The organism is Cryobacterium sp. TMT2-17-1 (assembly GCF_004402765.1).
GTDB lineage: Bacteria > Actinomycetota > Actinomycetes > Actinomycetales > Microbacteriaceae > Cryobacterium > Cryobacterium sandaracinum.
This window is the reverse complement of sequence record NZ_SOGC01000027.1, coordinates 1-57,671: the sequence shown is the minus strand read 5'-3', so window position 1 is coordinate 57,671 and position 57,671 is coordinate 1. Positions and strand designations below refer to the sequence as shown.

General features: G+C 67.7%; 49 protein-coding genes and 2 tRNA genes (1 of these 51 running past the window's edge). 17 read left to right on the top strand and 34 right to left on the bottom strand.

Annotated features, from left to right (window positions below):
- A protein-coding gene (gene adhE / locus E3O47_RS06410; protein WP_104100240.1) for a bifunctional acetaldehyde-CoA/alcohol dehydrogenase crosses the window boundary here: on the top strand, nt 1-1,623 show its 3' portion. Its footprint begins 1,101 nt before the window's first position; the window shows 1,623 of its 2,724 coding nt (coding positions 1,102-2,724); its start codon lies off the left edge, out of view; it ends in the stop codon at nt 1,621-1,623.
- 105 nt (nt 1,624-1,728) lie between these two features.
- On the opposite strand, the gene E3O47_RS06405 is transcribed toward adhE, so the two are convergent.
- From E3O47_RS06405 to E3O47_RS06380, 6 genes are all read right to left on the bottom strand, one after another.
- Nucleotides 1,729-2,460, bottom strand: a complete 732-nt coding sequence (locus tag E3O47_RS06405) for a maleylpyruvate isomerase family mycothiol-dependent enzyme (RefSeq protein WP_104100241.1) — start codon at nt 2,458-2,460, stop codon at nt 1,729-1,731.
- Between the two features lie 118 nt (nt 2,461-2,578).
- Complete coding sequence (locus tag E3O47_RS06400; RefSeq protein WP_134400676.1) at nt 2,579-3,238, bottom strand: HNH endonuclease signature motif containing protein; 660 nt, start codon at nt 3,236-3,238, stop codon at nt 2,579-2,581.
- 536 nt (nt 3,239-3,774) lie between these two features.
- Nucleotides 3,775-4,569 (bottom strand): ATP-binding cassette domain-containing protein, encoded by a 795-nt coding sequence (locus tag E3O47_RS06395; protein ID WP_104100244.1) that lies wholly within the window; start codon nt 4,567-4,569, stop codon nt 3,775-3,777.
- Nucleotides 4,566-5,606, bottom strand: a complete 1,041-nt coding sequence (locus E3O47_RS16205) for an ABC transporter permease (protein ID WP_134419880.1) — start codon at nt 5,604-5,606, stop codon at nt 4,566-4,568. The genes E3O47_RS06395 and E3O47_RS16205 overlap by 4 nt, the downstream gene beginning before the upstream one ends.
- A complete protein-coding gene (locus tag E3O47_RS06385) occupies nt 5,603-6,565 on the bottom strand; it encodes a sugar ABC transporter substrate-binding protein (RefSeq protein ID WP_104100246.1) in 963 nt (320 codons plus the stop codon). Before E3O47_RS06385 ends, E3O47_RS16205 begins: the two co-directional genes overlap by 4 nt.
- A gap of 215 nt (nt 6,566-6,780) precedes the next feature.
- A tRNA-Met gene (locus E3O47_RS06380) sits at nt 6,781-6,857 on the bottom strand.
- A gap of 404 nt (nt 6,858-7,261) precedes the next feature.
- Here E3O47_RS06380 and E3O47_RS15935 point away from each other — a divergent pair.
- A complete protein-coding gene (locus tag E3O47_RS15935) occupies nt 7,262-7,657 on the top strand; it encodes a discoidin domain-containing protein (RefSeq protein WP_166785340.1) in 396 nt (131 codons plus the stop codon).
- Nucleotides 7,658-7,731: 74 nt separating this feature from the next.
- Complete coding sequence (locus E3O47_RS06370; RefSeq protein WP_134400673.1) at nt 7,732-9,201, top strand: galactose oxidase-like domain-containing protein; 1,470 nt, start codon at nt 7,732-7,734, stop codon at nt 9,199-9,201.
- A 181-nt stretch (nt 9,202-9,382) separates the two neighbouring features.
- Here the strand turns inward: E3O47_RS06370 and E3O47_RS06365 are convergent.
- From E3O47_RS06365 to E3O47_RS06355, 3 genes are all read right to left on the bottom strand, one after another.
- Nucleotides 9,383-9,459 (bottom strand) — tRNA-Met (locus tag E3O47_RS06365).
- 165 nt (nt 9,460-9,624) lie between these two features.
- The gene (locus E3O47_RS06360) at nt 9,625-12,540 is read right to left on the bottom strand and encodes a UPF0182 family protein (protein ID WP_174720162.1); all 2,916 of its coding nucleotides are present in this window, start codon (nt 12,538-12,540) and stop codon (nt 9,625-9,627) included.
- A 95-nt stretch (nt 12,541-12,635) separates the two neighbouring features.
- Entirely contained in the window at nt 12,636-13,739 is a 1,104-nt protein-coding gene (locus tag E3O47_RS06355; protein WP_134419878.1) for a S16 family serine protease, read from the bottom strand.
- Between the two features lie 190 nt (nt 13,740-13,929).
- Here E3O47_RS06355 and E3O47_RS06350 point away from each other — a divergent pair, with 190 nt between their 5' ends.
- Complete coding sequence (locus E3O47_RS06350; protein WP_134400766.1) at nt 13,930-15,234, top strand: zinc-dependent metalloprotease; 1,305 nt, start codon at nt 13,930-13,932, stop codon at nt 15,232-15,234.
- 110 nt (nt 15,235-15,344) lie between these two features.
- On the opposite strand, the gene E3O47_RS06345 is transcribed toward E3O47_RS06350, so the two are convergent.
- The 4 genes from E3O47_RS06345 to E3O47_RS06330 are packed head-to-tail and all read right to left on the bottom strand — an operon-like array spanning nt 15,345 to nt 19,804.
- On the bottom strand, nt 15,345-16,208 hold the full coding sequence (locus tag E3O47_RS06345) for an aldehyde dehydrogenase family protein (RefSeq protein ID WP_134343297.1): 864 nt from the start codon (nt 16,206-16,208) through the stop codon (nt 15,345-15,347).
- Nucleotides 16,205-17,755 carry an aldehyde dehydrogenase family protein gene (locus tag E3O47_RS06340; protein WP_104100252.1) on the bottom strand — a complete coding sequence of 517 codons (1,551 nt, stop codon included), beginning with the start codon at nt 17,753-17,755 and terminating at the stop codon, nt 16,205-16,207. Before E3O47_RS06340 ends, E3O47_RS06345 begins: the two co-directional genes overlap by 4 nt.
- Before the next feature lie 52 nt (nt 17,756-17,807).
- On the bottom strand, nt 17,808-18,827 hold the full coding sequence (deoC, locus tag E3O47_RS06335; protein ID WP_134343298.1) for a deoxyribose-phosphate aldolase: 1,020 nt from the start codon (nt 18,825-18,827) through the stop codon (nt 17,808-17,810).
- Nucleotides 18,828-18,853: 26 nt separating this feature from the next.
- A complete protein-coding gene (locus E3O47_RS06330; RefSeq protein WP_104100254.1) occupies nt 18,854-19,804 on the bottom strand; it encodes a sugar-binding domain-containing protein in 951 nt (316 codons plus the stop codon).
- 126 nt (nt 19,805-19,930) lie between these two features.
- Here E3O47_RS06330 and E3O47_RS06325 point away from each other — a divergent pair, with 126 nt between their 5' ends.
- The gene (locus E3O47_RS06325; RefSeq protein WP_134401056.1) at nt 19,931-20,863 is read left to right on the top strand and encodes an ROK family protein; all 933 of its coding nucleotides are present in this window, start codon (nt 19,931-19,933) and stop codon (nt 20,861-20,863) included.
- Nucleotides 20,864-21,092: 229 nt separating this feature from the next.
- Here the strand turns inward: E3O47_RS06325 and E3O47_RS06320 are convergent, their stop codons facing one another.
- From E3O47_RS06320 to truB, 5 genes are all read right to left on the bottom strand, one after another.
- Nucleotides 21,093-21,338: a hypothetical protein gene (locus E3O47_RS06320; protein ID WP_134343299.1), complete on the bottom strand. Its 246-nt coding sequence runs from the start codon at nt 21,336-21,338 to the stop codon at nt 21,093-21,095.
- Nucleotides 21,304-22,233: a bifunctional riboflavin kinase/FAD synthetase gene (locus E3O47_RS06315; RefSeq protein WP_104100257.1), complete on the bottom strand. Its 930-nt coding sequence runs from the start codon at nt 22,231-22,233 to the stop codon at nt 21,304-21,306. The genes E3O47_RS06320 and E3O47_RS06315 overlap by 35 nt, the downstream gene beginning before the upstream one ends.
- On the bottom strand, nt 22,230-22,673 hold the full coding sequence (locus E3O47_RS06310; RefSeq protein ID WP_104100258.1) for a hypothetical protein: 444 nt from the start codon (nt 22,671-22,673) through the stop codon (nt 22,230-22,232). The genes E3O47_RS06315 and E3O47_RS06310 overlap by 4 nt, the downstream gene beginning before the upstream one ends.
- 67 nt (nt 22,674-22,740) lie before the next feature.
- Nucleotides 22,741-23,109, bottom strand: a complete 369-nt coding sequence (locus E3O47_RS06305; protein ID WP_134401055.1) for a hypothetical protein — start codon at nt 23,107-23,109, stop codon at nt 22,741-22,743.
- Nucleotides 23,106-24,083, bottom strand: coding sequence for a tRNA pseudouridine(55) synthase TruB (truB, locus tag E3O47_RS06300; protein WP_134420001.1), 978 nt, complete (start codon nt 24,081-24,083; stop codon nt 23,106-23,108). The genes E3O47_RS06305 and truB overlap by 4 nt, the downstream gene beginning before the upstream one ends.
- 129 nt (nt 24,084-24,212) lie before the next feature.
- On the opposite strand from truB, the gene E3O47_RS06295 reads away from it, so the two are divergent.
- Nucleotides 24,213-25,217 carry a ketopantoate reductase family protein gene (locus E3O47_RS06295; protein WP_104100261.1) on the top strand — a complete coding sequence of 335 codons (1,005 nt, stop codon included), beginning with the start codon at nt 24,213-24,215 and terminating at the stop codon, nt 25,215-25,217.
- Nucleotides 25,218-25,246: 29 nt separating this feature from the next.
- Here E3O47_RS06295 and E3O47_RS06290 read toward each other — a convergent pair whose 3' ends face one another.
- Nucleotides 25,247-25,903, bottom strand: a complete 657-nt coding sequence (locus E3O47_RS06290) for a hypothetical protein (protein WP_104100262.1) — start codon at nt 25,901-25,903, stop codon at nt 25,247-25,249.
- A gap of 79 nt (nt 25,904-25,982) precedes the next feature.
- Here E3O47_RS06290 and E3O47_RS06285 point away from each other — a divergent pair, with 79 nt between their 5' ends.
- Nucleotides 25,983-26,837 (top strand): A/G-specific adenine glycosylase, encoded by an 855-nt coding sequence (locus E3O47_RS06285; RefSeq protein WP_166784823.1) that lies wholly within the window; start codon nt 25,983-25,985, stop codon nt 26,835-26,837.
- A gap of 101 nt (nt 26,838-26,938) precedes the next feature.
- Here E3O47_RS06285 and rbfA read toward each other — a convergent pair whose 3' ends face one another.
- From rbfA to nusA, 4 genes are all read right to left on the bottom strand, one after another.
- A complete protein-coding gene (rbfA, locus tag E3O47_RS06280) occupies nt 26,939-27,490 on the bottom strand; it encodes a 30S ribosome-binding factor RbfA (protein WP_134419876.1) in 552 nt (183 codons plus the stop codon).
- Between the two features lie 98 nt (nt 27,491-27,588).
- Entirely contained in the window at nt 27,589-30,447 is a 2,859-nt protein-coding gene (gene infB / locus E3O47_RS06275) for a translation initiation factor IF-2 (RefSeq protein ID WP_134419874.1), read from the bottom strand.
- A 76-nt stretch (nt 30,448-30,523) separates the two neighbouring features.
- Nucleotides 30,524-30,781: a YlxR family protein gene (locus E3O47_RS06270; protein ID WP_134401051.1), complete on the bottom strand. Its 258-nt coding sequence runs from the start codon at nt 30,779-30,781 to the stop codon at nt 30,524-30,526.
- 8 nt (nt 30,782-30,789) lie between these two features.
- Nucleotides 30,790-31,803, bottom strand: a complete 1,014-nt coding sequence (gene nusA, locus E3O47_RS06265) for a transcription termination factor NusA (protein WP_134401050.1) — start codon at nt 31,801-31,803, stop codon at nt 30,790-30,792.
- 155 nt (nt 31,804-31,958) lie between these two features.
- Here nusA and E3O47_RS06260 point away from each other — a divergent pair, with 155 nt between their 5' ends.
- The gene (locus tag E3O47_RS06260) at nt 31,959-32,780 is read left to right on the top strand and encodes a DUF1206 domain-containing protein (protein ID WP_134343307.1); all 822 of its coding nucleotides are present in this window, start codon (nt 31,959-31,961) and stop codon (nt 32,778-32,780) included.
- A gap of 21 nt (nt 32,781-32,801) precedes the next feature.
- Here E3O47_RS06260 and E3O47_RS06255 read toward each other — a convergent pair whose 3' ends face one another.
- Nucleotides 32,802-34,565: a proline--tRNA ligase gene (locus E3O47_RS06255; protein WP_174722136.1), complete on the bottom strand. Its 1,764-nt coding sequence runs from the start codon at nt 34,563-34,565 to the stop codon at nt 32,802-32,804.
- A 616-nt stretch (nt 34,566-35,181) separates the two neighbouring features.
- Nucleotides 35,182-36,342: a flavodoxin-dependent (E)-4-hydroxy-3-methylbut-2-enyl-diphosphate synthase gene (gene ispG, locus E3O47_RS06250; protein WP_174720143.1), complete on the bottom strand. Its 1,161-nt coding sequence runs from the start codon at nt 36,340-36,342 to the stop codon at nt 35,182-35,184.
- 141 nt (nt 36,343-36,483) lie between these two features.
- Here ispG and E3O47_RS06245 point away from each other — a divergent pair, with 141 nt between their 5' ends.
- Nucleotides 36,484-37,683: an acetyl-CoA C-acetyltransferase gene (locus tag E3O47_RS06245; protein ID WP_104100269.1), complete on the top strand. Its 1,200-nt coding sequence runs from the start codon at nt 36,484-36,486 to the stop codon at nt 37,681-37,683.
- Nucleotides 37,684-37,832: 149 nt separating this feature from the next.
- Here the strand turns inward: E3O47_RS06245 and E3O47_RS06240 are convergent, their stop codons facing one another.
- Complete coding sequence (locus tag E3O47_RS06240) at nt 37,833-39,212, bottom strand: site-2 protease family protein (protein WP_166784821.1); 1,380 nt, start codon at nt 39,210-39,212, stop codon at nt 37,833-37,835.
- 96 nt (nt 39,213-39,308) lie between these two features.
- Between E3O47_RS06240 and E3O47_RS06235 the strand changes: the two genes are divergently transcribed.
- From E3O47_RS06235 to E3O47_RS06225, 3 genes are read left to right on the top strand one after another with little or no spacing between them, the layout of a single operon-like run.
- Nucleotides 39,309-40,667, top strand: coding sequence for a serine/threonine-protein kinase (locus E3O47_RS06235; protein ID WP_347232583.1), 1,359 nt, complete (start codon nt 39,309-39,311; stop codon nt 40,665-40,667).
- Nucleotides 40,664-41,095, top strand: a complete 432-nt coding sequence (locus E3O47_RS06230) for a hypothetical protein (protein ID WP_104100271.1) — start codon at nt 40,664-40,666, stop codon at nt 41,093-41,095. The genes E3O47_RS06235 and E3O47_RS06230 overlap by 4 nt, the downstream gene beginning before the upstream one ends.
- Nucleotides 41,096-41,120: 25 nt before the next feature.
- On the top strand, nt 41,121-42,050 hold the full coding sequence (locus E3O47_RS06225) for a hypothetical protein (RefSeq protein WP_104100272.1): 930 nt from the start codon (nt 41,121-41,123) through the stop codon (nt 42,048-42,050).
- Nucleotides 42,051-42,068: 18 nt separating this feature from the next.
- Here the strand turns inward: E3O47_RS06225 and dxr are convergent, their stop codons facing one another.
- Nucleotides 42,069-43,151, bottom strand: a complete 1,083-nt coding sequence (gene dxr, locus E3O47_RS06220) for a 1-deoxy-D-xylulose-5-phosphate reductoisomerase (protein WP_104100273.1) — start codon at nt 43,149-43,151, stop codon at nt 42,069-42,071.
- Between the two features lie 65 nt (nt 43,152-43,216).
- Between dxr and E3O47_RS06215 the strand changes: the two genes are divergently transcribed.
- Both E3O47_RS06215 and E3O47_RS06210 read left to right on the top strand, forming a co-directional pair.
- Entirely contained in the window at nt 43,217-44,011 is a 795-nt protein-coding gene (locus tag E3O47_RS06215; RefSeq protein ID WP_104100274.1) for a lysophospholipid acyltransferase family protein, read from the top strand.
- Nucleotides 44,012-44,087: 76 nt separating this feature from the next.
- The gene (locus tag E3O47_RS06210) at nt 44,088-45,425 is read left to right on the top strand and encodes an aminotransferase class III-fold pyridoxal phosphate-dependent enzyme (protein ID WP_104100275.1); all 1,338 of its coding nucleotides are present in this window, start codon (nt 44,088-44,090) and stop codon (nt 45,423-45,425) included.
- Nucleotides 45,426-45,533: 108 nt separating this feature from the next.
- Here E3O47_RS06210 and E3O47_RS06205 read toward each other — a convergent pair whose 3' ends face one another.
- Nucleotides 45,534-46,019 carry an OsmC family protein gene (locus tag E3O47_RS06205; RefSeq protein ID WP_104100294.1) on the bottom strand — a complete coding sequence of 162 codons (486 nt, stop codon included), beginning with the start codon at nt 46,017-46,019 and terminating at the stop codon, nt 45,534-45,536.
- Nucleotides 46,020-46,155: 136 nt separating this feature from the next.
- Here E3O47_RS06205 and gabT point away from each other — a divergent pair, with 136 nt between their 5' ends.
- Both gabT and E3O47_RS06195 read left to right on the top strand, forming a co-directional pair.
- Nucleotides 46,156-47,538 (top strand): 4-aminobutyrate--2-oxoglutarate transaminase, encoded by a 1,383-nt coding sequence (gene gabT, locus E3O47_RS06200; protein WP_104100276.1) that lies wholly within the window; start codon nt 46,156-46,158, stop codon nt 47,536-47,538.
- Nucleotides 47,539-47,554: 16 nt separating this feature from the next.
- Nucleotides 47,555-48,577, top strand: a complete 1,023-nt coding sequence (locus tag E3O47_RS06195) for an asparaginase (RefSeq protein ID WP_233191307.1) — start codon at nt 47,555-47,557, stop codon at nt 48,575-48,577.
- 15 nt (nt 48,578-48,592) lie between these two features.
- On the opposite strand, the gene E3O47_RS06190 is transcribed toward E3O47_RS06195, so the two are convergent.
- From E3O47_RS06190 to E3O47_RS06175, 4 genes are read right to left on the bottom strand one after another with little or no spacing between them, the layout of a single operon-like run.
- A complete protein-coding gene (locus E3O47_RS06190; RefSeq protein ID WP_174720187.1) occupies nt 48,593-49,399 on the bottom strand; it encodes an ABC transporter permease in 807 nt (268 codons plus the stop codon).
- Nucleotides 49,396-50,310: an ABC transporter permease gene (locus tag E3O47_RS06185; protein ID WP_134419872.1), complete on the bottom strand. Its 915-nt coding sequence runs from the start codon at nt 50,308-50,310 to the stop codon at nt 49,396-49,398. The genes E3O47_RS06190 and E3O47_RS06185 overlap by 4 nt, the downstream gene beginning before the upstream one ends.
- Before the next feature lies 1 nt (nt 50,311).
- Nucleotides 50,312-51,511, bottom strand: coding sequence for an ABC transporter ATP-binding protein (locus E3O47_RS06180; RefSeq protein WP_134343311.1), 1,200 nt, complete (start codon nt 51,509-51,511; stop codon nt 50,312-50,314).
- Nucleotides 51,512-51,513: 2 nt separating this feature from the next.
- Complete coding sequence (locus E3O47_RS06175) at nt 51,514-52,725, bottom strand: spermidine/putrescine ABC transporter substrate-binding protein (protein WP_134396407.1); 1,212 nt, start codon at nt 52,723-52,725, stop codon at nt 51,514-51,516.
- A gap of 345 nt (nt 52,726-53,070) precedes the next feature.
- Between E3O47_RS06175 and ald the strand changes: the two genes are divergently transcribed.
- Nucleotides 53,071-54,186, top strand: coding sequence for an alanine dehydrogenase (ald, locus tag E3O47_RS06170; protein WP_104100281.1), 1,116 nt, complete (start codon nt 53,071-53,073; stop codon nt 54,184-54,186).
- 91 nt (nt 54,187-54,277) lie between these two features.
- Here ald and E3O47_RS06165 read toward each other — a convergent pair whose 3' ends face one another.
- Together E3O47_RS06165 and E3O47_RS06160 are read right to left on the bottom strand one after the other, a co-directional pair.
- The gene (locus E3O47_RS06165) at nt 54,278-57,283 is read right to left on the bottom strand and encodes an FtsK/SpoIIIE domain-containing protein (RefSeq protein WP_134419870.1); all 3,006 of its coding nucleotides are present in this window, start codon (nt 57,281-57,283) and stop codon (nt 54,278-54,280) included.
- A gap of 227 nt (nt 57,284-57,510) precedes the next feature.
- The coding region (locus E3O47_RS06160) for a transposase (protein WP_166785339.1) at nt 57,511-57,671 on the bottom strand (161 nt) is incomplete at its 5' end.

Here is a 57,671-nt window from a genome sequence, read left to right as displayed (position 1 = left end):
GGCATTTCGCTCTCCGAGCAGATGGTTGAATTCGACGGCCTCGGCCACTCGGGCTCCATCCACAGCGAAAACCCGGCCATCATCGAAGAGTTCGGAACCCGCGTCAAGGCGGTCCGGATCATCACCAACGCTCCCAGCTCGCTCGGTGGTATCGGTGACATCTACAACGCGTTCATCCCGTCATTGACACTCGGCTGTGGCTCGTACGGACACAACTCCGTCTCGAACAACGTCTCCGCGATCAACCTCATCAACGTCAAGCGCATCGGCAGAAGGAACAACAACTTGCAGTGGTTCAAGGTCCCCGCCAAGACGTACTTCGAGCCGAACGCCATCCGTTACCTGGCGGACATGCGCAACGTCGAACGTGTCACGATCGTGACCGACTCGACCATGACCCGCCTCGGTTTCGTCGACAAGATCCTCGACATCCTGAACCGGCGCGAGGGCCGCGTCGCACTGCAGATCATCGACAACGTGCTGCCCGAACCGACCGTCTCAGCGGTCGAAAAGGGTGCCGCCGAAATGCGGGCCTTCAAGCCTGACACCATCATCGCCCTCGGCGGCGGCTCGCCGATGGACGCCGCGAAGGTCATGTGGCTGCTGTACGAACACCCCGAAATCGAATTCTCCGACATGAAGGAAAAGTTCTTCGACGTGCGCAAGCGCGCGTTCAAGTTCCCCGACCTCGGCGAACTGGCCAAGCTCGTCTGCATCCCCACCACTTCGGGCACCGGTTCGGAAATGACCCCGTTCGCCGTGATCACCGACGAAGTCACCGGAGTCAAGTACCCGCTCGCGGACTACGCCCTCCTGCCGACCGTCGCGATCATCGACCCCGTGCTCACGGCCATGATGCCGTCGTTCCTGGTTGCTGACTCGGGTTTCGACGCTCTCACACACGCCACCGAGGCCTACGTGTCCGTCTACGCGAACGACTTCACCGACGGCCTCTGCCTGCACGCGATCAAGCTGATCTTCGAGAACATCGTGACCAGCGTCAACGGCACCACCGCCAGCACCGACGGTGAGGTCATCAAGGCCCGCGAGAAGATGCACAACGCCTCGTCGATCGCCGGGATGGCGTTCGGCAACGCGTTCCTGGGTATTTGTCACGCGATGGCTCACGTCACCGGCGCGCAGCTCCACCTGATCCACGGCCGGGTCAACGCGACCTACCTGCCGCACGTGATCCGTTACAACGGCCTCATCCCCACCAAGCTCACCAGCTGGCCCAAGTACGAGAGCTACATCGCCCCGGAGCGCTTCCAGCAGATCGCGAAGCACCTCGGCCTCCCGGCGTCGACCCCGGCGGAGGGCGTCGAGTCCTACGCCCTGGCCGTGGAGAAGCTGCGCGACCTGGCCGGCATCAAGCCGTCCTTCCAGGCGCAGGGTGTGCCGGAAGAGGACTTCATCAGCCGCCTCGACAGCCTGGCCATGGGTGCTTACGGTGACCAGTGCGCACCGGCCAACCCGCGCATGCCGATGCTCGACGACATGCACACCATCATGGAGGCCGCGTACTACGGCACCTCTTTCAACGAGGTCCGCGCCGCTCGCGCGGCCGTCGAAGCAGTGGCACCGGCCGAAGAAAAGAAGTCGGCCCGCAAGGCAGGCAAGTAGCCGTCACCGCCTGATTGACTGGGGAACGGCCCCGCACCTGTTGGTGCGGGGCCGTTCTCGTGTACGGCCCACCCTGTGGCAGGAGCGAGCCTGGTCACAGTCGGTTCAGAGCCAGCGCGCTGCCACGGGGGTCTCCCCCGCATCGGAAGTAACGCCCGATCGGGCACGGCCGGCGGCCCAGGCGGCCAGGTCGGCGAGCGACCCCGTGACCTGGTCGGCGGCATCCGGATCGCCGTAGCCTGTGTGCGTCGAATCCGTCGCGGTGAGCCGGCGGCCCGCGTCCCCCCGGGAGGCCCAGGCACCGACGATCTCGCCGAGAAGCCGGTCGAATGCCTCCTCCGGCAGGTCCCGGAAGCCGGCACCGTGGTTGAGGTCGACGGCGTGGATCCAGAGTTCGCGGGTGCGCATCCAGATCGTGTCCCGCAGCGGCACCATGGCACCCTGCCCGTTCCTGACCGGAACGACCCAGCGGTCGTCCGCCAGCGCCAGCCAGCGTCGGTCCAGGTCGGCGGCCGAGTCCGCCCAGGATTCACGGACCGCATCGGAACTGAGGATGCTGCCCGCGACGATCTCCGCATTCCGCGCCTCCATCGAGGCAAACATCACCGTCTCGGCTCCGGTGTCGGCCCACTGTGCCAGCCGTCCGATCGCACGGGTGTTGGACGCGACGTGCGCGACGACCTGGCGCCGGGTCCAGCCCGGCAGCAGGGAGTCCCCGTCGAGTTCATCGTCTGTGAGCCCCTGCAGTTCGCGACCGAAGAATTCCGTGCCCCGCCGGGCGAGGTCCAGCGTCAACCGGCGTGCAGAAAGCTCAAACGGATCGTGGGGTGCGCTCATGGGGCCCCTTTCTCGAGTCAACGCGTATGGTCCCCACGCTACCCGGCGACCCACCCTCCCCAACGTTCCCTCGACGATGGTCGAGCCTGTCGAGACCGAGACCGTGACCAGGGACCCCCTATCCGTTTCCCCGTTCGACCGCGTCCGTCATCCGGGGGCGGGACTTGGTCTCATTCCGCCATTTGAGGGCCCCGGTCTCCAGCCAGGGTGGTGCCATGATCTGCACGGCGCCGGGGACCATCCGGATTGCCCAGCCGGAGGCGGCGAGGTAGCGGTGATGCCACCAGCACAAACAGACGCCGTTGTCGGTGTGCGTCGGTCCGCCCTCGGAGTGCGGGATCACGTGGTGGATCTCGGTCATCCCGGCCGGGATTTTGCAGCCCGGGATGACGCAGGTGCCGTCGCGGAGCTGAATCGCCCGGCGTTGCGCGGCGGTGAAGCAGCGTTCGGGTGAGCCGAGGGCGATGATGCGTCCCTCGTCGGTGATGACGACTTTCTGCTGACCGCCGTTGCTGATCAGGTCCGTGACGGCGCTGATCGAGATCGGGGTTTCGACGCCGTCGATCCAGCCGACGCCGCGGCCCTGACCGAAGTCCGCGTTCAGGTCCTGTTCCCGCACACTGACCAGAACCATGGCCGGGGCGCCGCCGATGGTCGGGGCCTCCCCGGCCCGGGAGACGACCTCGAGGATCACGGCGAGCACGTCGTGGCGCCGCTGGTCGGGACCCGTCGGGCGCGAGCACGGCCCTCCAGACCGCACCCTGCAACCGGATCTCATCCGCCGACGCCGGCACCGACGCCGGCACCGGGGTCTCAGAAATGGTGCCGGTGGCCGAGGCGACCAGCTCGCTCTCGGCTGCCTGCACCGAGTCCAGGTCGGTGTACCGCAGCGTCGGCGTCAACGCGGTGAGGATCGCGTCGGCCGTGTCGACGCCGATCGCCCCGGCGGCCAGGCCGATGGCCGTGGCGGGGAAGGTGGGCGGCAGCGGTTCGCCACCCCGGGGAGCGGCCGGTGCGCAGCTGCGTGCCCAACCGCGTCCGTCGCCCCGCGGTCGGCCCGGAGACGAGCGTCAGACGCTCGAGTAGTTCTTCGGCGGTGCGGCAGCCCCGCGACCGCCCGAGCCGCCGCGGACAGGCCGTGCGCGGCATCCGCTTCGGGCTGTTCCAGGAGGTTGGTCACGGGATAATTTTACCCTGACTAGAACCTGAAATTCAGAGTGGCTCACCAATAACGCAAACTAGTTTAGTAGATGTATACGAATGAATCAGCGCCTTTCCACCGCCCGCGCGGCGACGGGGCGGCCATCTCAGGCCCTACGCACGCTCCAGTTCGTGGGCCAGCGCCTCAAGTTCGGCCCCTCCCGCCATCAGCGCGGTCATCTCTTCGATCGTGATCTCACTCTTGGCGAAATCACCCATACTGGTGCCGCGCTGCAGCAGCAGGAAACGGTCGCCGACCGGATAGGCGTGGTGCGGATTGTGCGTGATAAAGACGACGCCGAGCCCGCGGTCCCTGGCCCGGGCGATGTACGAGAGCACCACCCCGGCCTGCTTGACCCCCAGGGCCGACGTGGGTTCGTCGAGAATGACGACCTTCGCCCCGAAATGCACGGCGCGTGCGATGGCGACGGATTGCCGTTCCCCGCCGGAAAGCGTTCCGATCGGCTGGTCCACGTCGCGTAGGTTGATGCCCATCCGGGCGAGCTCGTTTTTGGTCGTGGCCCGCATGCCGGTGACATCGAGGCGCCGCAGCGGGCCTCGGCCTCGGGTGAGCTCGGAACCGAGGAAGAAGTTGCGCCACACCGGCATCAACGGCACCACGGCCAGGTCCTGGTAGGCGGTGGCGATGCCGAGGGAGAGCGCCTCCCGCGGATGCGCGAATCGGCGCTCCACCCCGAAGACGCGCAGGCTGCCCTCCGAGTGCTGGTGGGCACCGGAGAGGATCTTGATGAACGTTGACTTGCCCGCGCCGTTGTCGCCCAGCACGCAGAGCACTTCCCCGGCGCCGACGGATGCCGACACGCCCGCCAACGCCCGCACCGAACCGTAGGACTTCCCGATGTCATGCACCTCGAGAATCGGCTCCGGACGGATCGGGGCCGGCGTCATGCGCGCACCCCGGACTGGCGGCGAACGAGCAGGTTTACCAGCACGGCGAGCAGCAGCATCCCGCCGAGAAATGCCTTGAGCCAATTGTTGTCCCACTGGGCGAACACGATGCCCTGCAGGGTCATCCCGTAGATCAGGGCTCCGAGGGCCGCGCCAATCGCCGATCCGTAACCGCCGGTGAGCAGGCATCCGCCCACGACGGCACAGATGATGTAGATGAATTCCTGACCGACCCCGGTCGTGGCCTGCACGGTCGACACGTCGAAGAGCTGAAGCATGCCGACGAGCCAGCCGGCACTGGCCGTGGTCATGAACAGCCCGAGCTTGACCTTGAACACGGGAACGCCGACCTGCCGGGAGCTCGTGACCTGGCCGCCGACGGCGAAGATCCAGTTGCCGGGCCGGGTGCGCAGCAGCACCCAGGTGGCCAGCGCGGTGAACGCGATCCACCAGACGATCGAGATCTTGACGTCCATGCCCAGGAACGGGAACGAGGAGCCGAAGAAGACCTTGACCTGGTCGAACCCGGGCACCGCCCCCATCCCCTGAATGGCGACGCTGCCCGTGAAGAGTTTCGTCAACGCCAGGTTGCAGCCCTGCAGGATGAAGAAGGCCGCGAGGGTCACGATGAAGCTCGGCAGGCCGGTCTTCATGACGACCCAGGCGTTGCCGACGCCGATCAGGAGGGCCACCGCGAGGGCCAGCACGAGAGCGAACCAGATGTTCAGCTCCCACTGAGTGGTGACCACGCCGACGATGAGCCCCGTGGTGCCCGTCATCGCGCCCGCCGAGAGGTCGAACTCCCCGCCGATCATGAGCAGGGCGACGGCCACGGCCATGATGCCGAACAGGGAGGCCGAGTAGAGCCAGGTGGAGATGCCCGCGGGAGTCAGGAACGCCTGCGTGGAGAGCGAGAAGAAGAGGAAGATCGCCAGGGTCGCCACGAGTGCGCCGACCTCAGGCCTGCGCAGCAGGGTGGGCAGCGGATGCGCCCTCGTCGGCCGTTCATCGATCCCCGCGCCCACAGCGACGGTCATCTCGTGCCGTTCTCCGCGAACTTCGCGACCTGGGCCGCGTTGTCCTTCGTCACGAAGCCCGGGCCTGAATAGACCGGCAGCCCGCCGCCGACGACGTCGCCGTTGCGCTTCTGCAGGGTGAGGAAGGTCACGGGCAAGTAGCCCTGGGAGTACGGCTGCTGGTCGACCGCGAACAGTATCTTGCCGCCCTGGATGAGCCGGGTCACGTCGGCGGACACGTCGAACGTGGCCAGCGTGGCTGGGCTTTTCGCCTCGTCGATGGCCTGGCTCGCGGCCACGGCGACCCCGGTCTGCAGGGTGAGGACGGCGTCGATGGACGGGTCGGCCAGGAGTTTGCTCTTGATGGTGTTCTGGGCATCCGCGAGGTTGGCGACGTCGACCTGCACGTTGCTGACGTCCGCGCCGACCGTGTCGGCGGCACCCGTGCAGCGTTCTTCGAGCCCCGAGTTGCCGGCCTCGTGGATGATGCAGATCACGTTGGTCACGTCGGCGGCGGCCAGCTGTTCGCCGGCTCCCTGGCCCGCGATGAACTCGCTCTGGCCGACGTGGGTCTGGGCGCCGAATTCAACGGATTTCTCCAGGCCCGAGTTGATGGTGATCACTGGGATGCCGGCGGCAACGGCTTTCTCGACGGCGCTCTTCACGCCGTCGGGGTTCGCCATCGAGATGATGAGCCCGTCGGGCTGGGCCGCGATGGCCGCTTCGATCAGCTGGCTCTGCTTGACCGGGTCGCCGTCGCCCTGATACGTGACCGTGGCTCCGAGGTCGGTGCCTGCCTGCTCGGCGCCGCTCTTGACGACGTCCCAGAAGGAATCGCCCGCGGTGCCGTGAGTGACCACGGCGATGGTGACCGGCTCCCCTGCCGCTCCCCCGTCAGCATCCGTTCCCGTGGCGGTGCACCCCGTCAGCGCCAGCGACGCGACACCGAAAACGGCCAGCAGGCTGATCTTGAGCTTCATATCTGAACTGTTCCCGACTGTCGTGCGGCGGCCTGAAACAGCGAGGGTTCGCCGGTGACCTGATGCATATCGAACTTACTGGACTGGGGGCCCGCTCGATTCAGATCGATTCGAACCAGTGGCATGAGTGACTCCTTCGTGACGATTCGTTCGGCGCACAGCCACGTGTGCCTGACACAAAAAAGCCCCCGGAACCGTGTGGTTCCGGGGGCTGATGGTTGCGGGGGCAGGATTTGAACCTACGACCTCTGGGTTATGAGCCCAGCGAGCTACCGAACTGCTCCACCCCGCGTTGCAAATACAAACTTACCACAGCCTCGGGTTGTGAAACGCATGGTCAGACCTCAGAGGTGATGGCCACGCTCCGGGTACTCCTGAAACCGCTTTCGATAGAGAGAGATGCACCCGTGACCGTTCTCACAGAAGTCCTGTCCGACACCGCCGTTTATGCCGACGGCTTCGGCGACAAGTCCGGAAACTGATTCCGGACGTCCTGGGCGGCCGCGCGCGACGCTGTGCCGGGGATGTCGACGTTCGTCGAATTGCTCTCCCCACACCCTTCCATTGACGGTGGATCTGGGGTTCTATCGACAGTGCCTGCACCTTCCCCCAGTACCCAACGAGTATTCCGCATGCGCCGCAACCCGACTGCTGCCCGGCTTCTCGTCCACTCCGCTGCCGCGCACAGGGTGGACCGTGACCGCGAGTGACCAGGAAACCACAGGTGAGAACGGCGCAGCCGCCAACGTGCTCGACGGCAACGCCTCGACCCACTGGCACAGTGAGTGGAGCGGAACCGCGGTGCCGCTGCCCCATTCGATCACCATCGACATGCACAAAACCGACACCGTCGCAGCCCTGAAGTACCTGCCGCGCACAAGCAGTTCGAATGGACGAATCGGCCGTTTCGAGATCCATGCCAGCCCGGATGGCACGAACTGGGGTGCCGCCGTCGCAACAGGAACCTGGGCCGACAACGCGTTGGAGAAGACGACGGGATTCACCCCTGTGGCGACCCGTTTCATCCGGCTGACCGCGATCACGGAGGCAGGTCACGGCGGCCCTGGACCAGCGCCGCCGAACTCCATCTGATCGCAGAAACAGGCACCACCCCGCCGCCCCCACCCGCGCCAGCGCCGACGGCGCTCACCCGGACCGGCTGGATAGTGACGGCGAGCGACCAAGAGACAACCCGCGAAAGCGGCGGCGCCGCGAACATGCTCGACGGCAACCTCACCACGATCTGGCACTCCCAGTACTCCCCCACGTTGATCCCGTTTCCGCACAGCATTGTTCTCGACATGCGGGCGATCAACGAGGTCTCCGGCTTCACCTACACCCCGAGGTCCGGCACGTCCCGGAACGGCGCCATCCTCGCTCTGAACACCGGCATGGTCACCCCGCTTACTGTCGCTAATACGGGGCACGACATGTTCTGCCCCGGAGTGTCGATCCTCCCGGACGGCAGGATCCTGATCAGAGGGGCGAGCAACGCCGCCTCGTCGACGATCTACGACCCGGCGAACAACATGTGGTCAGCCGCCACACCCATGAACATCCCACGCGCCTATCAGTCGAACGTCACGCTCTGCAATGGGCAGGTGTTCCTTCTCGGCGGTTCCTGGGCGGGCGGCCAGGGCGGTAAGAACGGTGAAATCTGGTCGACTTGCGCCGGGTGGCGCGGGCTGGCCAACGTGCCTGTCGCACCGATCCTGACGAACGACCCGCAAGGGGTGTTCCGATCCGACAACCACGCGTGGCTGTTCGCGGTGGCCGACGGGAAGGTGTTCAATGCCGGCCCGAGCCGTCGGATGAACATGTACACGACCAGCAGAGCCAGCGCTGTTCAGGATCTTGGTCTCCGGGCCGACAGTGGCGACGCGATGAACGGCAATGCGGTCATGTACGACGTCGGCAAGATACTCACCCTCGGTGGCTCGCCCGCGTACCAGGACAGTGACGCGACCGCGCGGGCCTATGCAATCGACATCAACAATGGTGTCAAGGTGACGCGAACCGGCGACATGGCGGCGCGACGGGTTTTCTTGAACTCCGTCGTGCTGCCCGACGGACAGGTTCTGGCCTTGGGCGGTCAGGCGTACGCGAAGCCGTTCTCGGACGCAACGGCCGCCATGGAGCCTGAGGTTTGGAACCCGGTGACAGGCAAGTTCACCGCGCTCGCGCCGATGACTGCGCCGCGCACATATCACAGCGTGGGGCTACTGCTGCCTGATGCCCGGGTCTTCGTCGGCGGTGGCGGCCTCTGCGGCACCTGCACGACCAATCACCCGGACGGGCAGATATTCACCCCGCCCTACCTGTTCAACGCCGACGGCACCGCCCGCCCTCGTCCATCGATCACCACGGCGCCTACCGCTGCGGTGCGGGGTTCCACCATCCAGGTAACGACGTCCGGGCCCACACCAGCGTTCCCCCTCATCCGCATGAGCACGGTCACCCACTCGATCAACACTGACCAGCGTCGCATCCCACTCACGCCCACCGGCGTAACCGGTAATACCGCATCCCTGACGATTCCGTCCGATCCGGGAGTCGTGGTCCCCGGGCATTATCTCCTGTTCGCCATGGACGTTAACGGGGTGCCGAGCGTCGCCCAGACGATCCGGATCGGGTAGTCGGACTACGGCCGTGATGAATGTGGAGTCAGGGCGATGGCCTCCCCGACACTTTCTCTGAAAAGTCCGGACATTCACTGGCTCCTGTGAGTTAAAGCAGAAAGACCGGTGCAGCCTTTCTGCTGAACCGGCCCTTCTGTGTATGTGATGAAAATCACCGTGGCATTGCCTGAAACGCCCTTGGTTGCGGGGGCAGGATTTGAACCTACGACCTCTGGGTTATGAGCCCAGCGAGCTACCGAACTGCTCCACCCCGCGCTACAACGATAAATTTACCACAGCCTCCGGCGCGGTCCGACCACACGGGCTGCGGAACCGGCCGTCCCGGCCCGCGGAACGCGGATGCCGCGCCGTTCCGCGGGAGGCGTGCCCCCGGCTAAACGGCGCAGCACCCGCGCAGCGGATGAAGCGGCGAACGACTCGCTACTGGTCGAGCAGCACCAGCATTTCGGCGATCGCATCGCTCAGCTTCTTGTCGGCTACCCCATAGGCGGTGAAGTCACCGGTCGTCAGGGCCGCCTGCTTCTCGGTGACGGCCAGCTTGGCCACGGCGAGGAGCGACTTCAGTTGAGCATCCGTCGCCGGGTCACCGGTCGACGTCGATGGGGTGGTTTCGCCCTCGGCAGGGGCCTCCCCCTCCACGGGCGTCTCGGACGGCGGCACATCGGTGTCTCCGGCGCTGGCGCCGGAGTCGCCTCCGAAGAGCACGTCAAGCGCCTTGTCCAGCGTGTCCTCGAACGCGATCTGATCTCCGAAGGCGACGAGCACCTTCTGCAGCAACGGGTAGCTGGTCTCACCCGTGGACTGCACGTAAACCGGCTGCACGTAGAGCAGGCCGCCACCCACAGGCACGGTGAGCAGGTTTCCGTTGAGCACCTTCGACTGGCCCTGCTTCAGCAGGTTCAACTGTTGTGAGACGGTCGGGTCCGCGTTGAACTTGGCCTGCACCTGGCCGGGGCCAGGCACGGTCACGTCCTCCGGCAGGTTGAGCAGGCGGAGCTTCCCGTAGCCTTCCGCCCGCACCCCGTCGGTCGAACCGGCATCCGCGTCGACCGCGAGGTAGCCGGTCAGAACGTTCCGGCTCGTCGCGCCGCTCGCGTCCGGGATGAACGTGGTGTACAGCGAGAAGGATGGCTTCTCCTGGCCTGGAACCTGCATGGTCAGGTAGTAGGGCGGCTGTAGGGTCGTGTTCGTCGACGGCGACACCGGGTCGTTCGGCGTCGTCCAGGCGTCGTCAACCGAGTAAAAGGAACCCGGGTCGGTGACGTGGTACTTACCCAGAACCCGGCGCTGCACCTTGAACATGTCCGCCGGGTAGCGAACGTGGCTCATCAGATCGCCGCTCATCTCGGACATCGGCTTGATCGTCGACGGGAAGATCTTCTGCCAGGTCTTGAGCAGCGGATCCTCGTCGTCCCAGGCGTAGAGGGTGACCTCGCCGTCGTAGGCGTCGACCGTGGCCTTGACCGAGTTGCGCATGTAGTTGATGTTGTCGAGCGCGAATGGCTGCGGGGGCGTTTCCGTGTCGGCGATCGCGTCGCTCAGGCCCACGGAAGTGGAGTACGGGTAGTCGGCCGAGGTGGTGTAGCCATCGACGATCCACTTGAGCTTACCGTCGACGATCGACGGGTAAGCGTCGGAGTCGAGGGTCAGGTACGGAGCCACCTTCTGCACCCGGGTGACCGGGTCACGGTCGTAAAGGATCTGCGATTTCTCGTTCACGGCGTTGGCCAGGAAGATCTGCTCCGACTGGAACTTGAGCGCGTAGATCAGCTTGTTGAACGCGTTGTCGAGCTTCGGCCCACCGTCGCCCGTGAATGTCGTGTAGGTCTGCTGCGCCCCATCCGTGCCCGACGGGTAGTCGAGTTCGACCGGCTTGCTGTCCTTGGGCGCACCCACGATGGAGTACGGCGGCGACGTCTCGCCGAAGTAAATCCGCGGTTCGTATTCGGGCAGCGACCCGGTGGTCGGGATGCCGGACTCGAGGAACACGGGCTGGCCGGCGGCCGAGCGCTGGTTGCCGTAGGCCGCCACGACGCCGTAGCCGTGCGTGTAGACCACGGTCGAGTTGACCCAGGTGTTGCCGGCGTTCAAACCGGCCAGGTTGAGGTCGCGCACGGTGACCACTGTGTCCTGGGACTTGCCGTCAATCGGGTACCGGTCGACGTCGAGGTTTTGCGGAAATTGGTAATACTGCTTGAACTGCTCGAGCTGGGAGAACGCGTCGCTGACCAGAGCAGGGTCGAGAATACGAATGTTGGCGGTCGTCTCAGCGTCGGCGCGCAAGGCGCCGGGCGCGGCCGTCGTGATCGCGTTGTACGGAATCTCTTCCACATCCGCCAGGTCGTAGGCGTCGCGGGTGAGGTCGATGTTGCGTTGAATATAGGGTTCTTCGAGCGTTTTGGCGCTCGGCACCACCTGGAAGCGCTGCACGACCCACGGGTACAGCGAGCCGAGCAGGAGACTGCTCACGATCAACAGCGCGGTGCCGACAATGGGCAGGCGCCAGCGGCCGATGAAGGCGGTGAGGAGGAACAGGATAGCGACGACGGCGGCGATTCCGGCCAGGATGGCGCGGCCCGGAATCGTGGCGTTCACGTCGGTGTAGCCGGCGCCGGTGATGATGTCGTTGGTGTTGGTCAGCGTGGAGTACTGGTCGAGCCAGATACTCACGGCCTGCAGCATCAGGTAGAGGGCTGCCGTGCTGGCAATCTGGATGCGGGCGGCCTTGGAAACCATGACCTCGCGCCCGCTCACCCTGATCGAGCCATACAGGTAGCTCGTAGCCGCGGCGACGAGGGCCGAGATGAGCACCACGGCCGACGCGAAGCCGAGCACGGAGTGCAGGAAGGGGAGATCGAACAGATAGAACGAGATGTCCAGTTTGAACTGGGGATCAACTCGGCCGGTGTCCGTGCGGTTCAGCCACATCAGAACGACCTGCCAGCGGGTAGCCGCGGCGACGCCGGCGAACAGACCTAGCAGAGCCGGGATGCCGTACATGGCGAGGCGGCGCAGCGGCTCGATGACCTGCTGGTAGCGGTCGAGCTGCGAGTTGAGCTTCGCATATACCGGCCGCAAGCGGTAAGCGATCTGGATGCTCGCCCAGACGGGGACCGCCATCGCTACGAACCCGATCAGAAACAGCACGGCACCGGCGAACCACTGCGTGGTCAGCACGGCTAGGAAGCCCAACTGGTCGAACCAGAGAACGTCGGCATATAGCCCGGCGAAAACGAAGAAGATGATCACCAGCCCCGCGATAATCGCTGCCGTAATGGCAAGGGGAGCACGGCTGCGCTGTGGCGCGGGAGCGCTTCGGGCTTGTTGTGACGTCACGAATTGGCCTCTTGATCTCGAAATCGGCGGTCATCGCCCATTCTAGACAGCCGCCGCGAACGAAAGCCGCACATTCGCTGGGCAGCGGCCCGGGGTTAGCCGAGTGCGCACTGCTCCAGTGCGTCGGTGTCCGAACCGGTGCGGATGGCGTCCAGCGCGGCCAGCGCGTCGTCGAGGGTGTCCACGGAAAAGACCGTCATCCCGTCGGGCACGTGACCGGTGACCTCGTCGCAGTTGTCGGCGGGCGCGAGGAACCAATCGGCGCCGCTTCGGTCGGCACCGATCAGCTTCTGTCGGATACCGCCGATCTGACCCACCTCGCCGGCCTGGTTTACCGTGCCGGTGCCCGCGACATCCTCACCGCCCTGAATAAAGCCGGAGGTGAGCGTGTCGATGATGCCGAGGGCGAACATCATGCCCGCGCTGGGCCCGCCGACCGAGTCGAGTTCGATCGTGACGTCGAAGGGGAAGTCATAGTCGCTCGTCACATTGATGCCCACCACGACGGCGTCGCCCGATTCAACCGGGGTGACCTGCACCGTCTCGCTGGCGCCGTCCCGGATGATTCCAATGGAGGCGGCGTCGTCGACACCGTTTCGCGTCAGCGCGTCCCGCAGGGCCGTGATGTCGGCGACGTCTTCACCGTTCACCGAGACCACCTCGTCGCCGGCTTCGATGGCTCCCTCGGCGGGCGAGTCGCCCGGCAGGGAGAGGACCGAGAGGATCGTCGGGTAGTCATAGTCGAGGCTGGTCAGAGCGGCGGCGATCGCATCCTGCTGCGAATTCACCATCTGCGCCTGGCTCTGCTCCTCGCGCTGCTTCGTGCTCACGTCGGGCGGGAACGCCGACTCGATCGGGATCACGGCCTGGTTCGGGTCGAGCCAGGCGGCGGCGACCGTCAGCCAGCTCGGCCGGTTGTCGGGGTTGCCCAGCAGCGACACGGTCAGCAGGTCGAGGCTGCCCTCGGTCGGGTAAACGGGTTCGCCGGAGATGGAGATGAGCGGCACCTGCTTGCCGTCCTGTTCGGCCGTGCCGATGGTGTTGTAGACCGGTCCTGGCTTCTCGATCACATACGGTGACGGCGTCACGGCGAGGATGAGGCCGATGACCATCGCGATCCCGAGCACCACCCAGCCTGTCCCGACGGCGCGCGCGGATCGGTCGGGCGGCTGTACTGGGTGATCGGTGAAGAGGGCCACCGGTCTCCTTCCAGGGATTGTGCTGGCTGTTCGCGGCAGGCGGACACCGGTTTACCAGCGTAGGTCATTTCCCAGTCCGCGCCGGGGATCTCCGGCTAGCGTAGAAGGACGCGACTGAGAGGTGCCTGAAGTGGCCGACGACGACTCCCGACCCGACGAGGGTCACAATCCCGAAGATGAGTTTCGGGACATGCTGCGCGACATCCTGAGTGGGAAGTCGTCCATCGACCCGAGCCAGCTGGCCGGCGCGGCGGGGCTTCCCAGCGACCCGGCGAGCATTTCCGCGCTGATGAATCAGTTGCAGGGTGCTTTGCGCGGCGGCGGCGACGGATCCATCAATTGGGATGCCGCCCTCAACCAGGGCCAGGAGCGCGCGGCCCAGAGTCAGCTCGACGTGACCTCGGCCGAACGCGCCGCCCTCGACCAGGCATTCCACATCGCCTCCCTCTGGCTGGACGAGGTGATCTCGGTCGCCGAGCTCACCACCCCTCCGCGCCTGATGACCCGTAAGGAATGGGTCTCCGCGACCATGCCGCTCTGGACCCAGCTCGCCGAGCCCGTCGCGACCAGCATCTCCGACTCCCTGACCCGGGTGCTCACCGATCAGGCCCCGGAAGAGCTCAAGGGCATGATGGCCGGTGCCGGCCAGGTGATGCGCAGCATCGGCGGCACCCTGTTCGCCATGCAGCTCGGCCAGGTCGTGGGTCAGCTGTCCAGCGAAGTCGTCTCCGGTGGAGACGTCGGAATCCCTTTGCTCAGCGACCAGCAGGCCGCTTTGCTCCCCCAGAACGTGGCCGCGTTCGGGGAAGGCCTCGACGTTCCCGCCGACCAGGTGCAGATCTACCTCGCGGTGCGCGAAATCGCCCACGCGCGCCTCTTCCGCCACTCCCGCTGGCTGCGCCTGCACCTGATCAGCTCGATCACCGACTTCGCCCGCGGCATCCACATCGACTCAAGCCGCCTCGAGCAGCTGGCCGACGGCTTCGACCCGGCCAACCCGGAAGAACTGCGCGCCGCCATGGTCGACGGCTCGCTGATCCCGCCGAAGAGCGAGGCCCAGCTGGCCGCGCTCTCCCGGCTCGAAACGATGCTCGCCCTGATCGAGGGCTGGGTCGATGTCGTCACCCTCGAGGCCACGAGCCGGCTGCCCCGCGCGGACGCGATCGCCGAGACGGTGAAGCGGCGCCGGGCATCCGGTGGGCCCGCCGAGTCGGCGTTCGCCACCCTGGTCGGGCTCGAGCTGCGCCCCCGGCGCCTGCGCGAGGCCGCCGCCCTGTGGCAGGCCGTGACGGATGCCGTGGGCAACGAGAAGCGCGACGAGCTGTGGGCCCACCCGGACCTTCTGCCCTCGTCAGCGGACCTCGACGACCCACAGGCCCTCGTGGCCCGCCTGACCAGCTCGGCAGCCGGGGTTGAGCCGGTCCTCGACAAGGTGGACCAGGCCCTGGAAGACTTGTTGCGCGACGACGACACCGAGCGGCCGCACGAGGCGTAGCCCGGCTGGCCCTGACGAATTCGACGGAGATTTTGGGGTTTTGAGGCCCGGAAGGCGGTTTTGCGCCGTTTTGGGCAAAATCTCCGTCGAATTCGTCAGGCGGGCGCGGGCTAGATCAGGCCCTTCGTGTGCCAGATCGTCTTCGTTTCGGTAAACGCCAGGACGCGCGCCAGGGAGGGACTCGCGGCATCCGGACCGTTCTCGGGCTGCAGCACCCGGGTGAGGGTCTCGGCCGCGTCGATCTCGAGGTGGATCCAGTCGAGATCGCCGGCGCCAACCAGGTCGAGGGCGTTGACGTCGGCGTGGCTGGCCAGCCACGGCGCCATCTCGGCGGGAGACCCGGTGAGGATGTTGACTACGCCGCCGGGCACGTCACTAGTGGCGAGCACCTCGCCCAGGCTGATCGCCGAGAGCGGCATGACCTCGTTCGCGACGACGACCACGGTGTTGCCTGAGACCAGCGCCGGGGCGACCGCGCTGACGAGACCGAGGAGGGAACCCCCGGTCTGCGGCGCGATGATGGCGACGACGCCCGTGGGCTCCGGCACCGAGAGGTTGAAGTAGGGACCCGAAACCGGGTTGGCGTTGCCGGCCACCTGCAGGTACTTGTCGGCCCAGCCGGCGTACCAGACCCAGCGGTCGATGGCCTCGTCGACCTGGGCGAATGCTGCCGCGGTGCTCACGCCTTCCGACTGCACGATTTCGGTGACGAACTGGGCCCGGCGCCCCTCGAGCAACTCCGCGATGCGGTAAAGCACCTGGCCGCGGTTGTAGGCCGTGGCGCCGGCCCAGCCGCCGAGGGCCGAGCGGGCGGCGACGACGGCGTCCCGGGCATCCTTGCGGCTGGCCTTCGCGGCGTTGGCGAGGAATTCCCCGTCGTGGGAACGGATCTCGTAGACCCGGCCCGACTCACTGCGCGGGAACTTGCCGCCGAGGTAGAGCTTGTAGGTCTTGGGAACGGCGAGGCGGGTCACTTGGCTGCCTTCTTTCGGGAAACGGGAGTCTTCTCCGCGGCCGGCGAAGCAACGGCCGGTGCGATGGATGCCGCGGGCGCGGCCGTCACGGTGCGCGCGGCCGCGCGACCGGCGGCGGGCTTGAGGTATGCCGCGAGCCCGTGGCGGCCGCCCTCGCGCCCGTAGCCGGACTCTTTGTAGCCGCCGAATGGACTGGCCGGGTCGAAGCGGTTGAACGTGTTCGCCCAGATCACGCCGGCACGCAACTTGTCGGCGACGGCCAGCATCCGGCTGCCCTTCTCGGTCCAGATTCCGGCGGACAGTCCGTACGGCGTGTTGTTCGCCTTGGCGATGGCCTCGGCCGGGGTGCGGAAGGTCAGCACGGAGAGCACCGGGCCGAATACCTCGTCACGGGCGATGCGGTGGCTGGTGGAGACGTTGGTGAAGATGGTCGGCCTGAACCAGAAGCCGGCCTCGGGCAGCACGCAGTCCGGACTCCAGCGCTCGGCGCCTTCCTGCTCGCCGATGTCGGTGAGTTCCCGGATGCGCGCCAGCTGCTCGGCGCTGTTGATGGCGCCGATGTCGGTGTTCTTGTCCATCGGGTCGCCGAGGCGCAGCGTGGACAGGCGCGCCTTGAGGCGGTCGATGACATCGTCGTGGATCGACTCCTGCACGAGCAGGCGGCTACCCGCGCAGCAGACGTGGCCTTGGTTGAAGAAGATGCCGTTGACGATGCCCTCGATCGCCTGGTCTATGGGCGCGTCGTCGAAGACGATGTTCGCGGCCTTGCCGCCGAGCTCGAGGATGACCTTCTTGTCGGTTCCGGCGACCGAGCGGGCGATGGCCCGGCCGGCGCCGGTGGAGCCGGTGAAGGCGACGAGGTTGACGCCGGGGTGCCCGACGAGGGCCTTGCCGGTGTCGCGGCCGCCCGTGACGATGTTGACAACGCCGGCGGGCAGGTCGGCCTGCTGCAGGATCTCGGCGAACAACAGCGCGGTCAGGGAGGTGGTCTCAGCCGGCTTGAGCACGACCGTGTTGCCGGCGGCGAGGGCCGGGGCGATCTTCCAAGCCAGCATCAGCAGGGGGAAGTTCCACGGGATCACCTGGGCGGCGACGCCCCGCGCGGACGGCGTGGGGCCGACCCCGGCGTGGTCGAGCTTGTCGGCCCAGCCGGCGTAGTAGAAAAACCAGGCGGCAACCAGAGGCACGTCGACGTCGCGGCTCTCCTTGATCGGCTTGCCGTTGTCGAGGGTCTCGGCGACGGCAAGCTCACGGGCCCGCTCCTGCACAAGGCGGGCGATGCGGAACAGGTACTTGCCGCGATCGCTGCCGGAGAGCTTCGACCAGGTCTTGTCGTAGGCGCGACGGGCGGCGGCCACCGCCGCGTCGACATCCGCCGCGTCGGCGTGGGCGATCATTGCGATCTGCTTCTCGGTGGCCGGGTTGATGCTCTGGAACGGCTCACCCCGACCGGCGACGAACTCCCCGTCGATGAAGAGTCCGTAGTCCCCCCGAAGGTTCAGCACGGCCTGGGACTCCGGGGCGGGAGCGTAGTCAAGAAAGCTCATGGTTATTCCAATCAAGGTTGATCGAGTTGTCGGTGATCGAGCTTGTCGAGATTCAATCGATCGTCACGTAGTCAAGGCCGGAGTAGTGTCCGGAGGTCATCTTCTGGCGCTGCATCAGCACGTCGTTCAGCAGGCTCGACGCCCCGAACCGGAACAGGCTCGGCGTGAGCCATTCCTCGCCCACGGTTTCGGCGACGGTCACGATGTATTTGGTGGCGTCTTTAGACGTGCGAATGCCGCCGGCCGGCTTCACACCGACCTTCGCCCCGGTGAGGCGATGCCAGTCGCGCACGACCTCGAGCATGGAGAGGGTCACGGGCAGGGTGGCCGCGACGGGCACTTTGCCGGTGGAGGTCTTGATGAAGTCGCCGCCGGCCAGGATGGCCAGCCACGACGCGCGGCGCACGTTGTCGTAGGTACTGAGCTCCCCGGTCTCGAGGATCACCTTGAGGTGGGCGAAACTGCCGTCGGGGCGGCGGCAGCTCTGCTTGACCGCCACGATCTCGTCGTAGACCTGGCCGAACCTGCCGGACAGGAACGCACCACGGTCGATGACCATGTCGATCTCGTCGGCGCCGGCCGCGACGGCGTCGTGCACGTCGGCCAGCTTGATCGCGAGGGACGCGCGCCCACTCGGGAACGCGGTCGCGACGGCGGCGACGTTCACGCCGGCATCCGTGCCCGCGGAGTGCGCGGAGCCGAGAGCGGCGACGGCGTGCGGCACCATGTCGCCGTAGACGCAGACCGCGGCCACGCGAGGGCAGCTGAGGTCACCGGCGTCGGGCGTGAGGGCCTTGCCGACCAGGGACTTCACCTTGCCGGGGGTATCGGCCCCCTCGAGGGTGGTGAGGTCGATCAGGCTGATGATCTTGTCGATCGCCCACTTCTTCGAGCTGGTCTTGATCGAGCGGGTGCCGAGGTCGGAGGCACGCTGCTCCAAGCCGACGGCGTCGATGCCGGGGATGCCGTGCAGGTAACGCCGCAGATTCGCATCCGTGGCTTCGCCGCCGATGAGCGCCAGGGCGCGTTCCCCGGTGTTCAGCTGGGCCATGGCCGTTTGGCTGGTAGTCATGAATTGTCCTTGCGGTCGGGGTGCGGTCATGCGTTTTCTCCGAGGATGGCGAGTGCGGTGTCTTCGTCGGTGACGAGCACTGTGCACAGGCCGCTGCCGACGACGGCGCGGGCGATGGAGTGTTTGGAGCCGCCGGTGATCACGGCGATGGCGGTCTTCGCGTGACGCAGCGCTTCGAGCTGGATGCCGACGGTCCGGCCGTTGAGTTCCGGGTCGACGATGTTGCCGTTGCTGTCGATGTACCGGCCGACGATGTCGCCGACCGCGCCCTTGCGTACGAGCTCGGCGACCTGTTCTGCGGTGAGGTAGCCGCTGTCGACGAGAGCCGAGTTTTGGTCGGCCTGGCCGGCGCTGAACAGGTAGGCGGATGCCGCGGCGCCGAGGTTCAGCACGGCGGCGACGGAGCGGTCGGCTTCGATCGCGGTCTTGGTGTCGAGGCGCTCGAGGATGGCGGGGCTCGGCAGCAGCGTCGCCGCCCCCGAGGCCTTGTGAGCAATGGTGACGGCCGTCGCGGCTGCGGTGCCGGCGCGCCGGTTGAGGCTGACTCCGCCGTTGATCTGCACGACGTTGACGCCGCTGGCCCAGCCCTGGGCCAGGTGCAGCGACACCTCGTGCAGGGTGCGGCCCCAGCTGATGCCGAGCGTTCGCGGCACCGGGCGGAGGCCCGTGAGGTAGTCGGCGGCAGCTTGGGCGGTGCGGGACTGGAGTTCCTCGTCAGTGGAGACGCCGGCAGAGGAGACGACGATGGCATCCGTCAGCTGCGTGGTCTCGCGCAGCCGGCGTTCGATGGAGAGACGACGGGCGCGCGGGTGAACGATTTCGATGCGGATGAAGCCACTGGCCTTGGCCTGGGCGAGGAGCCGGCCCACCTTCCAGCGGGTGAGGCGGAGAACGGTGCCGATTTCGTCCTGCGTCTTGTTTTCCTCATAGTAGAGCTCGGCCGCGCGAATGGATAAGAGTTCGTCGGTGTCCGTCATGGTGCTCCGTTCCGTTCGGGTCCAGCCTAAGTCGCCGGTCTCCCCCGATCAACGCCTGTTGGTCATGTTGCTCATCTGCGCATTCGAGCATCGACCCTGCAACTCTGCACGCCCTAGGCTGATGTCATGCCCACCAGCTACGCTCTCGCCGTCGACCTCGGCGGCACCAAGGTTGAAGCCGCACTCGTCGACGAGCAGGGGGTCGTGCTCGCCGCCAGCCGGCACCGCGCCCCCACCGGCCCGGTCAAAACCGCCGAGGAACTCGCGGACAGTGTACGGACCGTTGTCACCCGCGCCCGAGCGAGCCTGCCGGTCGGAGACGCCCTCCTCGGCGTCGGCATCGGCACCGCCGGACCGATCACCGTGGACACGGGCACAGTCTCTCCGTTGAATCTGCCGGCCTGGCGGGATTACCCCTTACGGGATTGTGTCGCGGCCCTCGTGCCCGAGGCGCCCGTGCGCCTGCGCCTGGACGGCCTCTGCATCACGCTCGCCGAGCACTGGCTCGGCGCCGGGAGGGGCGCCGACAGCCTGATGGGCATGGTCGTGTCCACCGGCATCGGCGGCGGCCTGATCCTGGGTGGGTCCACCGTTTCCGGGCCGACCGGCAACGCCGGGCACATCGGTCACATCGAAGTCGGCGGGTTCGACGACGCCTGCGCCTGCGGCGGCACCGGATGCCTCGAGGCCGTCGCATCCGGACCGCGCACCGTGGCCTGGGCGCGCGCCGAGGGCTGGTCGGGCCTCACCGGCGAAGACCTCTCGGCCGCATACGCCGCGGGAGACCCGATCGCGATCAGTGCGGTCAAGCGCTGCGGCCAGGCCATCGGCCAGGCGATCGCCTCCGCGACGAACCTCGTGGACCTCGACGTGGTGGCGATCGGCGGCGGCTTCTCACACGTCACGCCGGACCTGTTCGACTACGTGCGAGCGGCCGTCGCCGAGCGCACGGTGTTCTCCTTCGCGACCCGGGTGCGCGTCGTCGCATCCGCTCTCTCCGGCGACGGCCCACTGATCGGCGCCGCGGCGCTCATCCACCGCGCCGATCTGGTCGCCTGAGTCACCCACTCCCCCGCCCGCGCGCCCTTGGCCCGCCCGCGCGCCCTTGGCCCGCCCGCGCGCCCTTGGCCCGCCCGCGCGCCCGCCCCTGAACCAATTCGACGGAGATTTTGCTCTCAGCCGGCATTGAGACCGGTCTCACCCGGTTTTTTGCCAGAATCTCCGTCGAATTCGTGAGGCCGCACGGGGCACTGGGCGGGCAGCAGGGCGCTAGGCAGGCAGCAGGGCATTAGGCAGGCAGCAGGACACTGGGCGGGCAGGACAGCACGGCGCCGGCCAGCGTAGCGGCCAGGGCGGCGCCGATCAGGAAGGCGAGCGGCCAGGTCCAGCCGCCGGCCAGCTGGTGCAGCAGCCCGAAAAGCAGCAGCCCGACAAGCAGCGGCGCGACCAAGTAGCCGACTCTCAACAGCGAGATGCCCGGTCCGGCCAGGATGCCCGCGTCAGGCCAGGATGCCGCGGACCTTTTCCACGTCATCGTGCATCTGCACGATCAACGGTTCGATTCCGGTGAACGCGACCATGCCGCGGATACGTTCGACGAAGGACACCTCCACCACATGGTCGTACAGGTCGATGTCCTGGTCGAGCACAAAGGCCTCGACCTGCTTCTGCGCCACACCGTCGAAGGTGGGGTTGTTGCCCACCGAGATGGCCGCCGGGTAGCGGATACCGGCATCCGTCAGCCAGCCCGCGTAGACCCCGTCCGCGGGGATCAGCCCCTCGGACGCCGGTGACAGGTTGGCCGTGGGAAAACCGAGTTCGCGTCCTCGCTTCGCGCCGTGCACGACCTCCCCGCGCACGGTCGGGTTGTGCCCGAGCAGGGTAGTGGCCGCGCCGACCTCGCCGCGGGAGAGCAGCTCGCGGATCCAGGTCGACGAGACCCGGCGCATCCGGTCTGGTTTCACGTCGTCGATCAGGCGCACGGTGAACCCGAACCGGTCCCCCAGCTCCTGCAATAGGTGCACATCGCCGGCGCCGCGAGCGCCGAACCGGAAGTCGCGGCCGACCAGCACGGTGCGCGCGTGAAGCCCCTGCACCACGATGCTCTCAATAAAATCCTCGGGCGAAAGAGCGGCCAACGCCGCGGTGAACTCGAGCAGAAGGGTGGCGCGCACGCCGGTCTCGGCGAGCAAGGCAAGCTTCTGTTCGGTGCTGATCAGGGTCTGTGGGCACTCCTGGGGGGCAAGCACGGCGAGCGGATGCCGGTCGAAGGTCACCACCACGGAGGCCAGTCCGTCGCTGTCGGCGAGTGCCTGCAACTCGGCGATGACCGCGCGATGCCCCGCGTGCACGCCATCGAACTTGCCGATGCTGACCGCGGAGGCCGGCCAGTCGGCCGGGATATCGGCGACGCCGCGCAGCACCTTCACTCGCGCACCTTACCGCTCCGGGACAGCCACCACATGCCCAGGACCGGCAGCACGAGCGGGATGAAGAGGTAGCCGCGGCCGTACAACGACCAGACCGAGTCGTGCGGAAACAGGGCCGGGTCGACGAGGCTGAGGGTGCCGACCACCAGCACGCCGGCGAACTCGAAGCCGATCGTGATCCAGGCCACGCGGCGCCAGCGTCCGCCGCTCCTGATCAGGGCCACCGTGGCGACGATGTAGACGACCGCGGCCAGCGCGGACAATGAGTAGGACAACGGTGCCTCGGCGAATTTGGAGGCGATCTGCACGAAGGAGCGGCCCGTGGCGGCGAGCGCGAGGAGGCCGTAGACGGCGATCAGCACACGCCCGATGCCGGTCACCGGGGTCGACCGAGCGCTCTCGGCGGGCGTCCCTGCGGCGTTGCTCTGCTCTGCGGTCATGGCTTCCTAATTATCGCAGCATCCGTGGATCTGATTTCACGGGCGCCGGACTTCTCGGCCCTGAATCTCACAGGCCCTGGACGGTCCAGATCTGCCACATGCGGTAGACCATCACGGCGACGGCCAGCCCGGCGACGCCCAAGATGACCGTGCTCCAGCGGCTACGTTCGATCAGCGCCCAGGCTGCGGCGGCCACGGGCACGAGAATTGCGCTGATCAGGTAGGTGTAGAACTCGAGCAGGCTGCCGGTCGCGGTGTTGCCCGTGAGCGGGGCGACGATCGCGACGACGAGTTGCACGATCAGCAGTAGCTCCACGAGCGCGGTGGCACCCATGGTGAGGTCGCTGGGTTTGCGCCCGGCCAGGCCGAGGGCGATGCAGAGTAGGCCGGCGAGGGTGGCCACGGCCAACTGGAGCCACATGAACCACTCGATCATGCGGTGGCCTTCGGGGCTGCCACGGTTTGCGCGGCATCGGCGACCTGATCAAGCGGGAAGTTGAGCAGGGACTTGGCGTAGTCGCCGCGGTACTCGACCAGGCCGACCAGCCGGCCGTCCGGCGCGACCGCGGCCACCGGGCCGGCCGGAACCGCCGTGCCGGCTTCGGCGTCGGTGCCGACTGCGCCGTCCACCGCGATGCGCTTGCCGTGTCCGAGGTCGATGGCCTGCTGCTCTGTCAGGTCGAGGCGTCCCAGGATGCGCGTGGCGGCATCCGTCGGGCCGATCAGTCCGGCAGCGACGTCGAGTTCGGCGAGCGGCTGGGCCATGTCGATGCCGAACGGGCCGATCCGGGTTCGGCGCAAGCTGGTGAGGTGGCCGCCGACATCGAGGGCGGCGCCGAGGTCGCGGGCCAGCGCCCGGATGTACGTGCCGGAGGAGCACTCCACCCGCACCTCGAGGTCGAGGAAGCCGTCGCCCGGGGTCAGGGAGAGCAGCTCGAACGCGCTCACGGTGACGGGGCGGGCCGGCAGGTCCACTTCCTCGCCGGCGCGCACCCGGGCGTAGGCGCGCTTGCCGTCGATCTTGATGGCGCTGACGGAGCTGGGCTGCTGCGCGATGGCGCCGGTGAGGGCGCCGATTCCGGCCGCGACGGCTTTCGGCGTGACGGCGGCCACGGCGTCGACGGATGCCCGCGCCAGCTCTTCACCCTCGGCGTCGTCGGTCGTCGTCGACGTACCCAGTCGAATTGTTGCCAGGTATTCCTTGTCGAGGCCGACGACGTACGTCAGCAGGCGGGTGGAACTGTTGATGCCGAGGATCAGCAGGCCGGTGGCCATCGGGTCCAGCGTGCCGGCATGGCCGACCTTGCGGGTGCCGGCCAGGCGGCGGGTGCGGGCGACGGCGTCGTGGCTGGTCCAGCCCTGGGGCTTGTCGACCAGGAGGAGTCCGCTGACGGTGGTGCCGACCTTCATCGACCGCTGCCCGGGCGTCCGTTCGACTGTCGGTTCGCTGGCTGGCCCGCCGGATGCTTCGTTCATTCTTGACATGGTATCCGGCCCCGGTCCGGCGCTGACCCATCGGGCGCGACCTAGGCTGGGGGGATGAATATTGCGGTGATCGGAGCCGGCGCCCTCGGCGGCACGTTCGCGACCCTGCTCGCCCGGGCCGGTCATACGGTGACCGTGACGGCGCGCGGACCGGCGCTGGCGGCCATCCGGGCCGAGGGGATTTCACTGACCGGGGCCTTCGGAACCGTACGCCAGCATCCGCTCGCGCTCGAACGTCTGGCCCGGACCCCGCAGCTGACGCTCGTCTGCACCAAGGCCCAGGATGCGGCTGCGGCCATCGGCGAGAACGCCCGGGTGCTCGACGGCTCCCCCGTGATCGTCGTGCAGAACGGCCTCGACGGGGTGCTCACGGCGGGCTCTCTGCTGCCCCGCTCGGACTGCTTCGGCGCCCTGTCGATCATCGCGGCGAATTACGCGGCACCCGGCCAGGTGACGATCACAACCGCCGCGCCCACCTATCTGGGCCGGGGAACCGGCGCCGCGGATGCCGCCACGCTCGCCTGGCGGGACGTGCTCGCCGGCGCCGTGCCCACCGTCGCCCTCGACAACTTCGTCGGTGCCCAGTGGACCAAACTCGTCGTCAACATGCTCAACGCACTACCCGCGATCACCGGGATGAGCGTTCAGAATGTCATCGACCACGCCGGGCTGCGCCGCGTGATGACCGAGAGCATGCGCGAGACCGTGGAGGTGGGGATGAAGCGCGGGGTGCGTTACGGCAGCCTGCAGGGGCTCGGCGACCGGCCGTTGAGAGCCTTCTCGCGGCTGCCGCCGGCCCTCGGCCAGGTGCTGCCGCTGAGGCTGAAGGCCCGCATGGGCGACGTGCCGAACCTGGGTTCGACGCAGCAGAGCCTGAAGCGCGGGCAGCTCACCGAGGTCGACTTTCTCAACGGCGCGGTGGTGCGGGAAGCCGCCCTGGCCGGCGTGCGGGCGCCCGTGAACGAGCTGCTGACAACTCTCGTGCACGAGGTTGAGGCACGCGGGGTGTCGCTGGCCCCGTACGACGTGCTCGAGCGGTTCGCGGCGCTCCGCCGATGACCGTCACGACCCGTGACCCAAGACCCCGATCAGCAGCTGTCGAGGAACACACGGCGCGGGTCGGCCGGGTTGCTCACGTCGACGATGGCCGTGGCCCGGCTGCGCGGACGCACCTCGCCGCGGTACAGCCGGTCGGCGACCTCGTGCTCGGTGACCATGCCGGTATCCTCGGCACCGCCTGGTCCGAAGCGCACCGCGTCCGCCTCGGTCTCCACCAGAACGCTGTACGACCACAGGTCGCGCAACTCCTTGCGGTTCAGGTACTCGCCGTCGAGAATCAGCGTGGCGTCGGACGGCCCGGTCAGCCAGGTGGGCTGGATCCAGGCATCCCGGTCGGCGTCGAACGCTCGGGTGACGAAACCGGTGCTGCCACCCAGCCGGAACGGGTCGAGCAGCACGCGCCGCAGCAGCGAGAAGTCGTACAGGTGGCGCAGCAGCCGCTCGGGAGATTCCGGGCCGAAGCGCTCCTGCTCCGCGCGCGACCGCCGGAAATCGCGCAGGGAGGCTGAGAACACCGGATGCTCCCGCTCATCGAACACGGCGGCCAGGTCGTCGGCGAAAGCGGCGCGCTCCGCGACATCCGTGCCGTCGATGGCGACGACCGTGCGACCGAGACCGTAGACGCCAAGGATTTCGGTCGCGAGTTCCCGCAGGAACTCGATCCGGGGAGTGGAGGCAAGCTTCATCTTTCGAGCCTAGGTTAGAACGGTGAATGCCACGCTCACGCTTGCTCCTGCAGCCGGCTCCCCTGCCCTCAGCCTCGCCATCAACGCCTGGTTCCGGGGCAATGCTCGCGACCTGCCCTGGCGCCGGCACGGCTTCGGCGCCTGGGGCGTGCTGGTGAGCGAGTTCATGCTGCAGCAGACCCCGGTGAACCGGGTGATTCCCCGCCTCGCGGAGTGGCTCGAGCGCTGGCCGACCCCGGGGGACCTCGCGGCGGTCCCGCCCGGCGAGGCGGTGCGGGCCTGGGCAAACCTGGGCTACCCTCGCCGCGCTCTGTGGCTCCACGCGGCCGCGGTGGAGATCACCGAGCGGCACGATGGGGTGGTCCCCGCCGACGTCGACGCCTTGCTGGCCCTCAGCGGGATCGGCGACTACACGGCCAGAGCGGTCGCCGCGTTCGCTTATGGCCTGCGGCATCCGGTCGTCGACACCAACACCCGGCGCGTCATCGCGCGCGCCGTGGCCGGCCAGGCCGAACCGGCCCCACCCAGCCGCACCCGCGACCTTGACGCCATGAGCGCGCTGCTCCCACTTCCCGTGAGCGACGCCGCCGTATTCAACGCCGGCATGATGGAGCTGGGCGCCGTGGTCTGCACCGCCAGGATCCCCCGGTGCGATGACTGCCCCATCCGCGCCGCCTGCGCCTGGCGCCTGGCGGACTACCCGCCCTATTCCGGCCCGCGCAAAGCCGTGCAGAAGAAGTTCGAGGGCAGCGACCGAAAGGTGCGCGGCTTGATCATGGCCGAGCTTCGCGCCACCCGGCACCCGGTGACGGATGCCGAGATCACCGACCTGTGGGCCGACTCACCCCAGCGTGACCGGGCCTTGGCGGGCTTGCTGTCCGACGGCCTCGCCATTGCCACGGCGCCCGGCGAGTACACCCTGCCGCAGGAATAAGCCTCTTCGGGCGCGAGAAAAGCCGAACCGGCCCGCACACCGCTGACGGGTGATGCGGGCCGGCACGGCCGGCCGGTCACTGACCGGCAGGTGTTGCTTCCTTACTTTTGCAAATCCGACCCGGCGGGAACTTCGGCGGGAACTTCGGCGTGTTGGCCGCCCCCGGGCTGCACCTCGTCGTCGTCTTCCTCGTCGTCGCCTTCGTCTTCGTCGTCGTCGTCGTCGTCGTCGTGTTCGCGCGGCTTGACATAGGGGTCCTCGTCGCCGGCATACTTCGCCGTGCGAGCCTGCTCCTCGACCTGCGTGTCGCGCTCGCGCGCCTCACGCAGCAGGTCGTCGATCAGGGCCGCGTTCTCCGGGATGGCGTCCGCGATGAATTCGAGCGACGGCGTCAGCCGGGCGGTGATGTTCTTACCGACCTCGCTCCTCAGCATGCCGGTAGCCGCCTTGAGCGCTGTCGCGCTGTCGGCTCGTTCCTCCGCCGAACCGTAGACCGTGTAGAACACCGAGGCGTGCTGCAGGTCACCGGTCACCTTCACGTCGGTGATGGTCACGAAACCGAGCCTCGGATCGCGGAGTCCGCGTTCGATGCGCTTGGCCACGATGACCTTGATGCGGTCGGCCATTTTCCTGGCGCGTGCCGGATCTGCCATGGTCTAACTCCTATTGTCGAAATATTACCGAAGGTGCGGGCCCCGCCGCGTCCGAGTTCAGGGACCCAGCGAAACCCACACCCATCATCCGTACGTCCTTAGACCCGCGGCTTTTCCTTCATTTCGATCGTCTCGATTTCGTCACCGATCTGGATGTCGTTGAACTTGCCCAGGCCGATACCACACTCGAAGTCCGTACGGACCTCGGTGACATCGTCCTTGAACCGGCGCAGTGACTCGATGCCCAGGTTGTCTCCCACGACGACACCATTGCGGATTACCCGCGCCTTGGCGTTTCTCGTGATGACGCCCGACCGTACGATGACGCCGGCGACGTTTCCGAACTTGGAGGAGCTGAACACCTCGCGGATCTCGGCGACACCACTCTGCACCTCTTCGAACTCGGGCTTGAGCATTCCCTTGAGGGAGTTCTCGATGTCCTCGAGTGCGTTGTAGATGACCGAGTAAAAGCGCACATCCACGCCTTCACGGGCTGCGCGTTCGCGTGCCTTCGTGTCGGGGCGCACGTTGAAGCCGATGATGATGGCGTTGTCGACGGTGGCGAGGTTGACGTCGCTTTCCGTGACCGCACCGACTCCGCGGTGGATGATGCGCAGCTGAACCGAATCGTCGACCTCGATCTTGAGCAGCGACTCTTCCAGGGCTTCAACAGCACCGGAAACGTCACCCTTGATGATGAGGTTGAGTGATTCCACCTTGCCCTCTTCGAGTGCACGGGTGAAGTCTTCGAGGCTGATCCGCTTGCGGGCCTTGGCCAGCAGGGCGTTGCGCTCGGCGGCTTCGCGCTTCTCGGCGATCTGACGAGCCGTGCGGTCTTCCTGAATCACCAGGAAGGTGTCGCCTGCACGCGGCACGCTGGAGAGGCCCTGAACCTGAACGGCACGGGACGGGGTTGCGGCGAGCACGGGCACGCCGTTCTCGTCTGCCATCGCACGAACGCGGCCGTAGGCCGTTCCCGCCACGATGGAGTCCCCGACGTTCAGCGTTCCCGACTGGATGAGCACGGTCGCCACGGCGCCACGCCCCTTGTCGAGGCGAGCCTCGATGGCCACGCCGCGAGCGTCCTTGTCCGGGTTGGCCCGCATGTCGAGACCGGCGTCAGCGGTGAGGAGCACGGCGTTCAGGATTTCCTGGATGCCGGTGCCCTGCTTCGCCGACACGTCGACGAACATGACGTCTCCACCGTATTCTTCGGCGACGAGACCGAACTCGGTGAGCTGCTGGCGCACCTTCTGCGGGTTGGCACCGGGCTTGTCGATCTTGTTGACTGCAACCACGATCGGCACGTTGGCGGCCTGGGCGTGGTTGAGCGCCTCAATCGTCTGCGGCATGATGCCGTCGTCCGCCGCGACCACGAGGATCGCAATGTCCGTCACCTGGGCACCACGGGCACGCATGGCGGTGAACGCCTCATGGCCCGGTGTGTCGATGAAGGTGATGGCACGTTCAATGCCCTCGTGTTCGGTGATGACCTGGTAGGCACCGATGTGCTGCGTGATTCCGCCGGCTTCGCCCGCGGCCACCTTCGCGTTACGAATGGCGTCAAGGAGCGCGGTCTTGCCGTGGTCGACGTGACCCATGACGGTGACGACGGGGGGACGGGCGACAAGCTCGTCATCCGTCTCGTCTTCCAGCTCCTGGTCGATGTCGATGTCGAAGGCGAGCAGCAGCTCGCGGTCTTCGTCGTCCGGAGAGACCATCTGAATCTTGTAACCGAGCTCGGAGCCGAGAACGTCGAACGTGGCCTCGTCGAGCGACTCGGTTGCCGTGGCCATCTCACCGAGGTGGAACAGGACCGTGACCAGGTTTCCGGGGCTCGCGTCGATCTTGTCGGCGAAGTCCGTGATGGACGCACCGCGGCGCAGACGCACCACGGTTCCGCCGTCGCCGCGGGGTACGCTCACGCCACCCAGCGACGGAGCCTCGCGCAGCTCAAACTCTGCTCTCTTCGTCCGCTTGGACTTGCGGGCCTTGTTCTTGCCGCCACCGCGACCGAACGCGCCAGCGGTTCCGCCGCCGGGGCCGCGACCGCGACCTCCGGCGCCGCCACCACCGGCAGGACGGGGCGGGCCGAAGCCGGGGGCTCCGGCCGGGGCGCCACCAGGACGCTGGAAGCCGGGGCGTGCGCCGCCGGCACCACCCGGAGCGCCACCGGGACGCTGGAACGCACCCGGACGCTGACCGAAACCAGTCGGGCGCGGGGCCTGCCCGGGTCCACCCGGACGAGGTGCACCGGGGCGCGGGGCCGCGGGGCGCGGAATGTTACTGGGCGAAGACGTGGACGGCGGGCGCTGACCCATGCCCTGCGCGCTCGCAAACGGGTTGTTGCCGGGACGCGGACTCGGGGTCTTGCCCATGCCCTGGTTGCTGGCGAACGGATTGTTGCCCGGACGAGCCGCCGGCGGCTTCGGCACGGACGCACCGGGCTTGGCTGCGCCCGAAGCGCCACCCGCGGTCTTGGCGACCGGGGCATCCGTCGCGGACACGGTCTCGGTGACGATCGCGGCAGCCGCAGCCTTTGCGGCAGCCGCAGCCTTCTCTGCAGCCTGAGCCTGACGCTCGGCGACTGTGAGCGGGGCAGTCGGCATCGGCGGGGCGTCCGCGGCGGGAGCAACCGCTGCTGGGACCTCGACGACGGGACGTACACCCGGCTTGACGGCCAACTTGGCCGGGGACGGACGTACGCCGCCCGGCTTTGCGGGGGTTGTCGCGGCAACGGGGGTGGCGCCGGCTGGGGCTGTAGCAGTGGCGGCGGAAGCCGCGGTGCTGGAGCCATCGGCCGCCAGGGCGGCGCGCAGACGGCGCGCTACCGGGGGTTCAACGCTACTGGACGGGCCCTTGACGAACTCGCCCATCTCTTTCAATTTAGCAAGGGCAACCTTGCTGTCGACGCCGAGCTCGCTAGCGATCTCGTGTACGCGTGGTTTCGCAGCCACAATTCTCCTGTTCCGGGTCTGCACCCGGAAAGGGGCAGACCGTTAGTAACGGACGGGTCTCATTTCGAGCCGCTCATTAGTTATCCATAAGCCTGTTCAGCCTGTTCTCTAGTTGATTCGCGTCCATTGAACTGGTCACGCGAAGGGCACGCCCGAAAGCGTGTCGCCGCAGTGCGTCCCGGAAGCACGCGGTAGTGGGATGCAGCCACGCGCCTCGCCCAGGCAGAGTGGCGGTTTCATCCACCACGAGTTCCGATTCTTGGGCTACAACCCTCAGAAGTGAGGATCGCGGAGCGCGCAAACGGCATCCAATGCACGTTCTAACGGGATTCATCGTACCCCCTATTCCGTGTCCTCCAGAATGCTGTCCGGCTGAATGTCGATTTTCGCACCCGTGAGCTTGGCCGCGAGGCGCGCATTCTGACCTTCCTTGCCGATCGCCAGCGACAGCTGGTAGTCGGGAACGAGGGCTCGGACGGCCTTGATCGATTCGTCGATCACGTAGGAACTGGTGACCTTGGCCGGCGACAGTGCGCTGGCGACGAAGGTGGCCAGGTCTGGCGAGTAGTCGACGATGTCGATCTTCTCGTTGTTGAGCTCCACGGTGACGGCGCGCACGCGCTGGCCGAGTTCGCCGATGCAGGCGCCCTTGGCATTGACGCCGGGCTCCGTGGCGCGAACGGCCATTTTGGTGCGGTGACCGGCCTCACGGGCAAGCGAGACGATTTCGACGACGCCGCTGGCGATCTCCGGCACCTCGAGGGCGAAGAGGCGACGCACCAGCGAAGGGTGCGTGCGGGACACCGTGATCTGCGGGCCTTTGAGGCCCTTGCCGACGGCAGTGACATAGACGCGAATGCGCTGTCCGTGCACGTAGCTCTCGCTCGGCACCTGCTCTTCGGGCGGCAGGATCGCCTCGATCGTGCCCAAGTCGACGTGGATCATGCGCGGGTTCGGACCCTGCTGGATGATCCCGGCGACGATCTCACCCTCGCGGCCCTTGAATTCACCGAGCACAGCGTCATCGGCCAGGTCGCGCAGACGCTGGTTGATGACCTGCTTGGCCGCGAAGGCCGCGATGCGACCGAAGTCGGTGGGGTTGTCGACGGCTTCGCCGACGACGTTGCCCTCTTCGTCGTGTTCGGGCACAAAAATGTCGACGTGGCCGGTCTTGCGGTCGAGGACGACGCGCGCTACCGGCTCTTCCTCGACGACCTGCTTCGTGGAGACTTCACCCTGCTGGGTGTGCTTCACGTAGGCCGTCAGAATTGCTTGCTCAATGATCCGCACGAGTTCCTCGAAGGGAATCTCTTTCTCGCGCTCCAACTGCCGCAACACGCTGAGGTCGATGTCCATGGCCGGCCTCCTCTATTCAGATCTTGCCGCCGCGAAACTGCGCAGCGGGCTCGTCCTAGATTAGCCGAATCCCCGGACGCCCGTCACCCGACCCAGGCCCGTCCCGCGCCGAAACTGCCTTCCCCTCGGCCCGAGCGCGGCGCTACGCTGGGCGGATGGCCGCCGATTCCGTATCCGACAACGCTCACCACGCTGCACGCACCGTCGAGGGCAGCCGCACCTTCCAACTTCTGGCCCGCGCCGGTTATGCGGTGAACGGCCTGCTTCACATCATGATCGGCGCCATCGCAATCAGCGTGGCAACGGGCGCCGGTGGCGAGTCGGCAGACCAGTCTGGCGCGCTCGGGCAGCTGGCCCAAACCCCCGGCGGCGTGTTCGTGCTCTGGACGGTGGTTCTCGGCCTGGCCTCGCTCGGCCTCTGGTATCTGGTACAGGTGTTCCTTGAACCCGCCCAAGATCCGAAACGCAAGTGGGCCCACCGCGCCGTCCTGATCGGCAAGGGTGTCGTCTTCCTGTTCATCGCGGGGACGGCGTTCACGTTCGCCCGCGGAGCCTCGGCAAGCTCGTCGGAAACAGCCAGCGACTCGACCGCGAGACTGCTGTCGATTCCCGGGGGCGTCGTGCTGCTCTTCGTCGCCGGCCTGGCAGTGGTCGTGATCGGCGGCGTCTTCGTTCACCGCGGCGCCAGCCATGGCTTCACCGACAGCATCACGGTGCCCGGCGGCCCGGCCGGCACGGTGGTCGTCATCCTCGGAACCGTGGGCTACATAGCGGAGGGCATCGCGCTGGCCGCCGTGGGCATCCTTTTCACCGTGGCGGCTTTCACGCTCGACCCGGAGAAGGCCACCGGCATGGACGGTGCGCTGAAATCACTCGTGGCGCTGCCGTTCGGGGTGGCGATCCTGGTGCTGGTCGGCGCCGGAGTGATCGCTTATGGCGTGTACTGCTTCGCCCAGGCGCGGCTCGCCCGCCTCTGAACCTTCAGCCGGGCCGGGCGCTCAGGCGAAGCTGGCGGCCAGTTCGGCAATGGCCACCTGGGTGCGCCCACCGGTGCGACGGTCCCAGAGTTCCACGATGCCGTCGGCGGCGCCACGGCCCACGATGACGATGACGGGGATGCCGATCAGTTCCGCGTCGCCGAACTTGACGCCCGGCGACACCTTGCGGCGGTCGTCGTAGAGCACGTCGCGCTGGGTGCTCTCCAGCATGGCGACAACGGTTTCGGCAGTCTCGAAGACGACATCGTCCCGGCCGGTGGCGATCACGTGCACGTCGAACGGCGCGACCGTCTCGGGCCAGATCAGCCCCTTCGGGTCGTTGTTGAGTTCGGCGATGGTGGCGAGGATGCGGGTGACGCCGATGCCGTAGGAACCCATCGTGACCGTGACGAGCTTGCCGTTCTCGTCGAGAACCTTGAGGCCGAGCGCCTCAGCGTACTTTCGGCCGAGTTGGAAAACGTGGCCGATCTCCATGCCGCGGGCCAGCTCCACCGGGCCGGAGCCGTCGGGCGCGGGATCGCCGACGCGAACCTCGGCGGCCTCGATGGTGCCGCCCAGCGCGAAATCCCGGCCGGCGACGAGACCGAAGACGTGGCGGTCGGGCTCGTTCGCGCCCGTGATCCACTCGGTGCCCTCCACGACGCGCGGGTCAACCAGAAAACGGATGCCGGTGGTCGACTTCTCACCGAACACCGCTCCGTTCGCGCTCCAGGGTCCGATGTAGCCCTTGACCAGCCCGGGGAACTTGGCAAAGTCCGTTTCGTTCGCGGCCTCGACCTCGGCGGGGGTGACGGCCACCTCGACGCGCTTGAGGTCCACCTCGCGGTCGCCGGGGAGGCCGATCACGAGGAGTTCACGGGTGCCGTCGGGTTGGATGAGCGCGAGGACGACGTTCTTGAGGGTGTCCGCGGCGGTCCAGGCGCGGCCGTCGGGACGCGGATGATCGCTGTTGGCCCGGTCGACCAGGGTCTGGATGGTGGGGGTGCCCGGGGTGTCGAAGACCTCGGCGGCGGGGAAGCCAGCCCAGTCGATCGATGGCGGGACGACCGTGCGGAACGCCTCGATGTTGGCCGCGTAGCCGCCGGCCGAGCGTACGAAGGTGTCTTCGCCGACCGGGGTCGGGTGCAGGAACTCTTCGCTCTTGGAGCCGCCCATTGCGCCGGCATCCGCCTGAACGATGACGTACTCGAGGCCGAGCCGGGTGAAGATGCGCTCGTAGGCGTCGCGCTGAGCCTGGTAGCTCGTGTCGAGGCCGGCATCCGTGTAGTCGAAGGAGTAGGCATCCTTCATCGTGAATTCGCGGCCGCGCAGCAGCCCGCCGCGGGACCGGGCCTCGTCGCGGTACTTGTCCTGGATCTGGAAGATCGACAGGGGCAGGTCCTTGTAGGAACTGTAGAGGTCCTTCACGAGGAGTGTGAAGACCTCTTCGTGGGTGGGGGCGAGGAGCAAGTCGCTGCCCTTGCGGTCCGTGAGCCGGAAGAGGCCGTCGCCGTATTCGTCCCAGCGGCCCGTGATCTCGTAGGGTTCCCGCGGCAGCAGGGCCGGGAAGTGCACCTCGAAGGCGCCGGCCGCGGCCATCTCCTCGCGCACGATCGTCTCGATCTTGGCCTTGACGCGCAGACCGATCGGCAGCCACGCGAAGATTCCGGGGGCTTGGCGGCGGATGTAGCCGGCGCGCACCAGCAGGCGGTGGCTGGTGACCTCGGCGTCCGAGGGGTCTTCGCGGAGGGTACGGAGGAAGTAGTTGGACATACGAATAGGCACTCACCCACTTTACGGCGCGCGGACAGACGTCGCGGCGCACCCGGTGGACGCCGGCACCTGTTCCGCGGTCCGCCGGATTCCACAACCTGCGCCGCGAACCGTCTTGACCGAGGTGCCGCTAGCGGCGGTCGCACCAGCGGCGGTCGCGCTCGCCGCGACCTGGCGACCCGACGTGCGGAGGCTCCCGCCCCGGGCATCCGTTGCGGCCGGTCGCTAACCTCGGAGATTTTCGCAACACGCCGCACACCCCACGCGCGAAAACCGGTGCGTCTCAAAAATTCCCGCGTATACGTGACAACGGATGCCCATGACGAGCGTGCGCGGCTGGCCCAGCGACGCACCGCGACGCCGAATGACCGCACGTTCCGGCCGACGAGTCCTTCCCATCAGAGCCCCGGCAGTTTCCCTCTCCCGAACGAATTCGACGGAGATTCTGCCGGAATCGGCCCTAGAGCCCGCGAAAAGTCCCCACTACGTGAAAATCTCCGTCGAATTGGTTCAACGCTGGTACGGTGCTCCACCTGTGATGAACGTCATGCACGCGGCGCCTGAGATCTGATCTTCCGGACGCGACGCGACCCAGCGAATGGGACTCGCTGGACTCGTTGGATCTCGACTAGTTGGAGCCGACCGTCACGACGGGGGCGCCGAGGGAGTCTTCGCTCGGCGGCATCTCGGCGGCCATCCGGTTGGCCTCCTCGATCAGGGTCGCGACGATCTCCGACTCCGGCACGGTCTTGATGACCTCCCCGCGCACAAAGATCTGGCCCTTGCCGTTACCCGACGCCACGCCGAGGTCGGCGTCGCGGGCCTCGCCCGGTCCGTTAACGACACAACCCATCACGGCAACCCGGAGCGGCACAGTCATGCCCTCGAGGCCGTCGGTGACGTCGTTGGCGAGCTTGTACACGTCGACTTGGGCGCGACCGCAACTCGGGCAGGACACGATCTCCAGCTTGCGCTCGCGCAGGTTCAGCGACTGCAGGATCTGCAGGCCCACCTTGATCTCCTCGGCCGGGGGCGCGCTCAGCGACACCCGGATGGTGTCACCGATGCCTTCGCCGAGCAGGATACCGAACGCCGTGGCGCTCTTGATGGTGCCTTGGAACGACGGTCCGGCCTCGGTGACGCCGAGGTGCAGGGGCCAGTCGCCGCGTTCGGCGAGCAGCCGGTAGGCCTTGACCATGATCACCGGGTCGTTGTGCTTGACGGAGATCTTGAAGTCGTGGAAGTCGTGTTCCTCGAACAGGCTGGCTTCCCAGACGGCGCTCTCGACGAGCGCCTCCGGGGTGGCCTTGCCGTACTTCTGCAGCAGGCTCGGCTCGAGCGAGCCGGCGTTGACGCCGATGCGGAGGGAGACGCCGGCTGCTTTGGCCGCGGCGGCGATCTTGCCGACCTGGTCGTCGAACTTGCGGATGTTTCCCGGGTTGACGCGCACGGCGGCACAGCCGGCGTCGATCGCGGCGAACACGTAGCTCGGCTGGAAGTGGATGTCGGCGATGACCGGGATCTGGCTCTTCATCGCGATGATCGGCAGCACCTCGGCGTCGTCGCGGCTGGGCACGGCGACGCGCACGATGTCGCAGCCGGATGCCGTCAGCTCGGCAATCTGCTGCAGGGTCGCGTTGATGTTCGTGGTCGGTGTCGTCGTCATCGACTGCACGCTCACGCGCGCGTCGCCGCCGACGAGTACCTTGCCGACCTTGATCTGACGCGTCTTGCGACGCGGAGCGAGAACTTCAGGTACTTTGGGCATTCCCAGGTTGATTGCAGCCACGGCGACAGCTTACGCGGCGAGACCGGGCGAAATCTGAACGGATGCCGGATGACTCCCGACGGTCGGGGCCACCGCCGGAACGCATCGCCACCCCTACCCGATCGGCCCTCGGCCCGATCGGTCTTCTGAAGGAGATCCGCTATGAACCACAGTGCCGTGAACAGCAGCGACGTCGTCATCCTCGCGGGCTCGCGCACACCGCAGGGTCGGGTGAACGGGCAGCTCTCAGGCCTCACCGCCGTGCAGCTGGGAACCGCTGCCATCACCGGGGCGCTCGCCCGCGCCGGCGTGACACCCGATCAGGTGCAGTTCGTGCTTATGGGCCAGGTCCTGCAGGCCGGCTCCGGCCAGAACCCGGCCCGGCAGAGCGCGATCGGCGCCGGCATCCCGTGGAACGTTCCGGCAATGACACTGAACAAGGTGTGCCTCTCGGGGTTGGCCGCCGTGATCGACGCGGCCCGGATCATCCGTCTCGGTGAAGCGGATGTCGTCGTGGCCGGCGGCCAGGAATCGATGTCGAACGCCCCGCACCTGCTGCCCGGCTCGCGCACGGGCTGGGCCTACGGCAGCGTCACCATGCTTGACCACGCCGCCAGCGACGGGCTGACGGATGCTTTCGACGGCCTCTCTATGGGCCTTTCCACCGAGCATGTCAACGGGCGGCTCGGCCTGCTTCGGGCGGACCAGGATGCCATCGCGGCCGCCTCGCATCAGCGCGCCGCCGCCGCCGTCGAGAACGGCGTCTTCGACGACGAGATCACCCCGATCAGCGTTCCGCAGCGGAAGGGCGAGCCGCTCCTGGTCGCCACGGACGAGGGTGTGCGCGGCGACAGCACCACGCAGACGCTGGGCCGGCTGCGCCCGGCCTTCACCGAGGACGGCACCGTCACGGCCGGCAACTCGTCGCCGCTGAGCGACGGTGCCAGCGCCCTCGTGCTGTGCAGCCGCCGCTTCGCCGACGACAATGAGCTCAGCTGGCTGGCGGTGGTGGAGTCCTCCGGCCAGGTCGCCGGACCCGACAACTCGCTGCACTCACAGCCGGCGAACGCGATCCACCGCGCGTTGGAGCGCCAGGGCTGGGCGGCCAACGAGCTCGACCTGGTCGAGATCAATGAGGCCTTCGCCGCGGTGTCGCTCGAATCGACCCGGGAGCTCGGCCTCTCCCCCGAGCAGGTCAACATCCACGGCGGCGCGATCGCCCTCGGGCATCCGATCGGGGCCTCGGGCGGCCGCCTCGCGCTGCACGCGGCGCTTGAGCTGGCCCGGCGCGGCACCGGTAAGGCCGCCGTCGCCCTCTGCGGCGGCGGCGGCCAGGGTGAGGCGCTGCTGCTCTCGCGCTAACGCCCGTACCGGACGCCGCTCGCAGACGCCGAGAGTCGCCGTTTTTGCCCAGTTGACCTGGCGGAACGGCGACTCTCGGCATTTTCGGCGAATCTCGGCGAATCTCGCCGGGCAGAGCCGCGGGGAGCTGCGCCGGGACGCGCCGCGGATCAGCCGAAGATGTTGATCGGTTTGACGATGTCCGCGTAGATCAGCAGCAGGCTCATGGCGCCGAGCACCACCACGACGGCGAAGGTGAGCGGCATCAGTTTCGCCGTGTCGACGGGGCCCGGGTCGGGGCGTCTGAACAGCTTGGCGATCTGACGCCGCAACCCTTCCCAGAGCGCGCCGGCGACGTGTCCGCCGTCGAGCGGCATCAGCGGCACCAGGTTGAACACGAACAGGGCCACGTTGAGCGAGGCCAGGAGCCCCAGCATGCTCGCGATCTTGCTGTTCACCGGGATGGCGTCGATGCTGGCGATCTCGCCGGCGACGCGGCCGACCCCGACCACACTGATCGGGCCGTTGGGGTCGCGCTCCCCCGGTCCGAAGGCCGCGTTGGCGATATCGATCATGCGCTGCGGCAGGTTCGCGATCATGTGCACGACCGCGCCGATGTTCTCGCCCACCGCGGGCAGCACGGCGGTCGCCGGCTGCGGCACGAACTCGCCAGCCGGGCCGATTCCGACGAAGCCGACCTCCTGAGTCCTCGGCTCGCCGGCGGCATCCTCTTCGATCTCGCCGTCGGCATCGCTCACGTAGCGTTCGGTGAGTTTCGGGGTGATGGTCAGGGTCTGCTGGGTGCCGTTGCGTTCGACGACGGTGGCAAGCGGGATGCCCGGCGACTCGCGAATGATCTCGGTGGACTGGTCCCAGCTGTCGATCGGGGTGCCGTTCATGCTGACCAGGCGGTCGCCCGGCTGCAGGCCGGCCGCGGCGCCGGGCGCCTTCTCGTCGGTCGGTTCGCAGGTCTGCCGGGTGCTCGTGGCCGGCAGCACGCACTCGGACACGCTGCCGACGCTGGTGCTGGCCTGGGCCGTTCCGAAGCCCATCAGGAGCACGGCGAAGAGCACGACCGCGATGAGGAGATTCATCGTGGGCCCGCCGAGCATGATGATGACACGCTTGAAGACGGGCAGGCGGTAGAACGCGCGGTGCTCCTCGCCCTCACCGATGGTGTCGGCGCTGGACTGGCGGGCGTCGTCGACCATGGTGGCCATGGCGCCGGGCTTCTTCTCCGGTTCACCCTCCTGCACCAGCTGGTTGAAGAAGCCAGTGCTGGATGCCTGCACTCTGCCGCCCTTTTTGGCGGGCGGGAACATGCCGATCATGGCGATGTAGCCGCCGAGCGGGATGGCCTTCACGCCGTACTCGGTCTCGCCCTTGCGACGGGACCATAGGGTGGGCCCGAAACCGATCATGTACTGGGTGACCTTGACGCCGAAGAGCTTGGCGGGAAGCAGGTGCCCGATCTCGTGCAGGCCGATGGACAGGGCAAGGCCGACCACGACGATCAGAACGCCCAGAATATACAGCAGCACGGTTTCCACAGTCGTAGATTACCCACTCCACCCTGCGAGGGCGCTGGCTGTTCCCCCTGCAAGGTGTGGTTTGCTTGACTTTACGGATCCACGAGGAGGTTCCCTCTGTCCAAGCCACACGCCGTCGGTCCCATCGGCATCAGCCTGGCCGACCGTTTTCGTATCGACGCTCTGCTCGGAACGGGCGGGATGGCATCCGTTTACCGGGCCACCGACCTCTTTCTGGGGCGTACGGTCGCCGTGAAGCTGTTCCGTCTCGACACGGCCGACGACGCCGGGCCCGAGCGCCAGAGCGGCGAGGTCACGGTGCTCGCGAGCCTCAACCACTTCGCCCTGGTCACCCTGTTCGACGCCGGCACGGCCGTGATCGACGGAGTCTCGCGCACTTACATCGTGATGGAGCTCGTGGACGGCACGGACCTGCGCAGCAAGATCGCCGACGGGGCCCTGCACCCCGACGAGGTGGCAGCCATGGGCGCCGACCTCGCGGAGGCGCTGCACTACGTGCACGCGCGGGGCATCATCCACCGCGACATCAAGCCCGCGAACGTGCTGCTCGCACCGTCGGGCTTCCCCGGCCGCGCCATGCATGCCAAACTCGCCGACTTCGGCATTGCCCGTCTCTTCGACGCGACCCGCCTCACGGCGACCGGGTCTCTGCTCGGCACGGCCGGCTACCTCAGCCCCGAACAGGCACTCGGCAACACCATCGGCCCGCCCAGCGACGTCTACTCGCTCGGACTCGTGCTGCTCGAATGCCTCACTGGCGAGCGCGCCTTCACCGGAACGGCGATCGAATCGGCAATGGCCAGGCTGCAGCGGCAGCCGCACATCCCGGCCCATCTCGGCCAGCGCTGGGCCGCTGTTCTGGGCGGCATGACCATCCGCGAGCCGGCCGACCGACTCAGCGCGGGTGACGCAGCCGTGCAGCTGCGACGCCTGGTCAGCGGGGAGAACGTCGCCGATGTCACCGCAGTCACCGTGGCAATGGGGGCTCCGGGGGCCACCGAGCTTCTGGAACCCACCGCCGATCTGGGCGCCAACGAGCTGTTGGAGCCCACTGCCGTCCTGGGCGCCACCGAAACCCTCGAGCCCACCGCGGCCCTCAGGGCCGCGACCCTCGAGCCGACTGCGGTTCTGGCCGTCACGAAGGTCATCACTGCCCCGAAACCCGGCGCGGATTCCCCCACCGAGTTTCTGACGCCGGCCGGCGCTCCGGCCCGCTCACCGGGCCGCGCGGCGGAACGGTCCCCGGGTAGCGCCCGTGGCACCACCATCGCTCCCGCGTGGCGCCGGCCCCGAGTGCTCGCCTCGCTCGGAGTCCTGGCCGCGCTCATTCTGCTCGCCGTGGTGGTCTTCACCCCGCGGGTGGCTGAACCGGCCACGCCCGCCGCTACCTACCCGGCCGTCGACGGCTCCCTCGGCACCAATCTGAAGCGACTCCAGGAAAGCGTGACGCCATGATGCCTCGGGCCCGCCTAACACTCGCACTGGCCGCGGTCACGCTCGTCGCGTCCACCCTGACCGGGTGCGGGAGCACACCTCCCGACCTGCAGCAGAGCACCGCAACCGAGTTGCAGGCCGGTGTGCGGAACGTCACAGCGGCCGCCGCGGCCGGCGACTTCGAGGCCGCCCAGGCCTCGCTCGAGGCCGTCCAGGCCGACCTGCTGACCGCGGCCGCGGCGGACGGGGTGAGCGCCGCCCGTGCTGCCGACATCCAGTCAGCCCTCAACCTGGTGTCCGCGGACCTGACCGCCGCGATCGAGGCGAGCAAGCCGGAGCCGACCGTGGCCCCGGTTCCAGCCCCGAGCCCGACGTCCGTTGACAACGGCAACGACAAGGACGACGGTAAATGCAAGAAGAACGACGACGGCTGCGACGACGAGGACTAGCGTCGGCCTCAATTCAGGAGGATACATGCCCCAGCAACTGATCGTCGGCGCCGGCATGGTCGGACGACCGCTCGCCGAGCGTCTGATGATTCGAGGAGACCAGGTGACCGTCGGAACACGCTCCGGCGCGGCGGCACCCGGGGTAGAATCTGTCGTGCTGAACGCGAGCGACGCCCAGACCTTCACCCGGGCGGCAACCGGCATGTCGACGATCTTTCTGTGCATCAACCCGCGGTACACCGACTGGCCCACCCAGTGGCCGCCGGTCATCGACGCGGCGCTGACGGCGGCATCCGTCACCGGCGCCCGCCTGGTGATGATGGGCAATCTCTACCCGTACGGGTCTCCGACCGGGCCGATGACCGAGCATTCGCCGGAAACGACCACCGAGACGAAGGGGCTCGTGCGCAAGGAGCTCTGGCACCGGGTGAGGGACGCGCACGACCGCGGCGAGATTCGGGCCGTCGAGGTGCGGGCGAGCGATTATTTCGGGCCGGGCGTCGTCGGCACTGCGCATCTCGACGACCGGTTCTTCAGAGCCATCCTGGAATCGAAGACCGCCCGGGTCGTGGGCCGGCCCGGGCGCGTGCACAGCTGGAGCTACCTGCCCGACATCGTGACAACTCTCGTGGCCGCCGCCGACTACCGGGGCGACTGGGGCCGCCTCTGGCATGTGCCGAGCACGGCCATCACCCGTGACGACATCGCCGCCCAGCTCAACCGCCGCTACGGCACGCACGGCACGGTGGCGGGCTACCCGCAGTGGCTGCTCAAATCGCTCGGCGCGCTGAACCCGATGATGCACGAGATCTGGGCCTCGAGCTATCAGCTCAGGGTGCCGTACATCATCGATTCCGCCGAAACCGAGCGCGAGCTCGGCGTCGGCAAGACCCCGTGGCCGGATGCCCTCGCCGCCACCGCGGACAGTTACCGCAGCTCAGGCGACACGGCCTAAGCTGCGTGGCCGGCTTTCTCAGCGGGCGAGGAGCTTGTCCGCCGCGGCGCGGGCCCACGCCTCGGCGCCGACGAGCGACTCGCGTGTGAGCGGGCCGTCCTGCTCGTGCCGTTCGACGACACGCTGGATGGTGTCGACGATGTCCAGAAACCCGATGGTGCCGGCGTGGAAAGCTGCCACGGCCTGCTCGTTCGCCGCGTTGAACACCGCGGGGTAGGTGCCGCCCGCGCGCCCGACCTGCTTGGCCAGGTCGACGGCCGGGAAAGCCGTCGTGTCGAGGGGCTCGAAGGTCCAGTCCTGCGGGATGGTCCAGTCGATCGGGGTGCCGACCGCCGCGACGCGGTTCGGCCAGTCCAGCCCGAGCGAGATCGGCAGACGCATATCCGGCGGGGACGCCTGGGCGATCGTCGATCCGTCGATGAATTCCACCATGGAGTGCACGACGGACTGCGGGTGCACGACCACATCGATGCGCTCGTATTCCACGTCGAAGAGCAGGTGCGCTTCGATCACCTCGAGGCCCTTGTTGACGAGGGTGGACGAGTTGGTCGTGACGACGAGCCCCATCTCCCAGGTAGGGTGCGCGAGCGCCTCGGCCGGCGTGACGTCGGCGAGCTGCCCGCGTCGTCGGCCACGGAACGGGCCCCCGGATGCCGTCAGCACCAGGCGTCGCACCTCGCCGGCCGTTCCCGAGCGGAGCGCCTGCGCGATGGCGGAGTGCTCGGAGTCGACGGGCACGATCTGTCCCGGCGCCGCCAGCGACTTCACCAGGTCGCCGCCGACGATGAGCGATTCCTTGTTGGCCAGGGCCAGCGTGCGACCGGCTCGCAGGGCGGCGAGAGTCGGCCCGAGGCCCACCGAGCCCGTGATGCCGTTGAGCACCACGTCGGCCTCGACGTCGCGCACGAGCTCTTCGGCCTCGTCCGCGCCGAGCGCCGTGTGCTCGACCTCGAACTCGGCGGCCTGCGCCTCGAGCATCGTCCTGTTGTTGCCGGCGGAGAGCCCGACCACCTCGAACCGGGTGGGGTTGGCCTTGATCACATCGAGGGCCTGGGTTCCGATCGAGCCGGTCGACCCGAGAATTACAACTCGTCTGCGCATCCTGCAATTTTAGGTGGCGCCGCCGCCTTTCGTGGCGGGGCGGGCCGTGGCGGTAGGGTCCAAGGATGACCGGTTCCAAAGAAGATTCCCAGGATGCAACTCCCGTCGACCTGTCGGCGGAGGAATCGGAGCGCACGAAGCGCCCCGGATTCGTCTACTTTCTCGGTTACGGCATCATGGCGCCGATCGCCCGGCTGGTATTCCGCCCCACCATCATCGGCCGGGATAACATCCCGCGCAGCGGCCGCGTCATCCTGGCCAGCAACCACCTGTCGTTCATCGACAGCATCGTGATTCCGCTGGTCGCACCTCGGCGCGTGCAGTTCCTGGCCAAGTCCACCTACTTCACCGGCACCGGGTTCACGGGTTTCGTCTCGCGCACCTTCTTCACCTCGATCGGAGCGGTCGGGGTCGAACGCGGCGCGGGGCAGGCCGCCCAGGACGCTCTCGACGCCGGCCGCAACATCCTCGAATCCGACAGCGCGTTCGCGATCTACCCGGAGGGAACCCGTTCCCTCGACGGCCGCCTGTACAAGGGCCGCACGGGCGTGGCATGGCTCGCCCTCACCACGGGGGCCGTCGTGGTTCCGGTCGGGCTGATCGGCACACAGGAGATCCAGCCGGTGGGAGCGAAATTCCCGCGCATCCGCAAGGTCACGGTCACCTTTGGCGAGCCCCTCGACCTGAGCCGCCACGGTTCCGCCGAGTCCGGCAAGGCACGGCGCGGCGCGACCGACGAGATCATGGCCGCGATCCACGCCCTGTCCCGTCAGGAATTGGCCGGCCGGTACAACGAGTCGCCGCCCTCGGGAACCCTGCAAAAGATCGCCGACCGGGTCTTCCCGCGCGAACGCGTCTAGCCGCTTTCGGACCGGCCGAGCCGAGCATCCGTCGCCCGGAAACACCGCGGAAACGGGCGCGACCTAAGCTGGGGTCATGTCTGACACGTATTCGGTACCCCAGGAGCGCAAGCTCGTCACCGCCCTTCCCGGCCCCAAGTCGGTCGAATTGCAGGAACGCCGCCTGCGCGCGGTTTCCCGCGGTGCGGGCACGCTGGCGAACATCTATATGGATCACGGAGCGGGAGCGATCCTCGTCGACGTCGACGGCAACCAGATCATCGACCTCGGCTGCGGCATCGGCGTGACCACCATCGGTCACGCGAACGACGAGGTGGCCGCGGCCGCCGCGGCGCAGGCCGCCAAGCTCACCCACACCCTGTTCACCGTCACCCCGTACGAGAACTACGTGGCCGTCGCGGAGAAGCTCGCCGAGATCACCCCCGGCGACTTCGAGAAGCGCTCCATCCTGGTGAACACCGGCGCGGAAGCCGTCGAGAACGCCGTGAAGATCGCCCGCAAGTTCACCGGCCGGCGCGCCATCGTTGCGCTCGACCACGCGTTCCACGGTCGCACCAACCTGACCATGGCGATGACTTACCGCCCCTGGCCCGAGCGCGCCGGAATGGGACCGTTCCCCGGCGAGATCTACAGCGTGCCGACCAGCTACCCCTACCGTGACGGCCTGACCGGCGAAGAAGCCGCCGAGAAGACCATCGACTACATCAACACCCACATCGGCGCCACCGAGATCGCGGCCTTCTTCATCGAGCCGATCCAGGGCGACGGCGGCATCGTCATCCCCGCCCCCGGATTCTTCAAGCGCCTGAGCGAATTCTGCACCGAGCACGGCATCGTCTTCGTCTCCGACGAGATCCAGGCCGGCATCGCCCGCACCGGCGCCTGGTACGGCATCGAGCACCACAACGTGGTGCCGGACCTCGTCACCACCGCCAAGGGCATCGCCGGCGGATTCCCGCTCGCCGCCGTCACCGGCCGCGCCGACATCATGGACTCTGTGCAGCCCGGCGGCATCGGCGGAACCTTCGGCGGCAACCCGGTCTCGACCGCGGCCGCCCTCGCCGTCTTCGACCTGATCGAGCGAGACGACCTCCTCGGCGAGGCGCGGCGCGTCGAGAAGGCCCTCTGGGCACGCATCGGCGACTGGCCGAAGCGGTTCGCGGTCGTGGGCGACGTGCGCGGCAAGGGTGCGATGTTCGGGGTGGAGCTCGTTCACCCGGGCACGAACACACCGTACCCCGAGGCTCTCACCGCGATCATCAAGCACGCGACCACCAACGGCGTCATCGTGCTGGATGCCGGCAGCTGGGACTCGGTGCTGCGCATCATGCCGTCGGTCGTCATCTCCGAGGCGCTGATCGACGATGCCGCCTCCGTTATCGAGGAAACCCTCGCCGCCTTGTCCGGCCCGTAGCACCGATAGAACCCCGGGTAGGTGGCGGCGAGCGTGCGGCGGAAGCCGTCTGATCGCCGCCGCAGGGAGCACGGCCACCGACCGCACGTTGCGGTGACCGGGTCGGCGTCACACCTCAGTATCGGCGAGCGCCACCGTCTGCGGCTGGTGAATGACGGGGAAGTTCACGGATGCGCCGATGAAACAGAGGCCGGCGGCCTCCGCGTGCAGGGACTGCGCGAGTTCGACCTGGCCGGGGTCGGCAACCGTGACGCGCGGTCGCAGGGTCACCTCGGTGAAGTGGCCGCCACCATCCGTCGTCTGGGCCATCGACCCGGTCGCGTCGTCGGTATAGTCGACGACCTGCACGCCGTGCTTCACGGCGACGTGCAGGTAGCTCATCAGGTGGCATTCGCTGAGGGCGGCCAGCAGCAGTTCCTCCGGGTTCCAACGGTCGGCGTCCCCGTGGAAGGTCGGATCGGCCGATGCACTTATCGGCTCCTTGCCGGGGGCGGTGATCAGGTGATCCCGGCCGTAGTCCCGGTAGCTGCTCGTGCCGGTGCCTCGGTTGCCTGTCCAGGCGATGTTCACGGCGTAGTGGTGGTGTGCACCGATCACGGCGCCTCCTTCGATTTGCGCGGCTCTGCGGGCCGATTCGCGGCCGACAACGGGCCGTAACACGGCCAGGGAACCGATTGTCGCAGCAATTCGCCGCGCCTCCCGTCGCATCGATCGGTAAACTGGTCAGATCATGACTGACACGCTGACGCCTTCGACCTCCCCGTCCACCCCCGCCGCACTGGTTTACACCGTGCCGCAGGAACGCAAGATCGTGACCGCGATCCCGGGTCCGCGCTCGAAAGAACTCCAGCAGCGCAGGCTCGCCGTCGTCTCCGGCGGCGTCGCATCCGCTTTGCCCGTCTACATCGCCAAGGCGAACGGCGCCATCCTCGTCGACGTCGACGGCAACCAGTTCATCGACCTGGGCGCCGGCATCGGTGTGACCACGATCGGCCACACCGAGACCAGCGTGGTCGCGGCCGCCGTCGAACAGACCCAGGACTTCATCCACACCCTCTTCACCATCACGCCCTACGAGGAGTATGTGCGCGTCTGCGAGCTTCTCGCCGAGCACACCCCCGGCTCCTGGCCGAAGAAGTCGGTGCTGATCAACTCGGGCGCCGAGGCCGTCGAGAACGGTGTCAAGATCGCCCGCAAGCATACCGGCCGCCGCGCCGTCGCCGTGCTCGACCACGCTTACCACGGTCGCACGGTGCTGACCATGGCCATGAACTACAAGGCCATGCCCTACGCCACCGGCTACGGCCCCCTCGCCAGCGATGTCTACCACGCCCCCAGCTCCTACCCGTATCACGACGGTCTGAGCGGGGCGGATGCCGCGGCGCGCACGATCGCGTACCTCGAGAAGGTCGTCGGACCCACCGACCTGGCTTGCCTGGTCGTCGAGCCCATCCAGGGTGAGGGTGGCTTCATGGTTCCGGCCGAGGGCTACTTCAACGCCCTGCAGACCTGGTGCACCGCGAACGGCGTCGTCATGATCGCAGACGAGATCCAGAGCGGCATGGCCCGCACCGGCAAGTACTACGCCAGCGAGCACTTCGGCTGGACCCCCGACCTCGTGCTCACCGCCAAGGGCATCGCCGGCGGCATGCCGCTGGCCGCCGTCACCGGCCGCGCCGAGATCATGGATTCCTCGCAGCCCGGCGGCCTCGGCGGAACCTTCGGCGGTAACCCGGTCTCCTGCGCAGCGGCCATAGCGGTCTTCGAGTCGATTGAGCGAGGCGATCTGCTCGCCGAGGGTGTGCGTATCGAGAACACCCTGCGCGCCGGCCTCGGTTCTCTCAAGGAGAAGTACGACATCATCGGCGAGATCCGCGGTCGCGGCGCCATGATCGCCATCGAACTCGTGCAGCCGGGCACCGGTGACACGGAGAAGGCGCCGAACGCCGCCGCAGTGTCCTCCATCGCCGCCTACGCCGCCCAGCACGGCGTGTTGCTGCTCACCGCCGGAACCTACGGCAACGTGCTGCGCTTCCTCCCGAGCCTGGCCGTGAGTGATGCCCTCCTGAACGATGCCCTCTCGGTCATCGACGACGCCATCGCCGCGCTTTAGGCGCGAAGCACACACCGTGACAACGACATTCGAGGTGCCAATCCACGCCGGGCAGACGTTCTTCGTCCCCGATGCGGTCGAACTGGCCGTGGTCGAGCGCAGCGGCTTCATCGAATCGAGGCATGCCGGCAGCGCGGTCGTGCTCACCAGCGAGGGCGCGGTCCTACGCGCCCTCGGCGATGTGACCACCCCGATCTTTCCGCGGTCGTCGATGAAGCCCTTCCAGGCCATCGCCGTGATGGCCAGCGGGGTCACCCTGCGCGGGGAAGACGCCGCCATCGCGACCGCCAGCCACACCGGAACGCAGCGCCACGCCGACCTCGTGCGCGGGCTCCTCGCCCGCGCCGGCATCCCCGAGACGGCGCTCGCCTGCCCGGCGGCCTGGCCGGACGACTCCCCCACCCGCGACGCCCTGGTGCGACTGGGGGCCGCCAAGGCCCCGATCTACATGAACTGCTCGGGCAAGCACGCCGCGATGCTCGTGGCCTGCCAGCAGAACGGCTGGGCGCTGTCTGGATACTTGGAGCCGGCGCATCCGTTGCAGAAGCGCATTCTCGACGTGGTGGAGCGCTTCACCGGCGAGCGGCCGTCGGCGTCGGGCATCGACGGATGTGGCGCGCCGGTTCACGCGCTGTCCCTCACCGCTTTGGCACGCGGCATCGCCCGCATCGCCACGTCCAAGTCAAACTCGCCGTTCGCGATCTACCGCGAGGCCGGCTTCCTCGGCGAGGCAATACGGCAGAACGGCTGGGTCATCGCCGGACCCGGCATGCCCGACACGGTCGTGATCGACCGCCTCGGACTGTTCGTGAAGACCGGCGCGGAGGGCATCTGCGTCGCCTCCGCCGCCAACGGCACGACGGTCGCCCTCAAGATTCTCGACGGCAGCCTGCGGGCAACCACCATCGTGGCCCTGCGTCTGCTTGCGGACTCCGGTGCGATCGCACACAGCGACGTCGAGGCCATTCTGCCCGAGCTGCACCTGATGGTGCTGGGCGGTGGGCTCCCGGTCGGGGAGATCCGCGCCAGCTACGTGTAGGGCGCGGGCCGGGAGTCAGCCCAGTTTTGCCAGCCGCTTCTCCTTGGCCGCCCGGGATACCTGGGCGGTGACCACGATCACCAGGGCGAAAATGAACACCGCCGACGCGATCACGTTCGCCTCGGCCGGGATCCCCCGGGCTGCGGACACGTAGATGTACTTGGGGAACGTGGTGACGGCGCCGGAGTTGAAGTTGGTGATGATGAAGTCATCGAAGCTCAGCGCGAAGGAGAGCAGCGCGGCCGCCAGGATGCCGGGCAGCAGGAGCGGAAAGGTGATCCGCGCGAACACCTGGGTTGCCGAGCCGTAGAGGTCTCGGCCGGCCTCCTCGAGCGCGGGGTCGAGGCTCGCGACACGCGCCTTGACCGTCACCACCACGAAGCTGATGCAGAACATAGTGTGAGCCAGAATGATCGTAGACATGTCCTTCGGAACGCCGAGCGACAAGAACTGCGCGGCCAGGCCGGCGCCGAGCACGACTTCCGGCGTGGCCATCGGCAGGAACAGGAGCAGGCTCGTCTGCGACCGGAACCGGAACCGGTACCGCACGAGGGCGATCGCGATCATGGTGCCGAGCGTGGTCGCGGCCACCGTGGCCACCACGCCGATCAGGATGCTGTTGCCGAACGCCTCGCAGACGGCGCCGTTCTGCACTTGGCACACGTTCAGCCACTTGTCGAAGGTGAACCCGCGCCAGGTGATGTTGGACTTGAGCGAGTCGTTGAACGAGAACACGAACGTGTAGACGATCGGCACCATCAGGAAGATCAGCGCCAGCACCGTGTAGAGCGGCAGCAACCACTTGCCCAGGGAGATTTTCACAGCAGCTCCTCCGTGCCCGACCGTTTGACGTAGACGCTCACGATCACCAGGATCACCGACATCAGGATGATCGACAGCGCGGCCGCCGCCGGATAATTCTGCAGCACCAGGAAGTTGGCCTCGATCACGTTACCGATCATCTGGGTGTCCGGTCCGCCGAGGAAGTCCCGGCTCGCGTTGATGTAGTCGCCGGCCGCCGGGATGAAGGTCAGCAGGGTTCCGGCCACGATGCCGGGCATCGACAGCGGGATCGTGATCCTGCGGAACACGTCGAACGGATGCGCGTAGAGGTCGCTGCCGGCCTCGAGGTAGCGCAGGTCGAGCCGTTCGAGCGTCGTGTAGAGCGGCAGGGTCATGAACGGGATGAAGTTGTAGGTGAGCCCGAAGATGACGGCGAAAGCAGTGCCCGTGAAATGGGCATCCGGTGCCAGCAACGACAGAGCCTTGAGCGAGGTGATCACGAACGACTCGTCGGACAGGAGCTGCTTCCAGGCCAGGGTGCGCAGCAGGAAGCTGATGAAGAACGGGGCGATCACCAGCACCAGCATGAGGCTCTGCAGCAACGGCCAGGGCCGCGCCTTCACGCCGATGAAGTACGCCAGCGGGTAGCTGAACACCAGGGCGAGCAGCGTGGCGATCAGCGCGTAGCCGAAGGAGCGCATGATGTGCGGCCAGTAGGCCGTGATCACGTCGACGTAGTTCTCCCAGCGGAAGGCGTAGGAGTACTGGCCGACGTCGCCGAATTCCGAGGGGGCCTGAAACGACGTCAGCAGCAGCGAGACGAGGGGGGCCAGAAAGAACAGCACCAGGTAGAGGATGCCCGGCAACAGCAGGAGCAGCGCGATCGGGCTCTTCCGACGCGGCGCCGGTTCGGGCGCGGTGGTGCTGGTGGAGAATGCCGCGAACGCCACCCTAGGCTCCCTCAAGCTCCGTGAGCAGGGAGGAGCGTTTCTGGGTCGCGATGCTCCGGGTGCTGTCGTCCGCCTCGAAACGGGGCTCCGCCGAGGCGTCGTCCTCGAGCCCGAAGCCGTGTTCGATGTTCCAGTCCAGCCAGACCTCGGACCCCTCATGGGCGACGGGGCCGAACGCCATGTTCTGCGCGAAGACGATGAGGGTGCCGACGCCGACGACCTCGACCAGGTACTGGGTGCTGACCCCGCTGAACGAGACGTCGATCACCCGGCCGGGACCCATCAGGTTGCGGGCGACGTCGGCGACGGGCTCGGTCACGTGCAGGGTCAGCTTCTCCGGGCGGACGCCGATCGTGACCTCGCCGGTGTGCCGGTGCGCGCGCGCCGCCGGAACCACGATTTTCTGGCCGGCCACGGCCACGGAGATGGCCTCGCTCGTGCTACCGACCACGGGGCCGGTGAACAGGTTCGACTGGCCGAGGAAGTTAGCGACGAACGCCGTGCGCGGCAGCTCGTAGAGTTCCTCGGGGGCGCCCATCTGCTCGATCCGGCCCTTGTTCATGACCGCGACGGTATCGGCCATGGTCATGGCCTCCTCCTGGTCGTGGGTGACGTGCAGAAACGTGAGGCCGACCTCCTCTTGGATGGTCTTGAGCTCGAGCTGCATCTGGCGCCGCAGCTTCAGGTCGAGCGCGCCGAGGGGCTCGTCGAGCAGCAACAGGGCCGGCCGGTTGACGATCGCGCGGGCGAGGGCCACGCGCTGCTGCTGTCCGCCGGAGAGCTGTTGCGGGCGGCGGGCGGCGAGGTGGTCCAGTTCCACCAGGCGGAGCGCCTCGTGAGCCTTGGCGACCGGGTCGTCCATCCGCCGGCGGCGCAGCCCGAAGGCGACGTTCTCCAACACTGTCATGTGCGGGAAGAGGGCATAACTCTGGAACACCGTGTTGACCGGACGCTGGAAGGATTTCTGGTTCGTCACATCCGTGCCCCCGATCAGGATGCGCCCGGCCGTCGGTTCCTCGAGGCCGGCCACCAAGCGCAGGGTGGTGGTCTTGCCGCAGCCGGACGGGCCGAGCAGCGCGAAGAACGACCCCGCGGGGATCTTCAGGTCGAGATGTTCGATAGCGGTGAAGCCCGGGAACCTCTTCTGGATACCCACCAGCTCCAGGTCGGCCCCCGCGCTGGCGAATTCTCCGTTGGCCATCCCTACGAGCCCAGCAGGATGCCCTGGAAGGCGGCGTCGTACTTTTGCTCCTCCGCGCCGGTCAGGGTGCGGAAGACGCGAGCCTTGGCCAGGGTCGTGTCGTCCGGGAAGATCAGCTGGTTGTTCGCGAGCTCGGGGTCGATCGCCATCGCGGCTTCCTTGGCGCCGGCGACGGGGGTGATGTAGTTCACGTAGGCGGCGACCTCGGCGGCGACGGCCGGGTCGTAGTAGTAGTCGATGAGTTTCTCGACATTCTTCTTGTGCGTGGAGCCGATCGGCACCAGAAAGTTGTCGTTCCAGAGGGTGCCGCCCTTGTCGGGGACCACAAACTCCCATTTGTCCCCGTTCTCGGCGTTGAGCTGCACGATGTCGCCGGACCAGACGATGGCGGCGAGGGTGTCCTCGTTGATGAGGTCTTCCTTGTACGCATTGCCCTTGATGTTGCGAACCTGGCCATCGCCGACCTGTTTCTCCAGCACGTCGATCGCGGCGAAGAACTCGTCGTCGCCCCAGTCGCCCGCGATGTCGACACCCATGTCGAGCATGATCAGTCCCATGGTGTCGCGCATCTCGGACAGAACGCCGACCCGGCCCTTGAGGTCGGAGCTCCACAGGTCCTCGACCGAGGCGATGCCGTTCGGAAGTTTCTCCTTGTTCCAGCAGATGCCGGCGAACCCGCCCTGCCACGGCACGCTCATCTTGCGGCCGGGGTCGAAGCCCACGTCTTTCAGGGACGGGAGCAGGTTTTTCAAGTTGGGGATGTTGGCCTGGTCGAGTTCCTGGGTGTAGCCGAACCGGATCCAACGGCCGACCATCCAGTCGGTCAGGCAGACGGTGTCGGCGCCGATGTCCTGGCCGAGGGCGAGCTGGTCCTTGACCTTGCCGTAGTAGGTGTTGTTGTCGTCGACGGCCTCGGTGTACTCGACCTTGATGCCGGTTTCGGCCGTGAACGCATCCAGTGTGGGGTAGTCGCCGGCGTCATCGACGTCGATGTAGAGCGCCCAGTTGTCCCAGCGCACGAGCTTGCTGCTGTCGGACTCGTCGGGGGCGGCGGTGGGCTTCGTGGCCCCTCCGGTCGAGCATGCGGCGAGCGCCAGGGCTGCGGCCCCGCCACCGGCTCCGGCGAGCAGAGCGCGGCGCCCCATCGTGGTCGCCCGGGCCTGACGGACCAGCTGAGCGATCATGGGATCTGCGGGCAACGGCCTGGGCTTCATGGTCGGGTCTCCTTGCACTTCTCAGCGGATGAGCTCTCACAGCTTTCATTGCGAGTTGCTAGATACTTGCACAGGAGCGCCCCCTGCGCACCCAAGAGTGACCGAATCGTTAATTTTTGGTCAGATCACGCACGAAATCAGCACTCTATGCCGACACTCTCAATCGAAATGAGCTGTTCGGCGGCGGTAGGATTTCGCTCAGGCCAGAGTGGTCCACCGCCCGGAGGTCCACCACTGAGGGTTTGAACCGGTTCGACGGAGATTTTCACCATAAAGGCCGTTTTTGGCCCAAAAAACGATTTTTGAATCAAAATCTCCGTCGAATTCGTTAGACAAGGGAGCGCCATGAAGGTCGCAGTTCCGGCAGAAATCAAGAACAACGAGTTCCGGGTGGCGATCACCCCGGCCGGCGTACACGACCTCGTGGCGCACGGGCACGAGGTGTTGATCGAAACGGGGGCCGGGCTCGGCTCCGGGCTCAGCGACGAGAGCTATGCGGCGGCGGGCGCGACGATCATGCCGGATGCCGCGTCAACCTGGGCCGCCGCCGACCTGCTGCTCAAGGTAAAGGAGCCCGTGGCGAGCGAGTACGGTTATTTCCGCCCCGATCTGCTGCTGTTCACCTACCTGCACCTGGCCGCGGAACCAGCCCTGACCCGTGCGCTGCTGGAGGGCGGTGTCACCTCGATCGCCTACGAGACCGTGCAGCTGCCGACGCGGGCGCTGCCGCTGCTCGCGCCGATGAGCGAGGTTGCGGGCCGCCTGGCACCCATCGTCGGCGCCAACGCGATGCTCAAGCCCAACGGCGGACCGGGCCTGCTCGTGCCCGGGGTGCCCGGAACGCATCCGGCTCGGGTCACTGTGCTCGGCGGCGGTGTGGCCGGCACGGCAGCCATGCAGGTCGCCCTCGGGCTCGGCGCCCAGGTGACCGTGCTCGACACCAACCTGTTCCGCCTGCGCGAAATCGACGCGCTGTACTACGGGCGGGTGCAGACCATCGCCTCGAACAGCTACGAGATCGACCGGGCGCTGGTGTTGTCCGACCTGGTGATCGGATCGGTCCTGATCCCCGGGGCCAGGGCCCCCAAGCTGGTCAGCAACGAGCTCGTGTCCCGGATGAAGCCGGGCAGCGTGCTCGTGGACATCGCTGTGGATCAGGGCGGCTGCTTCGCCGATTCCCACCCGACGACGCACGCCGATCCGACGTTCACTGTGCATCAGTCCCTGTTCTACTGCGTGGCGAACATGCCCGGGGCCGTGCCGAGCACGTCCACCTATGCGCTCACCAACGCCACGCTTCCCTATGTTCGGCTGATCGCGAACCGAGGCTGGAAGGACGCGCTCCGAACGGATGCCGCGCTCGCTTTCGGCCTGTCCACGGTCGGCGGCCTCATCACCAGCGGCCCGGTCGCGAGTGCGCACTCGCTGCCGCTCCGCGGTCTGGTGGACGCGCTGGCCTGATCCACGGCGGGACGGCGGCGGGGCCGGCACCGCTGAACTGTGCTGCGGGACTGTGCTGCGGGACTTCGCTCCGGGACTTCGCGGCCGGCGGCTACACGACCTGGGCCCGCAGCGTGGCCCGGTGCACGGCGCCGTCCGGGCGCAGTACCCACACCCGACCTCGGTTGGGTGCCAACGGCGGAGGCAGGTCCCGGCGTCGGCTGATGGCCCGGTAGTCGGCCAGGCTGCAGCCGTCGAAGACCAGGTCCGCGTGCGGGCGCAGGGCACCCAGCAGGGACCACTGCGCCTGCCACGCGTCCACGTCTCCGACGAAGGCGGTGCCTGATTGTGACTCGCTCAGCCGGAGCGACGCGCCTGCCTGCGCGGCCTCCGCCAGCTCGCCGTGGGACACCGCCGCGAGGTCGACGACCCGCGCGCCGGGGACCGTTCCCAGCACTGCGGCCGAGCGGGACGGCGAGTCCGACACGACGAGAAGGGTCTGCCCGGGCCGCCCCAGGAGCGCGGCGGCATCCGTGCGTGGCTCGATGTCCCGCTGCGCCGCGACATCCGGGATTGCACCGCTCTGCTCCGGCGCGAGGAGCTGGATGCGATGGTCCTGCCAGCTCCCGCCGCCGGGCGGAAGGCGGTCGTCGAACAGGGCAGCCACTCCTCCGAGCGCGACGTGCTCGGCGACATCGGGCAGGCGCAGCACCAGCCGTCTCTGGCACAGGGCAGGCAGGGACTGCAGCGATCCGGTGAGCCTTTGCGCGGCGATGACGATCCGCAGGCCGCCCTCCGCGCCGTCGCGGAGCAGCCCGGCGAGCAGTTCGAGGGCCGCCGGACGGTGCTCCTGGTCCCAGCGGGCATGCACGCTATCGAAGTCGTCGAGAAGCAGCAGCCTGGCAGCCGGACTCCCGCCGGCGTCGAGGCATTGGCGCGCCTTGACGAGGCAGTCCCACACCGCCTCGACGTCCGCTCCGAGCAGCACGGCATCTCCAACGGGCGCGAACCCCGCCGCGACCGACGCAAGCGCAGTTGACTTGCCCGAGCGGGGACCGCCGATCACGAGCAGGCTGCCCTCGGCGATCGGCTCGTAGCGGGCCACCCGGTAGCGCTGCAGTTCCGGCTCGTCGAGCAAGCCCAGCAGACCGCCGGGCGCGGCACGAGCGTCGGGAACGGCACGGTCGTGCCCGGCCGCCACCGCGGCGCCGCCGAACGCACTCTCGTCGGCCGCCGTTCCGCCCGCGACGAGGGCGAGGAGGTCCTCGCGGCTTACCGTCTGAGGCAGCAGGTCGAGCCAGGGGCGCCGAGGGTTCGGCGCATCGGCATCCGCGACTGCGAGGGAGCGGATCTCGCGCGGCGAGGTCGTCGCCACCTGGCAGAGCACGGGCCCCGAGGAGTCCGCGGCGATCAGGCAGCGGCCGGCTTGGTCCGCGCCGAGGGCCGCGGCCGCATCCGTGCCCAGCACCGCCACGCTGTCGGCGCGGTTGTTCACCCGCAGCGACACCCGCAGCGTGCAGTTGGCGAGCAGGGCGTCACGCACCACACCGGTGGGCCGCTGGGTGCAGAGGATCAGGTGCACGCCCAGCGACCGGCCCCGCGCGGCTATGTCGACGAACAGAGCGTGCAGGTCGGGGAATGCGGTGAGCATGGTCGCGAATTCGTCGACCACGATCACGAGCCGCGGAAGCGCCCCGCCGGCATCCTGCCTCCGCAGGTCCACGATGTCACGCGCGCCGGCACGCCCGAGTACGCGTTCGCGATACCGCAGCTCGGCGGCCAGGCTGGCCAGCGCCCGGGCGGCCTGGTGCACGTCCAGGTCGGTGATCAAACCCACGCAGTGGGGAAGGGCGCAGAGCGGGGCGAACGCGGCCCCACCCTTGAAATCGACCAGGAGGAACGTCACCTCGTCGGGGCCGGCCGCCGCCGCCATCGCCGCCACCCAGGTCACCAGCAGTTCGCTTTTGCCGCTGCCGGTCGTGCCGCCGACGACCGCGTGCGGCCCTGCCCCGACCAGGTCGAGCGACACCTCCCCCGCTTCTCCCACCCCGATGACGCAACGGAGGTTCGGCGATTGGGGCTGCCCATGCGGTGCCCGATACCCGGGCTGGAAGCCAGAGAGCTCACCAAGGGCAACGGATGCGGGGACTCGCCGCGCATTCTGGACCAATCCAGCCGCCGAGGCCCGGGCGCTTAGCACGCGGGCGACCACGATCGCCTGTTCGACGGTAATCAGCTCGGGCCGGAAGCCACTCCCCCAGGCGTGCACGCTGGAGCGCAGCACCTCAGCCCGGCCGGGACCCTGCACCCGCACGATGGTGTCGCAGCCCCACGGCAATTCGGCAAGAGTGCCGGCCAGGGCGACGACCAACCCCGACCCTTTGGGTGCCCCGCCCAGGGGTGCCCCGCCCGACGGCGCCTGGCAGATCACGAGGCGGCGGGCGCAGGACTGCCCGGTGTCATGCGGGAGGGCGACCGCCCATTCCCAACCGCGATCAGGCACGGTGAGTCCGACCTGGTCTGGAGCCAAGGAGCAGGCCAGCTGCACCAGCAGCCCGCGGGCCAGCGCCTGCCCGAGCGACAGCGGTCCGACGATGCCGATACCACCGCCGGCATCAGCGTCGATCGGTGCCTCGGTGAGCGTGGCCGCCCAGTCGCGCACGTCGCGATGCTCGTCGGAAGCGGCGCCACCGTCGAGGCGTAGCCCGCTGGGCACCGCACCGGAGCCCAGGCTCACGTCTGCTCCCGAACCGGTCCAACGGATGGCGGCGTGCGGGGCGGCGACGATGCTGTTGGCCGAGGGCGTGCGCCGCCAGTGCGCGCGAAGCAGCTCCTCATGGCGCAGGGCCACCTCGGCCCGCAGTGTCGCCAGTGCCTGCCCCTGGTCGAGAGCGTTGGTACGCCGGGTGCGGCGGCCCGTGCGCCGCGCGTCGAGCATGCCGGCCACGGCGATGACCGGGCCGAGCACCGCGAAGATCAGCACGAAAGCTGAGCCCGTGATCAGCCAGATTGCCCCGGCCGCGGCCAGCGGCGCCACGCTCGCGATGAGTGGGAAGCCAGGCGGCGGCAGGTCGGCCGGGCGGGTGGGGAGGGTCAGCGGGACATCGGCTCGGATCACCGCATCAGTCCATCACTCCGGGGCAGGCGCCACCGCGCGCGCCGGCATCGGTCCCGGGATGACGGCCGGCCGGGTTGGGGAGGGGCCGGCTGAGTGAGTCCGGATCGATCGGTTGCATCGCTCACAGCGTCGAACGAATTCGACGGAGAATCTCGTTTAAGACTGCTTTTGCAAAGTATTTCGGGCTGTTTTGGGCAAAATCTCGGCTCTCCTGCTGCTTCTGTGGGTTAAACCCGGCCGGGGAGCACTGGTTTGTGGCCGCCGAGGCTGAGCATGGCGAGGGCGATGAGGGCGTCGGGTGATTTGAAGCCGAAGGCGATTCGGGTAATGAGCCGGATCTTGGTGTTCATGGATTCGATGCGGCCGTTGGAGAGGCCGTGCTCGATCG

Bases quoted from the DNA above. Each gene is read 5' to 3' on its own strand.
- E3O47_RS06180 (WP_134343311.1), bottom strand. From the start codon at position 51,511: ATGGCCAACGGAGAATTCGCCAGCGCGGGGGCCGACCTGGAGCTGGTG.
- E3O47_RS16205 (WP_134419880.1), bottom strand. From the start codon at position 5,606: ATGACCGTCGCTGTGGGCGCGGGGATCGATGAACGGCCGACGAGGGCG.
- E3O47_RS06225 (WP_104100272.1), top strand. From the start codon at position 41,121: ATGCCCCAGCAACTGATCGTCGGCGCCGGCATGGTCGGACGACCGCTC.
- nusA (WP_134401050.1), bottom strand. From the start codon at position 31,803: ATGGACATCGACCTCAGCGTGTTGCGGCAGTTGGAGCGCGAGAAAGAG.
- E3O47_RS06295 (WP_104100261.1), top strand. From the start codon at position 24,213: ATGAATATTGCGGTGATCGGAGCCGGCGCCCTCGGCGGCACGTTCGCG.
- E3O47_RS06310 (WP_104100258.1), bottom strand. From the start codon at position 22,673: ATGACCGCAGAGCAGAGCAACGCCGCAGGGACGCCCGCCGAGAGCGCT.
- E3O47_RS06215 (WP_104100274.1), top strand. From the start codon at position 43,217: ATGACCGGTTCCAAAGAAGATTCCCAGGATGCAACTCCCGTCGACCTG.
- E3O47_RS06330 (WP_104100254.1), bottom strand. From the start codon at position 19,804: ATGACGGACACCGACGAACTCTTATCCATTCGCGCGGCCGAGCTCTAC.
- deoC (WP_134343298.1), bottom strand. From the start codon at position 18,827: ATGACTACCAGCCAAACGGCCATGGCCCAGCTGAACACCGGGGAACGC.
- E3O47_RS06350 (WP_134400766.1), top strand. From the start codon at position 13,930: ATGCTGCGCGACATCCTGAGTGGGAAGTCGTCCATCGACCCGAGCCAG.
- E3O47_RS06230 (WP_104100271.1), top strand. From the start codon at position 40,664: ATGATGCCTCGGGCCCGCCTAACACTCGCACTGGCCGCGGTCACGCTC.
- E3O47_RS06405 (WP_104100241.1), bottom strand. From the start codon at position 2,460: ATGAGCGCACCCCACGATCCGTTTGAGCTTTCTGCACGCCGGTTGACG.
- rbfA (WP_134419876.1), bottom strand. From the start codon at position 27,490: ATGGCAGATCCGGCACGCGCCAGGAAAATGGCCGACCGCATCAAGGTC.
- E3O47_RS06320 (WP_134343299.1), bottom strand. From the start codon at position 21,338: ATGACGTGGAAAAGGTCCGCGGCATCCTGGCCTGACGCGGGCATCCTG.
- E3O47_RS06400 (WP_134400676.1), bottom strand. From the start codon at position 3,238: ATGAGATCCGGTTGCAGGGTGCGGTCTGGAGGGCCGTGCTCGCGCCCG.
- E3O47_RS06305 (WP_134401055.1), bottom strand. From the start codon at position 23,109: ATGATCGAGTGGTTCATGTGGCTCCAGTTGGCCGTGGCCACCCTCGCC.
- E3O47_RS06325 (WP_134401056.1), top strand. From the start codon at position 19,931: ATGCCCACCAGCTACGCTCTCGCCGTCGACCTCGGCGGCACCAAGGTT.
- E3O47_RS06270 (WP_134401051.1), bottom strand. From the start codon at position 30,781: ATGAATCCCGTTAGAACGTGCATTGGATGCCGTTTGCGCGCTCCGCGA.
- E3O47_RS06340 (WP_104100252.1), bottom strand. From the start codon at position 17,755: ATGAGCTTTCTTGACTACGCTCCCGCCCCGGAGTCCCAGGCCGTGCTG.
- E3O47_RS06245 (WP_104100269.1), top strand. From the start codon at position 36,484: ATGAACCACAGTGCCGTGAACAGCAGCGACGTCGTCATCCTCGCGGGC.
- E3O47_RS06385 (WP_104100246.1), bottom strand. From the start codon at position 6,565: ATGAAGCTCAAGATCAGCCTGCTGGCCGTTTTCGGTGTCGCGTCGCTG.
- E3O47_RS06395 (WP_104100244.1), bottom strand. From the start codon at position 4,569: ATGACGCCGGCCCCGATCCGTCCGGAGCCGATTCTCGAGGTGCATGAC.
- E3O47_RS06175 (WP_134396407.1), bottom strand. From the start codon at position 52,725: ATGAAGCCCAGGCCGTTGCCCGCAGATCCCATGATCGCTCAGCTGGTC.
- dxr (WP_104100273.1), bottom strand. From the start codon at position 43,151: ATGCGCAGACGAGTTGTAATTCTCGGGTCGACCGGCTCGATCGGAACC.
- E3O47_RS06290 (WP_104100262.1), bottom strand. From the start codon at position 25,903: ATGAAGCTTGCCTCCACTCCCCGGATCGAGTTCCTGCGGGAACTCGCG.
- E3O47_RS06210 (WP_104100275.1), top strand. From the start codon at position 44,088: ATGTCTGACACGTATTCGGTACCCCAGGAGCGCAAGCTCGTCACCGCC.
- truB (WP_134420001.1), bottom strand. From the start codon at position 24,083: ATGAAGGTCGGCACCACCGTCAGCGGACTCCTCCTGGTCGACAAGCCC.
- gabT (WP_104100276.1), top strand. From the start codon at position 46,156: ATGACTGACACGCTGACGCCTTCGACCTCCCCGTCCACCCCCGCCGCA.
- E3O47_RS06260 (WP_134343307.1), top strand. From the start codon at position 31,959: ATGGCCGCCGATTCCGTATCCGACAACGCTCACCACGCTGCACGCACC.
- ald (WP_104100281.1), top strand. From the start codon at position 53,071: ATGAAGGTCGCAGTTCCGGCAGAAATCAAGAACAACGAGTTCCGGGTG.